This window comes from Amycolatopsis sp. NPDC031561 (genome assembly GCF_055580625.1).
In genome coordinates this window covers 458,328-513,622 of record NZ_JBVILA010000003.1, presented here as the reverse complement: position 1 = coordinate 513,622, position 55,295 = coordinate 458,328, and the positions used below count along the sequence as shown (strand labels likewise).

The 55,295-nt window shown below is 68.6% G+C and carries 54 protein-coding genes and 2 tRNA genes (2 of these 56 cut by a window edge); 35 read left to right on the top strand and 21 right to left on the bottom strand.

The genetic code is table 11. The features are described from left to right. Positions 1-86, top strand: partial view of a DUF72 domain-containing protein gene (locus ACZ5IK_RS11485; RefSeq protein ID WP_465487657.1) — the final stretch only. The gene continues 739 nt to the left of window position 1, outside the view; the window shows 86 of its 825 coding nt (coding positions 740-825); the start codon falls outside the window, past its left edge; its stop codon occupies positions 84-86. Between the two features lie 68 nt (positions 87-154). Continuing rightward, complete coding sequence (locus tag ACZ5IK_RS11480) at positions 155-697, top strand: DoxX family protein (protein ID WP_465487656.1); 543 nt, start codon at positions 155-157, stop codon at positions 695-697. Between the two features lie 82 nt (positions 698-779). Here ACZ5IK_RS11480 and ilvD read toward each other — a convergent pair whose 3' ends face one another. Then, positions 780-2,624 carry a dihydroxy-acid dehydratase gene (ilvD, locus tag ACZ5IK_RS11475; protein ID WP_465487627.1) on the bottom strand — a complete coding sequence of 615 codons (1,845 nt, stop codon included), beginning with the start codon at positions 2,622-2,624 and terminating at the stop codon, positions 780-782. Between the two features lie 72 nt (positions 2,625-2,696). Continuing rightward, positions 2,697-3,167: a PH domain-containing protein gene (locus tag ACZ5IK_RS11470; protein WP_465487626.1), complete on the bottom strand. Its 471-nt coding sequence runs from the start codon at positions 3,165-3,167 to the stop codon at positions 2,697-2,699. Between the two features lie 321 nt (positions 3,168-3,488). On the opposite strand from ACZ5IK_RS11470, the gene ACZ5IK_RS11465 reads away from it, so the two are divergent. From ACZ5IK_RS11465 to ACZ5IK_RS11450, 4 genes are all read left to right on the top strand, one after another. Then, a complete protein-coding gene (locus ACZ5IK_RS11465) occupies positions 3,489-5,363 on the top strand; it encodes an acetolactate synthase large subunit (protein WP_101609947.1) in 1,875 nt (624 codons plus the stop codon). Next, a complete protein-coding gene (ilvN, locus tag ACZ5IK_RS11460; protein ID WP_076162709.1) occupies positions 5,360-5,866 on the top strand; it encodes an acetolactate synthase small subunit in 507 nt (168 codons plus the stop codon). Before ACZ5IK_RS11465 ends, ilvN begins: the two co-directional genes overlap by 4 nt. Positions 5,867-5,899: 33 nt before the next feature. After that, positions 5,900-6,913 carry a ketol-acid reductoisomerase gene (ilvC, locus tag ACZ5IK_RS11455; protein WP_465487625.1) on the top strand — a complete coding sequence of 338 codons (1,014 nt, stop codon included), beginning with the start codon at positions 5,900-5,902 and terminating at the stop codon, positions 6,911-6,913. A 75-nt stretch (positions 6,914-6,988) separates the two neighbouring features. Further along, the gene (locus ACZ5IK_RS11450) at positions 6,989-7,252 is read left to right on the top strand and encodes a DUF397 domain-containing protein (RefSeq protein ID WP_465487624.1); all 264 of its coding nucleotides are present in this window, start codon (positions 6,989-6,991) and stop codon (positions 7,250-7,252) included. Here ACZ5IK_RS11450 and ACZ5IK_RS11445 read toward each other — a convergent pair. The 4 genes from ACZ5IK_RS11445 to ACZ5IK_RS11430 form a co-directional block, all read right to left on the bottom strand. Further along, positions 7,249-8,130 (bottom strand): nuclear transport factor 2 family protein, encoded by an 882-nt coding sequence (locus tag ACZ5IK_RS11445; RefSeq protein WP_465487623.1) that lies wholly within the window; start codon positions 8,128-8,130, stop codon positions 7,249-7,251. The two genes, ACZ5IK_RS11450 and ACZ5IK_RS11445, sit on opposite strands and share 4 nt — an antisense overlap. A gap of 498 nt (positions 8,131-8,628) precedes the next feature. After that, complete coding sequence (locus tag ACZ5IK_RS11440) at positions 8,629-9,585, bottom strand: ankyrin repeat domain-containing protein (RefSeq protein WP_465487622.1); 957 nt, start codon at positions 9,583-9,585, stop codon at positions 8,629-8,631. Continuing rightward, positions 9,569-10,405, bottom strand: coding sequence for a TIGR03620 family F420-dependent LLM class oxidoreductase (locus ACZ5IK_RS11435; RefSeq protein WP_465487621.1), 837 nt, complete (start codon positions 10,403-10,405; stop codon positions 9,569-9,571). Before ACZ5IK_RS11435 ends, ACZ5IK_RS11440 begins: the two co-directional genes overlap by 17 nt. Beyond that, complete coding sequence (locus ACZ5IK_RS11430; RefSeq protein ID WP_465487620.1) at positions 10,402-11,310, bottom strand: TIGR03620 family F420-dependent LLM class oxidoreductase; 909 nt, start codon at positions 11,308-11,310, stop codon at positions 10,402-10,404. The genes ACZ5IK_RS11435 and ACZ5IK_RS11430 overlap by 4 nt, the downstream gene beginning before the upstream one ends. 95 nt (positions 11,311-11,405) lie before the next feature. On the opposite strand from ACZ5IK_RS11430, the gene ACZ5IK_RS11425 reads away from it, so the two are divergent. The 6 genes from ACZ5IK_RS11425 to ACZ5IK_RS11400 all read left to right on the top strand — a co-directional run bounded on the left by ACZ5IK_RS11425 (position 11,406) and on the right by ACZ5IK_RS11400 (position 21,354). Further along, the gene (locus ACZ5IK_RS11425) at positions 11,406-11,972 is read left to right on the top strand and encodes a TetR/AcrR family transcriptional regulator (RefSeq protein ID WP_465487619.1); all 567 of its coding nucleotides are present in this window, start codon (positions 11,406-11,408) and stop codon (positions 11,970-11,972) included. Between the two features lie 102 nt (positions 11,973-12,074). Beyond that, a complete protein-coding gene (gene serA, locus ACZ5IK_RS11420; protein ID WP_465487618.1) occupies positions 12,075-13,673 on the top strand; it encodes a phosphoglycerate dehydrogenase in 1,599 nt (532 codons plus the stop codon). A 295-nt stretch (positions 13,674-13,968) separates the two neighbouring features. Next, a complete protein-coding gene (locus ACZ5IK_RS11415) occupies positions 13,969-17,373 on the top strand; it encodes a S8 family serine peptidase (protein ID WP_101609933.1) in 3,405 nt (1,134 codons plus the stop codon). 236 nt (positions 17,374-17,609) lie between these two features. Beyond that, positions 17,610-18,653 (top strand): 3-isopropylmalate dehydrogenase, encoded by a 1,044-nt coding sequence (locus ACZ5IK_RS11410; RefSeq protein ID WP_465487617.1) that lies wholly within the window; start codon positions 17,610-17,612, stop codon positions 18,651-18,653. 282 nt (positions 18,654-18,935) lie between these two features. After that, a complete protein-coding gene (gene cimA / locus ACZ5IK_RS11405) occupies positions 18,936-20,561 on the top strand; it encodes a citramalate synthase (protein ID WP_465487616.1) in 1,626 nt (541 codons plus the stop codon). A 19-nt stretch (positions 20,562-20,580) separates the two neighbouring features. Then, a complete protein-coding gene (locus ACZ5IK_RS11400; RefSeq protein ID WP_465487615.1) occupies positions 20,581-21,354 on the top strand; it encodes a fumarylacetoacetate hydrolase family protein in 774 nt (257 codons plus the stop codon). A gap of 67 nt (positions 21,355-21,421) precedes the next feature. Here the strand turns inward: ACZ5IK_RS11400 and ACZ5IK_RS11395 are convergent, their stop codons facing one another. After that, on the bottom strand, positions 21,422-22,660 hold the full coding sequence (locus ACZ5IK_RS11395) for an FAD-dependent oxidoreductase (protein ID WP_465487614.1): 1,239 nt from the start codon (positions 22,658-22,660) through the stop codon (positions 21,422-21,424). 530 nt (positions 22,661-23,190) lie between these two features. Between ACZ5IK_RS11395 and ACZ5IK_RS11390 the strand changes: the two genes are divergently transcribed. From ACZ5IK_RS11390 to ACZ5IK_RS11380, 3 genes are all read left to right on the top strand, one after another. Next, positions 23,191-23,928: an HAD family hydrolase gene (locus ACZ5IK_RS11390; RefSeq protein WP_465487655.1), complete on the top strand. Its 738-nt coding sequence runs from the start codon at positions 23,191-23,193 to the stop codon at positions 23,926-23,928. 51 nt (positions 23,929-23,979) lie between these two features. Next, a tRNA-Gln gene (locus tag ACZ5IK_RS11385) sits at positions 23,980-24,051 on the top strand. Between the two features lie 132 nt (positions 24,052-24,183). Then, positions 24,184-24,256: transfer RNA gene (locus tag ACZ5IK_RS11380), tRNA-Glu, on the top strand. Between the two features lie 242 nt (positions 24,257-24,498). Here the strand turns inward: ACZ5IK_RS11380 and ACZ5IK_RS11375 are convergent. Continuing rightward, positions 24,499-25,110 (bottom strand): hypothetical protein, encoded by a 612-nt coding sequence (locus tag ACZ5IK_RS11375; RefSeq protein ID WP_465487613.1) that lies wholly within the window; start codon positions 25,108-25,110, stop codon positions 24,499-24,501. Between the two features lie 347 nt (positions 25,111-25,457). Between ACZ5IK_RS11375 and ACZ5IK_RS11370 the strand changes: the two genes are divergently transcribed. The 3 genes from ACZ5IK_RS11370 to ACZ5IK_RS11360 all read left to right on the top strand — a co-directional run bounded on the left by ACZ5IK_RS11370 (position 25,458) and on the right by ACZ5IK_RS11360 (position 28,315). After that, the gene (locus tag ACZ5IK_RS11370; protein ID WP_465487612.1) at positions 25,458-26,240 is read left to right on the top strand and encodes an MBL fold metallo-hydrolase; all 783 of its coding nucleotides are present in this window, start codon (positions 25,458-25,460) and stop codon (positions 26,238-26,240) included. 26 nt (positions 26,241-26,266) lie between these two features. After that, positions 26,267-27,112 carry an SDR family NAD(P)-dependent oxidoreductase gene (locus ACZ5IK_RS11365; protein WP_465487611.1) on the top strand — a complete coding sequence of 282 codons (846 nt, stop codon included), beginning with the start codon at positions 26,267-26,269 and terminating at the stop codon, positions 27,110-27,112. A gap of 69 nt (positions 27,113-27,181) precedes the next feature. After that, a complete protein-coding gene (locus ACZ5IK_RS11360) occupies positions 27,182-28,315 on the top strand; it encodes an epoxide hydrolase family protein (protein ID WP_465487610.1) in 1,134 nt (377 codons plus the stop codon). Positions 28,316-28,398: 83 nt separating this feature from the next. On the opposite strand, the gene ACZ5IK_RS11355 is transcribed toward ACZ5IK_RS11360, so the two are convergent. Next, on the bottom strand, positions 28,399-29,268 hold the full coding sequence (locus ACZ5IK_RS11355) for an MmyB family transcriptional regulator (RefSeq protein ID WP_465487609.1): 870 nt from the start codon (positions 29,266-29,268) through the stop codon (positions 28,399-28,401). Positions 29,269-29,342: 74 nt separating this feature from the next. Here ACZ5IK_RS11355 and ACZ5IK_RS11350 point away from each other — a divergent pair, with 74 nt between their 5' ends. Both ACZ5IK_RS11350 and ACZ5IK_RS11345 read left to right on the top strand, forming a co-directional pair. Beyond that, complete coding sequence (locus tag ACZ5IK_RS11350) at positions 29,343-30,332, top strand: nuclear transport factor 2 family protein (protein WP_465487608.1); 990 nt, start codon at positions 29,343-29,345, stop codon at positions 30,330-30,332. Between the two features lie 43 nt (positions 30,333-30,375). After that, positions 30,376-30,990: an NAD(P)-dependent oxidoreductase gene (locus ACZ5IK_RS11345; protein WP_410664131.1), complete on the top strand. Its 615-nt coding sequence runs from the start codon at positions 30,376-30,378 to the stop codon at positions 30,988-30,990. A gap of 327 nt (positions 30,991-31,317) precedes the next feature. On the opposite strand, the gene ACZ5IK_RS11340 is transcribed toward ACZ5IK_RS11345, so the two are convergent. The 4 genes from ACZ5IK_RS11340 to ACZ5IK_RS11325 all read right to left on the bottom strand — a co-directional run bounded on the left by ACZ5IK_RS11340 (position 31,318) and on the right by ACZ5IK_RS11325 (position 35,051). Then, on the bottom strand, positions 31,318-31,506 hold the full coding sequence (locus tag ACZ5IK_RS11340; RefSeq protein ID WP_465487607.1) for a DUF2637 domain-containing protein: 189 nt from the start codon (positions 31,504-31,506) through the stop codon (positions 31,318-31,320). Positions 31,507-31,854: 348 nt separating this feature from the next. Further along, positions 31,855-33,213, bottom strand: a complete 1,359-nt coding sequence (locus tag ACZ5IK_RS11335) for a DEAD/DEAH box helicase family protein (RefSeq protein WP_465487606.1) — start codon at positions 33,211-33,213, stop codon at positions 31,855-31,857. 321 nt (positions 33,214-33,534) lie between these two features. Next, complete coding sequence (locus ACZ5IK_RS11330) at positions 33,535-34,149, bottom strand: hypothetical protein (RefSeq protein ID WP_465487605.1); 615 nt, start codon at positions 34,147-34,149, stop codon at positions 33,535-33,537. 161 nt (positions 34,150-34,310) lie between these two features. Continuing rightward, on the bottom strand, positions 34,311-35,051 hold the full coding sequence (locus ACZ5IK_RS11325) for a TetR/AcrR family transcriptional regulator (protein WP_465487604.1): 741 nt from the start codon (positions 35,049-35,051) through the stop codon (positions 34,311-34,313). A 62-nt stretch (positions 35,052-35,113) separates the two neighbouring features. Between ACZ5IK_RS11325 and ACZ5IK_RS11320 the strand changes: the two genes are divergently transcribed. Continuing rightward, positions 35,114-36,220 carry an FAD-dependent monooxygenase gene (locus ACZ5IK_RS11320; protein WP_465487603.1) on the top strand — a complete coding sequence of 369 codons (1,107 nt, stop codon included), beginning with the start codon at positions 35,114-35,116 and terminating at the stop codon, positions 36,218-36,220. Beyond that, complete coding sequence (locus tag ACZ5IK_RS11315; RefSeq protein WP_465487602.1) at positions 36,220-36,666, top strand: DUF6640 family protein; 447 nt, start codon at positions 36,220-36,222, stop codon at positions 36,664-36,666. The genes ACZ5IK_RS11320 and ACZ5IK_RS11315 overlap by 1 nt, the downstream gene beginning before the upstream one ends. Positions 36,667-36,739: 73 nt before the next feature. On the opposite strand, the gene ACZ5IK_RS11310 is transcribed toward ACZ5IK_RS11315, so the two are convergent. Then, positions 36,740-37,174, bottom strand: coding sequence for a cysteine dioxygenase family protein (locus ACZ5IK_RS11310; RefSeq protein ID WP_465487601.1), 435 nt, complete (start codon positions 37,172-37,174; stop codon positions 36,740-36,742). A gap of 211 nt (positions 37,175-37,385) precedes the next feature. On the opposite strand from ACZ5IK_RS11310, the gene ACZ5IK_RS11305 reads away from it, so the two are divergent. Continuing rightward, positions 37,386-38,255, top strand: a complete 870-nt coding sequence (locus tag ACZ5IK_RS11305) for a LysR family transcriptional regulator (RefSeq protein ID WP_465487600.1) — start codon at positions 37,386-37,388, stop codon at positions 38,253-38,255. Here the strand turns inward: ACZ5IK_RS11305 and ACZ5IK_RS11300 are convergent. Then, positions 38,218-39,546, bottom strand: a complete 1,329-nt coding sequence (locus tag ACZ5IK_RS11300; protein ID WP_465487599.1) for an amidase family protein — start codon at positions 39,544-39,546, stop codon at positions 38,218-38,220. The two genes, ACZ5IK_RS11305 and ACZ5IK_RS11300, sit on opposite strands and share 38 nt — an antisense overlap. 102 nt (positions 39,547-39,648) lie before the next feature. Here ACZ5IK_RS11300 and ACZ5IK_RS11295 point away from each other — a divergent pair, with 102 nt between their 5' ends. The 9 genes from ACZ5IK_RS11295 to ACZ5IK_RS11255 are packed head-to-tail and all read left to right on the top strand — an operon-like array spanning position 39,649 to position 49,176. Further along, positions 39,649-41,271 carry an ABC transporter substrate-binding protein gene (locus tag ACZ5IK_RS11295; protein WP_465487598.1) on the top strand — a complete coding sequence of 541 codons (1,623 nt, stop codon included), beginning with the start codon at positions 39,649-39,651 and terminating at the stop codon, positions 41,269-41,271. After that, the gene (locus tag ACZ5IK_RS11290) at positions 41,238-42,254 is read left to right on the top strand and encodes an ABC transporter permease (RefSeq protein WP_465487597.1); all 1,017 of its coding nucleotides are present in this window, start codon (positions 41,238-41,240) and stop codon (positions 42,252-42,254) included. The genes ACZ5IK_RS11295 and ACZ5IK_RS11290 overlap by 34 nt, the downstream gene beginning before the upstream one ends. Beyond that, the gene (locus ACZ5IK_RS11285) at positions 42,247-43,053 is read left to right on the top strand and encodes an ABC transporter permease (RefSeq protein ID WP_465487596.1); all 807 of its coding nucleotides are present in this window, start codon (positions 42,247-42,249) and stop codon (positions 43,051-43,053) included. Before ACZ5IK_RS11290 ends, ACZ5IK_RS11285 begins: the two co-directional genes overlap by 8 nt. After that, positions 43,050-43,793, top strand: a complete 744-nt coding sequence (locus ACZ5IK_RS11280; protein WP_465487595.1) for an ATP-binding cassette domain-containing protein — start codon at positions 43,050-43,052, stop codon at positions 43,791-43,793. Before ACZ5IK_RS11285 ends, ACZ5IK_RS11280 begins: the two co-directional genes overlap by 4 nt. 2 nt (positions 43,794-43,795) lie before the next feature. Beyond that, a complete protein-coding gene (locus ACZ5IK_RS11275) occupies positions 43,796-44,425 on the top strand; it encodes an ABC transporter ATP-binding protein (RefSeq protein WP_465487594.1) in 630 nt (209 codons plus the stop codon). Next, the gene (locus ACZ5IK_RS11270; RefSeq protein ID WP_465487593.1) at positions 44,422-45,405 is read left to right on the top strand and encodes an ornithine cyclodeaminase; all 984 of its coding nucleotides are present in this window, start codon (positions 44,422-44,424) and stop codon (positions 45,403-45,405) included. The genes ACZ5IK_RS11275 and ACZ5IK_RS11270 overlap by 4 nt, the downstream gene beginning before the upstream one ends. Further along, a complete protein-coding gene (locus tag ACZ5IK_RS11265; RefSeq protein ID WP_465487592.1) occupies positions 45,396-46,742 on the top strand; it encodes a type III PLP-dependent enzyme domain-containing protein in 1,347 nt (448 codons plus the stop codon). Before ACZ5IK_RS11270 ends, ACZ5IK_RS11265 begins: the two co-directional genes overlap by 10 nt. Continuing rightward, a complete protein-coding gene (locus ACZ5IK_RS11260; RefSeq protein WP_465487591.1) occupies positions 46,739-47,797 on the top strand; it encodes a PLP-dependent cysteine synthase family protein in 1,059 nt (352 codons plus the stop codon). The genes ACZ5IK_RS11265 and ACZ5IK_RS11260 overlap by 4 nt, the downstream gene beginning before the upstream one ends. Continuing rightward, complete coding sequence (locus ACZ5IK_RS11255) at positions 47,794-49,176, top strand: MATE family efflux transporter (protein WP_465487590.1); 1,383 nt, start codon at positions 47,794-47,796, stop codon at positions 49,174-49,176. Before ACZ5IK_RS11260 ends, ACZ5IK_RS11255 begins: the two co-directional genes overlap by 4 nt. Here the strand turns inward: ACZ5IK_RS11255 and ACZ5IK_RS11250 are convergent. The 3 genes from ACZ5IK_RS11250 to ACZ5IK_RS11240 all read right to left on the bottom strand — a co-directional run bounded on the left by ACZ5IK_RS11250 (position 49,152) and on the right by ACZ5IK_RS11240 (position 51,977). Further along, on the bottom strand, positions 49,152-50,114 hold the full coding sequence (locus tag ACZ5IK_RS11250; protein ID WP_465487589.1) for a hypothetical protein: 963 nt from the start codon (positions 50,112-50,114) through the stop codon (positions 49,152-49,154). The two genes, ACZ5IK_RS11255 and ACZ5IK_RS11250, sit on opposite strands and share 25 nt — an antisense overlap. 626 nt (positions 50,115-50,740) lie before the next feature. Next, positions 50,741-51,523, bottom strand: coding sequence for an ANTAR domain-containing protein (locus tag ACZ5IK_RS11245; protein WP_465487588.1), 783 nt, complete (start codon positions 51,521-51,523; stop codon positions 50,741-50,743). 76 nt (positions 51,524-51,599) lie between these two features. After that, positions 51,600-51,977 (bottom strand): VOC family protein, encoded by a 378-nt coding sequence (locus tag ACZ5IK_RS11240; RefSeq protein ID WP_465487587.1) that lies wholly within the window; start codon positions 51,975-51,977, stop codon positions 51,600-51,602. 65 nt (positions 51,978-52,042) lie between these two features. Between ACZ5IK_RS11240 and ACZ5IK_RS11235 the strand changes: the two genes are divergently transcribed. Next, on the top strand, positions 52,043-52,384 hold the full coding sequence (locus tag ACZ5IK_RS11235; RefSeq protein WP_465487586.1) for an STAS domain-containing protein: 342 nt from the start codon (positions 52,043-52,045) through the stop codon (positions 52,382-52,384). Positions 52,385-52,488: 104 nt separating this feature from the next. Then, positions 52,489-53,340, top strand: coding sequence for a SigB/SigF/SigG family RNA polymerase sigma factor (locus ACZ5IK_RS11230; RefSeq protein WP_465487585.1), 852 nt, complete (start codon positions 52,489-52,491; stop codon positions 53,338-53,340). A gap of 46 nt (positions 53,341-53,386) precedes the next feature. On the opposite strand, the gene ACZ5IK_RS11225 is transcribed toward ACZ5IK_RS11230, so the two are convergent. The 3 genes from ACZ5IK_RS11225 to ACZ5IK_RS11215 all read right to left on the bottom strand — a co-directional run bounded on the left by ACZ5IK_RS11225 (position 53,387) and on the right by ACZ5IK_RS11215 (position 54,840). Continuing rightward, a complete protein-coding gene (locus ACZ5IK_RS11225; protein ID WP_007031507.1) occupies positions 53,387-53,512 on the bottom strand; it encodes a hypothetical protein in 126 nt (41 codons plus the stop codon). 82 nt (positions 53,513-53,594) lie between these two features. Next, complete coding sequence (locus ACZ5IK_RS11220) at positions 53,595-54,026, bottom strand: pyridoxamine 5'-phosphate oxidase family protein (protein WP_465487584.1); 432 nt, start codon at positions 54,024-54,026, stop codon at positions 53,595-53,597. Positions 54,027-54,090: 64 nt separating this feature from the next. Continuing rightward, a complete protein-coding gene (locus tag ACZ5IK_RS11215) occupies positions 54,091-54,840 on the bottom strand; it encodes a nucleotidyltransferase domain-containing protein (RefSeq protein WP_465487583.1) in 750 nt (249 codons plus the stop codon). A 77-nt stretch (positions 54,841-54,917) separates the two neighbouring features. Between ACZ5IK_RS11215 and ACZ5IK_RS11210 the strand changes: the two genes are divergently transcribed. Next, on the top strand, positions 54,918-55,295 hold the 5' portion of the coding sequence (locus tag ACZ5IK_RS11210) for a TspO/MBR family protein (protein WP_465487582.1). 99 nt of this gene lie beyond the right edge of the window; 378 of the gene's 477 nt are visible here — the first part of the coding sequence; the start codon lies at positions 54,918-54,920; its stop codon lies beyond the right edge, outside the window.

The window sequence follows — 55,295 nt, the reverse complement described above, 5'->3', positions numbered from 1 at the left end:
GGTTCCACGACGAGGTGCGCGCCCTGGTGCCCGGCCTCGACCCGCTGCCCGAGCCCGAGCCGGTCGAGCCCGCGACCCTGTTCTGAACCGCTGTGTCGCCTGACGGGCTTCTTTCGCCTACCCTTCGCGCGTGAGCGATGACTACCAGACCAGCATGATCTCGGACGTGGCCGACTCCGACGGCGGCCCCGGCCCGGCGGAGACCAGGGGCGGGATCGATCTCGGTCTGCTCGTCCTGCGAGTGGTGCTCGGCGTGACCATGGGCGCGCACGGGCTCCAGCACCTCTTCGGCGCCTTCGGCGGGCCCGGGGTCGGCGGCTTCGCCAGGGTGCTCGGCAACCTCGGCTACACCAGCCAGACCACGCTGCTCTCGTGGATCACCGGGATCAGCGAGGTACTCGGCGGCGCGCTCGTGCTGGTGGGCCTGTTCACCCCGGTCGGCGCGGCCGCGCTGCTCGGGGTCTGCGCGAACATCGTGTTCGTGAAGTTCAGTGGAGGGTTCTTCCAGAAGGAAGGGCAGGGCTTCGAGTTCGAGCTCCTGCTGGGCGCCGCTTCGCTGACCGTCCTGCTCGCGGGCTCGGGGCGGATCGCGCTGGACGCCAACACGCCGTGGCGCAAGCGGCCGCTCTCGTTCGGGTTGATCGGGCTCCTGCTGGCCGCGGCGGCCTCGGTCGTGGTGATCGTGCTGTGCCGCTGACGGTCCGCTGCGGCCAGCGTGTCATGAAAGGGGCTTTCAAGACATTTTTCGTCCTGAAAGCCCCTTTCATGACACTCAAGGACTACTTGCTCGGGTCCCGCACCGCGCCGGTGTCGGCGGAGGTCGCCATCCGCGCGTAGGCCCGCAGCGCGGCGGTGACCGGCCGCTCCCGCGAGACCGGCTGCCACGGCCGCTCGCTCGCGTCCATCTTCGCGCGCCGCTCGGCCAGCACGTCCGCGTCGACGAGCAGTTCGAGGCGGCGCTCGTGGACGTCGAGCAGGATCCGGTCGCCGTTCTGGACGAGGCCGATCGCCCCGCCCGCGGCGGCTTCGGGGGAGATGTGCCCGACCGAGATGCCCGACGAGCCACCGGAGAACCGGCCGTCGGTGATCAGCGCGCACTTCTTGCCGAGGCCGGAGCCCTTGAGGAACGCCGTCGGGTGCAGCATCTCCTGCATGCCAGGGCCGCCCGCCGGGCCTTCGTAGCGGATCACCAGCACCTCACCGGGCTGGATCTCCTTCTTGAGGATGGCCGAAACCGCCTCTTCCTGGCTTTCCAGCACCCGGGCCGGGCCCTCGAAACGCCAGAGTTCCTCGTCGATGCCCGCGGACTTGATGACCGCGCCGTTCTCCGCGAGGTTGCCGCGCAGGATCGCGAGCCCGCCGTCCTTGGTGTAGGCGTGCTCGACGTCGTGGATGCAGCCGTCCGCGGCGTCGGTGTCCAAAGAGGACCAGCGGTTCTCGGTGGAGAACGCCTCCGTGGTGCGGACTCCGCCGGGCGCCGCGTGGAACAGTTCGATCGCGCGCGCCGAAGGCTCCTCCGCGCGGATGTCCCAAGTGGACAGCCAAGACTCGATGTCCGGCGAGTGCACGGAGTGGACGTCGGTGTTCAGCAGCCCGCCGCGGTACAGCTCGCCCAGGATGGCCGGAATGCCGCCGGCGCGGTGGACGTCCTCCATGTGGTAGTCCGAGTTCGGCGCGACCTTCGACAGGCACGGCACGCGTCGGCCGATGGCGTCGATGTCGTCGATGGTGAAGTCGACCTCGCCCTCCTGCGCGGCGGCGAGGATGTGCAGCACCGTGTTGGTCGAACCGCCCATCGCCATGTCGAGGGCCATCGCGTTCTCGAACGCCTTCTTCGACGCGATCGAGCGCGGGAGCGCGGACTCGTCGTCCTGCTCGTACCACCGCTTGCACAGTTCGACGACCGTGCGCCCGGCGTCCTCGAACAGCGCCTTGCGGGCGGCGTGCGTCGCGAGGGTGGAGCCGTTGCCCGGCAGCGAGAGGCCGAGCGCTTCGGTGAGGCAGTTCATCGAGTTCGCGGTGAACATGCCCGAGCACGAACCACAGGTCGGGCAGGCCGAGCGCTCCACAATGGACAGCCCGTCCTCGTCGACCTCGCTGCTGGCCGAAGCGGCGATCGCGGTGATCAGATCGGTCGGCGCCTGCGCGACACCGCCGACGACCACGGCCTTCCCGGCCTCCATCGGCCCGCCGGAGACGAAGACCACCGGGATGTTCAGCCGCATGGCGGCGTTCAGCATGCCCGGGGTGATCTTGTCGCAGTTGGAGATGCAGACCAGCGCGTCGGCCTGGTGCGCGTTCACCATGTACTCGACGGAGTCCGCGATGATCTCGCGCGAGGGCAGCGAGTAGAGCATTCCGCTGTGCCCCATGGCGATCCCGTCGTCGACGGCGATCGTGTGGAACTCGCGGGCGACACCGCCCGCCTCCTTCACCGCGCCCGCCACGATCTCGCCGAGGTCCTTGAGGTGCACGTGCCCCGGCACGAACTGGGTGTAGGAGTTCGCGATCGCGACGATCGGCTTGCCGAAGTCGCTGTCGGTCATCCCGGTGGCGCGCCAGAGCGAGCGGGCGCCCGCCGCGTTGCGGCCGTGGGTGGTGGTCCGGGAACGGAGTGGGGGCACGGCTTACTCCAAGGTTCGGGGTGGGACCAGGGCACTGCCGGGCGAACCGGCGCCAAACTGGTCCTACCAATCCTACTCCCCGGAGTCCGCGGCCTTTTCCGGCGTCGCCTCTTCGGCCTTGGCGACGTCGTCCGTGAGCCCGGAAGGATCGGCCATGTGCCCCGCGCTGACCAGCGAGATCACCGGAAGGTGGCGAGTGCGCACGGCGGGGAGGGCGACCTTGGTGTCGTCCTTCAGTACCGCCCGCACCTTCGCCTTGTCGGTGATGGCGAGGCCCTTGAGGGAGGACCACGGCAGGTCCCGATGCCCGAACAGCGTGCGGACTTCCAGTCCCTCGGCCGTCGCGGTCGTGCGGGTCCGGATGACGAACACCGCCAGCGCGATCGGGAAGACGTAGAGCCACTGGAGGTACGGCACGTCGCCGAACGCGACAGGCGTCACACAAACGACGAGGAAAGCGATCGCCAGCAGTGCCGTGTTCGGAATCTTGAAGACGGCTTTGGGAGCCTCGTTCGCCTGTTCCTGCTGCTTTTCTTCTGCCACGTCAAAGATGGTGCACCGCGGCCTTTCCGACCCCGAACGCGGGTCGTGTAGTACCCCGACGGTGTCCAGCATGCGGAATCGCCGTCCCGCAGAGTTGACACTCTTGACGGCGACCGGCTAGCTTCACTCTCGTGACAACGCAGACCGGCCTCGTACTTCCCAAGCGCGTCGACGCTTAGGGAAGTCTCCGCTGCGTCGACGCGCGACCCTCGTGCGACCACTCCGGTCGGCGGGGGTTTTTTGTTGCCTGGAACAATTTCAATGCCGAACCAGCCAATGAATACCCGAACGAGTGACTAGACAAGACGAGGCAGACAAGCGATGACTAGTGCCACCTCGCGAGCTGAAGCGAACACCGGAACATCCGGGTCCCGACCCAAGCCGGCTCCGCCGGCCGGGACCCCCGTGCGGGTCACGGGCGCGCAGTCGCTCGTCCGCTCGCTCGAGGCGGTGGGCGCGGAAGTCGTGTTCGGTATTCCCGGCGGCACCATTCTCCCGGCGTACGACCCGTTGCTCGACTCGACGAAGGTCCGCCACGTCCTGGTCCGCCACGAACAGGGCGCGGGCCACGCCGCCACCGGCTACGCGCAGGCGACCGGCAAGGTCGGGGTGTGCATGGCCACGTCGGGTCCCGGCGCGACCAACCTGGTCACCCCGCTCGCCGACGCGAACATGGACTCGGTCCCGGTGGTCGCCATCACCGGCCAGCAGTCCCGCGCGCTGATCGGCACGGACGCCTTCCAGGAAGCCGACATCTGCGGCATCACGATGCCGATCACCAAGCACAACTTCCTGGTCACCGACCCGGCGGACATCCCCCGCACCATCGCGGAGGCCTTCCACCTCGCCTCGACCGGCCGCCCCGGCCCGGTCCTGGTGGACATCCCCAAGGACGTCCTGCAGGAGATGACCTCCTTCTCCTGGCCGACGGAGCTGCGGCTGCCGGGCTACCGGCCCACGCTGCGCCCGCACGGCAAGCAGGTCCGCGAGGCCGCCCGGCTGATCAGCAAGTCGCGGCGCCCGGTCCTCTACGTCGGCGGTGGCGTGATCAAGGCCGACGCCTCGCGCCAGCTGATGGAACTGGCCGAGCTGACCGGGATCCCGGTCGTCACCACGCTGATGGCCCGCGGCGCGTTCCCCGACTCGCACCCGCAGCACCTCGGTATGCCGGGCATGCACGGCACGGTCTCCGCGGTCGCCGCGATGCAGCGGGCGGATCTGCTGATCGCGCTCGGCGCCCGTTTCGACGACCGCGTCACCGGGCAGCTGTCCTCCTTCGCGCCGGGCGCCGCCATCGTCCACGCCGACATCGACCCGGCCGAGATCTCCAAGAACCGCAAGGCGGACGTGCCCATCGTCGGCGACTGCGCGGAGATCATCACCGAGCTGATCGAGGCCGTCCGCGCCGAGACCGACAAGTCCGCGAAGCCGGATCTGCAGGACTGGTGGACGCAGGTCCGCTCCTGGCGCGACGACTACCCGGCCGGCTACGAGTGGCCCGAGGACGGGACGCTTTCCCCGCAGTACGTCATCGAGCGCATCGGCTCGCTCGTCGGCCCGGACGCGGTCTACACCGCGGGCGTCGGCCAGCACCAGATGTGGGCCGCGCAGTTCGTGAAGTACGAGAACCCGCGCACCTGGATCAACTCCGGCGGCCTCGGCACGATGGGCTTCGCCGTCCCGGCCGCGATGGGCGCCAAGTTCGGCGTCCCGGACAAGCAGGTCTGGGCCATCGACGGCGACGGCTGCTTCCAGATGACGAACCAGGAACTGGCCACCTGCGCCATCGAAGGCGCGCCGATCAAGGTCGCCGTCATCAACAACGGCAACCTGGGCATGGTCCGCCAGTGGCAGAACCTCTTCTACTCGGAGCGGTACTCCAACACCGATCTCGGTACCCACAAGCACCGCATCCCCGACTTCACCCTGCTCGCGGAGGCGCTCGGCTGCGCCGGGCTCCGCTGTGAGACCAAGGAAGACGTCGACGCCACCATCCGGCGCGCCATGGAGATCAACGACCGCCCCGTCGTGATCGATTTCGTGGTGGGGAAGGATGCCCAGGTGTGGCCCATGGTGGCCGCGGGCACCGGTAACGACGAAATCATGTCCGTGCGCGGGATCCGCCCGCTCTTCGACGACGACGAAGTCGCCGCAGAGGCGGAGATCAACGCCGCGGCAGAAGGAGACGCGCGATGAGCGTGCACACCCTGAGCGTTCTGGTGGAGAACAAACCCGGTGTCCTCGCGCGGGTTTCCGGACTGTTCTCCCGGCGTGGTTTCAACATCGAATCCCTCGCCGTCGGGCCCACGGAAAACCCCGAGGTGTCCCGGATGACGATCGTGGTCGCCGTCGAAGAGCTACCGCTCGAACAGGTGACCAAACAGCTCAACAAGCTGGTCAACGTCATCAAGATCGTGGAATTGGAAAAATCCACAGCCGTGCAGCGCGAACTGCTGCTCGTCAAGGTCCGGGCCGACGCCACCGTGCGCAGCCAGGTTCTCGAGACGGTGCAGCTCTTCCGCGCGAAAGTGGTGGATGTGTCCCCCGAGGCGCTCACCGTCGAAGCCACCGGTACCTCGGACAAGATCGGTGCCCTGCTGCGGATGCTGGAGCCCTATGGCATCCGTGAACTGGTCCAGTCCGGAATGGTCGCGGTCGGCCGTGGCGCCCGATCCATCACCGCCACCTCAGCTCGATAACTTTGTAAGTCAGGAAAGGAAGTAGTACCCCTCATGGCAGTGGAAATCTTTTACGACGACGACGCGGACCTTTCGATCATCCAGGGTCGCAAGGTCGCCGTGATCGGCTACGGCAGCCAGGGCCACGCGCACTCGCTCAGCCTGCGCGACTCCGGCGTCGACGTCCGCGTCGGTCTGCCCGAGGGCTCGAAGTCGCGGGCCAAGGCCGAGGAGCAGGGTCTCCGCGTGCTCACCCCGGCCGAGGCCAGCGCCGAAGCCGACCTGATCATGATCCTCGCGCCGGACACCAAGCAGCGCGCGATCTACGAGAAGGACATCGAGCCGCACCTCAAGGACGGCGACGCGCTGTTCTTCGGTCACGGCTTCAACATCCGCTACGACCTGATCAAGCCGCCGGCCAACGTGGACGTCGCCATGGTCGCGCCGAAGGGCCCGGGCCACCTGGTCCGCCGCCAGTTCGTCGACGGCAAGGGCGTCCCGGCGCTCATCGCGGTCGAGCAGGACGCCTCGGGCAACGCGCAGGCGCTCGCGCTGTCCTACGCGGCCGCCATCGGTGGCGCCCGCGCCGGCGTCATCAAGACGACCTTCACCGAGGAGACCGAGACCGACCTCTTCGGCGAGCAGGCCGTTCTCTGCGGTGGCGCTTCCGCCCTGGTGCAGACCGGTTTCGAGGTGCTCACCGAGGCCGGCTACGCCCCGGAGATCGCCTACTTCGAGGTGCTGCACGAGCTGAAGCTGATCGTCGACCTCATGTACGAGGGCGGCATCGCGCGTCAGCGCTACTCGATCTCCGACACCGCCGAGTACGGCGACCTGACCCGCGGCCCGCGCGTCATCTCGCCGGCGGTCAAGGAAGAGATGAAGAAGATCCTCGGTGAGATCCAGGACGGCACCTTCGCCCGTGAATGGGTCGCCGAGGACGAGGCCGGACGGCCGAACTTCACCAAGCTCGAGGAGCAGGGCAACCAGCACCCGATCGAGGAGACCGGCAAGAAGCTGCGCGACCTGATGTCGTGGGTGGACCGGCCGATCACCGAAACCGCCTAGGTTTCGCCGCGAAGGGGCCCTTCCTGGTGAAGGGCCCCTTCGTTTTGCGCGCCTGAAAGGGATACCGTGGACACCATGAGTGAGCAGCCGGTGGACGACAAAGCCCACATCCGGCCCGAGCTGGACTTGACCGAAGTGGCGTGGATCCGGGCGGAACCGGAAGGCGCGAACCTCGAAGACTGCGTCGAGTACGCGTTGGTGCCGCACGAAGACGGCGTCACCTACACCGCGATGCGCCAGTCCTCGGATCCGGACGGTCACGTCCTCGTGTTCACCCCGAGGGAATGGGACGCCTTCTTGAAAGGCGTCGCGGACGGCGAATTCGACCTTCCCGCTTAGACGAGCGCGAACAGTTCCTTCAGCCGTCCGGTGGCGGCCGCGACGGCGAGATGGTCGGCGTAGTCACGGGATTCGACGATCAGCCCGTCGCGCACGCGCAGCACGAAGATGTTGGAGACCCGGAATTCCGGGCTGCCTCCCGCCGTGCCCTGATAGTCGAACTCGCCGATCACGACCTCGGGGTCGAGGGTTTCGTGGATCACCAGATCGCGGACCTGGAACCGGACCTCGTGCCGCTCGCCGAACTTGAAGTGCTCGTGCAGGTCTTCCCTGGTCTCCAGGGTCTTCGCCCCCGGCAGGAACGGGTGCGTCACGTGGGTTTTCCCGGCGTAGAGCGCTGACAACTCGCTCCACTTGCCGTCCGCGACGCCGTGGACGAGCCGCTCGAACACCCCGCGCGGACTTTTCGGATCCGCCGTCGACACCGGACGCGGCGGAACCGGCGTGATTTCCCGCTCCGCGGTTTCGTAGCTCTTTTCGAGGTCCTCCAGACCGTCGCGTGCCGCGGTCAGGCGCAGGTAGTCGTGGTAATCGCGGGAGTGGGCGATGAGCCCGTCGCGGACCCGGAGGAGCTGGACATTGGCGATGTCGAAGGACTTCCCGGTGTCGAGTGCCTCGCCGACGTTGCGGTACTCGGCGATGATCACCTCCGGGTCGGTTGTCCCATGAATCAGGACATCGGCCCGGCTCATGCGCACGTTGATTCCTCCGCCGAAGTTCTTGCGAAGGGTTTCGCGGCCCTCGAAGCGGGTCGGCACGGGCGGGCGCTGCGGGTTCTCGACGACGGCGTCTTCCGCGTAGAGCGCGAAAAGGTCTTCCCAGCGTCCGGCGGTGATGCCTTCGGACAGCTTGTCGAAGACTTCGCGGGGTGTGGTCATTGAGGTCTCCCAGTCAGACAGAAACGGAGTCTTTAGTCCGTCTTTGACGATACGGACTACAGACTCCACTTGTCCACCTCGTGCTGCGGCGCGGGCGGCAGGGAGTCCCTAATGCGGCATTGGAGACGCTCAGCGTCTCCAATGCCGCATTAGGGACATCCGCAGCGCCGCGGGGCGACGGGCGACCGGGAGGGTGCGGGCCGTCGCTCCGAGTTCGCGTGTCTTCCAAAGAGACACGGTTCCGGCTCATGCTGTCCTGAAGGCCACCTTCGAGACGATCAACGTCTCGAAGGTGGCCTTCAGGACATTGACGTTCATAGCACTGGACCTACGCCCGAAGCGGCCCGTTTGTCGCTCGCGGATGTCATGAAAGGGGCTTTCAGGACGAAAAACGTCCTGAAAGCCCCTTTCATGACACTTGAGGGCGCACAAGCGCACGGGCGGAGCGGTCCAGGTGGTCGTGAGTGGCGATTCGGGTTAGAACCCGAATCGCCACCCTCAAGCCCCCCGCAGAACCGCCAGGATCTCCCGCTGCTCGAAGTGCTCCGCCCACCCCAAAGCCGACGACGAGTACAAAGAGTCCTCAAGGGACACGTCCGCCCCCACCGCCAGCAAGGCCCGGACCGCGTCCACGTGTCCGCCCTGCACGGCAAGGTGCAGCGCCGTGACACCTTCCCCATGGGAGAGCCCGCCGAAGGTGCCCTGCCGGTTCACCGAAGCGCCGAGTTCGGCCAAAGTCCCGATCACCGAAGCCTTCCCCTGGGCGGCGGCCCACGTCAGCGCGGTCCCGCGGTAGACGTCGGCGTCCACCCGGGCTCCCCGTTCCACCAGCGTGCGGACAGCCGAAGAGCGGTCGTTCCGCGCGGCCCACGAAAGCGCCTCATCGAGGATCTCGGCAGGATCCTCGCTAGGCCGCCATTCCGGGAAACCGCTGTGCGGCCGGTGGAACTCGCGGTGCGCGCCCGCCTCGGGGGAGAGCGTGCCGTCCGGCGCGACCAACGCGTCGAGCAAGTCCGCGTGTCCGAGACCGGCAGCGACGCGCAGGTTGCCGGGGGACAGGCTGTGCGCGGCCAGTGCCTCGGCGGCCTCGCGGTGGCCCCAGAACAGCGCGACCACCAGGGGTGTCCCGCCGTCGCCGCGGGCGGGCACGTCGATCGGGGCCCCCGCGTCGAGCAGCATCGTGACCAGCAGCGGCAGCCCGACATACCCGGCCTGGTGCAGCGCGGTCCAGCCGTGCACGTTGGCCGACGCCGGATCCGCCCCGTGGTCCAGCAGGATCCGGCACAGCCGCTCGTCACGGGTCGCGGTGGCCATGCCGAGCAGGTCGTTCCCGTTCTTCCCGTGCGCGTGGACGAGCGTGGGCAGGTCGCCGATCAGGCGCGCGAGCCCGGCGAGGTCCTGCGCGTCGATCAGTTCACGCGCGTTTTCGAAGGCGAGTTCAGCCGGTGACGTCACGCTTCCGCACGCTACCCGCGACCCCCGACAAAAGCCGCCATTCCGGCAGCGGGATCCGCTCGTCCTCGGTCAGGACCTGAAGGCAGACATGATCCGCGCCCGCGTCCAGATGTGCCTGGATCCGGGCGGACATCTCGTTTTCCCCGACGGCGACCAGCGCGTCCACGAGGCGATCCGAGCCGTAGTCCTTCTCGGTGAAGCCGAACCGCCGCAGATTCGCCTGATGGTGGGCCGCCAGCTCCAGGTACATCGACACGTGCCGCCGGGCGATCTCCCGGTCCGAGCCCAGAACCACGGCCTGTTCGACGGCCAGGTAAGCAGTAGGGCCCATGATTTCCCGGGCGCGAGCGGTGTGTTCGACGGGGACGAAGTACGGATGCGCCCCGTCGGCCCGTTCCGCGGCCAGCGAGAGCATCTTCGGTCCCAGCGCGGCCAGCAGCCGCCGGTGCGGGGAGTCCGGTGTGGACAGTTCGGCCCCGTCCATCCCGTCGAGGTACCCGCGCATCGCTTCCAGCGGTTTCGCACCCGGCCGGTGCCCGCCCAGCCCGAGAACGAACCGGCCGGGATAGGCCTCGGCGAGGGTCCTTCCGGCGGCCGCGGCGGTGGCCGGTTCCCGCTGGTCGAAGCGCGCGATCCCGGTGGCGACCGTCAGCCGGGACGTCGCCGCCAGCAGCAGCCCCGCCTGCGTGAAGGCCTCCCGTCCCAGGTACTCCCCGAACCACACCGTGTCGAAGCCGAGTTCTTCGATTTCCGAGGCCGCGTCGCGGACCGCGCCGATTTCCTTGCCGTCGAAGGAGAACGTCCAGATCCCGACGCTCATCGGGTCACCTCCGCCAGCGCCGGTGCCAGTCGTTCCAGCTGGGCCACGATGACGTCCAGGCTGTCGCCGACCGGGTTGACGAGCACGGTGTCCGCGCCGGCGTCGACGAGTTCCTTGATCCGCCGCGCGATCTTTTCCTCGTCGCCCCAGGCGGTCAGCCCGTCGACGAGCCGGTCGCTGATGCCGTCGATGTCGGCATCGGTGTAGCCCAGGCGTTTCCAGCCCTTGATGTAGTGCGGGATGTCGTACTGCTTCAGCAGTTCGATGGTCTTCGCGATGTTCGCCCGCGCCTCCTCCCGGCCGCCGAGCAGGACCGGATGCTCCGGGATGAGCAGCTTGTCCGGTCCGACGATCTCGCGGGCGTACGGCGTGTGTTCGAAGGGCTGCGCGAACGGGTGCGCGCCGTCCGTCAGCTCCCTCGCGAGTTCGAGCATCTTCGGGCCGACGGCGGCGAGAACGCGCGGAAACGGGACCGGTGAAGGGAACTCGGCCTCCGCGGCGGCCATGGCTTCGAGGTATTCACGGGTCTGTCCGAGCGGCCGGTAGTCCGCACCGGTCTTCGTCGCCTGGAAGGCGTGGCCGATGCCGACACCGAGCACGAACCGGCCGGGGAAGGCGTGCGCGAGTGCTCGCCCGCCGGCCTGGGCGGTGTACCCGGGGCGTGACCAGATGTTGGCGATCCCGGTGCCGATCACCACCCGTTCGGTGGAGGCGAGCGCGACGCCGCTGTGTGCGAACAGCTCCCGGGCCGCCGGTCCCTCACCCGCCCACACGGTGCGATAGCCCAGCTCTTCCAGCCGTCGTAGCGCCTTCAGTTCTTCTTCGGGTGACGGCCTGAGCATGCCGAGCGGCAGCCAGACGCCCACCGGTCCCAGCAGGTCGCGGGTCTCTTCGATCAGGTTCACTTCAGTCTCTCCAGCTAACATGAGGCAGCCTCCGGTTACCTGGCCGACTATACGGAGGCTGCCTCCGATTTGTCGAGACTAAGCTCGGGAGCGCGATGGACACCGAGAAGAAACCACTGCGCGCGGATGCCCGGCGCAACTACGAGCGCCTCGTCGAGGAGGCGAAGCGTGCCTTCGCCGCGCGCGGGGTCGAGGCCTCGCTGGAGGACATCGCCCGCAACGCCGGTGTCGGCATCGGGACGCTCTACCGGCACTTCCCGGCCCGCGAGGCGCTGGTCGAGACGGTGCTTCGTGAGCGGTTCGACGGCCAGGCCGTGGCGGCCCGCGAACTCCTGGGCTCGCCGGAGCCGTTGAGCGCGCTCAAGACCTGGCTCGCCGGGATGGGCAGGCAGTCGGCGAGCTACCGCGGGCTACCCGAACTGATGGTCGACGTCCTCGACGACGAGACCTCGCCGCTGTACGCCTCGTGTCACGCCATGCGGGACGCGGTATCCCAGCTGGTGGAACGGGCGAAGGCGTCGGGGGAGCTGAGGGCGGACGTCACAGCGCACGAATTGCTGGTGCTGCTGCACGCACTTTCCTGGGCCAGTGAACATCTTTCGGGTGACAAGGGCCTCGAACGGCTCCTCGAACTCGTTTTCGCCGGATTACGGGCGAGTTAACAATCCCCTGTCACCAGGTCTAAACTGCGGCGCAACCGGGCACAACGGCGTGACCGTCAAACCTAGAGTCGCAGGCACAGACCAGATAGTGGGAGCCGTATCGTGACCAAGCCGAACAAGCCCGTCGTCCTCATCGCCGAGAAGCTCGCGCCTTCCGTGTTGAGCGTGTTCTCCGACGAGGTCGAGGTCCAGCATGTGGACGGCACGGACCGTCCCGCGCTGCTCGAAGCCGTGAAGACGGCGGACGCGCTGCTCGTGCGGTCCGCGACCAAGGTCGACGCCGAGGTCCTCGCCGCCACCACCTCGCTCAAGGTGGTCGCCCGCGCCGGCGTCGGGCTGGACAACGTCGAGGTCCCCGCCGCCACCGAACGCGGTGTGCTGGTGGTCAACGCGCCGACGTCGAACATCGTCTCCGCCGCCGAGCACGCCGTCGCGCTGCTGCTCGCGGTCGCCCGCCGGGTCCCGGCCGCGGACCAGAGCCTCCAGGGCGGCGCGTGGAAGCGCAGCAGCTACTCGGGCATCGAGATCCAGGGCAAGACCGTCGGCGTGGTCGGCCTCGGCAAGATCGGCCAGCTGTTCGCGCAGCGCCTCGCCGCGTTCGACACCAAGCTCATCGCCTACGACCCCTACGTCTCGGCCGCCCGCGCCGCGCAGCTCGGCATCGAGCTGGTCACGCTGGACGAGCTGCTCGAGCGCGCCGACGCGATCTCCATCCACCTGCCGAAGACCCCGGAGACCAAGGGCCTGATCGGTGCCGAGGCGCTCAAGAAGGTCAAGCAGGGCGTCATCATCGTCAACGCCGCTCGCGGCGGCCTGATCGACGAGCAGGCGCTGGCGGACGCGGTGAGCTCCGGCCACGTCGGCGGCGCCGGGATCGACGTGTTCGTCACCGAGCCCACCACCGAGAGCCCGCTGTTCGGCCTGCCGAACGTCGTCGTCACGCCGCACCTCGGCGCGTCGACCGCCGAGGCGCAGGACCGCGCGGGCACCGATGTCGCGAAGTCCGTGCTGCTCGCGCTGCGCGGCGACTTCGTGCCGGACGCGGTGAACGTCGCGGGTGGCGGCACGGTCGGCGAGCACGTGCGGCCGTACCTCTCGCTCACCCAGAAGCTCGGCACCGTGCTGACCGCGCTCAACCCGAAGGCGCCGACCTCGGTCACCGTCGTGGTCAAGGGCGAACTGTCCACCGAGGACGTCAGCGTGCTGCCGCTCGCGGCCGAGCGCGGCGTGTTCGCCGGCGTCGTCGAGGACCAGGTCACCTTCGTGAACGCGCCGCGCGTGGCGGAGGAGCTGGGGGTCCAGGTCGACCTGGTCACCGAGACCGAGAGCCCCAAGTTCCGCAGCCTGGTCACCGTCCGCGCGGTCTACGACGACGGCGCGACCCTTTCGGTGTCCGGTTCGGTCACCGGCAAGGACGACGTCGAGAAGCTGGTCGAGGTCAACGGCCGCCACTTCGACCTGCGTGCCGAGGGCAACGTGCTGCTGCTCGAGTACCCCGACCGGCCGGGCATCATGGGCCGCGTCGGCACGCTGCTCGGCGAGGCGGGCATCAACATCGAGGCCGCGCAGATCAGCCAGACCACCGACGGCGCGGACGCGGTGATGCTGCTGCGGGTGGACCGTTCGGTGGACGCGCACCTGCTGGAGCCGATCGGCGCCACCGTCGGTGCGCACACGATCCGTGCGGTCAACTTCGGCTGACCTGGAAAGCCTGACAACGAAAGCCGCGTCTCCGGACGCGGCTTTCGTTATATGGCAACATGTTACCGGCGTTACAGGAATACTTTTCGCTAGTAGTCACAGCGTTGCGAAGAGCAAGATTCAATAACGGTGAAAAATGCCTACTGAAGTCGTGCTGGTCCCCGGATAGGTTTCTCCGGCGAGGCCGAACCATCGCGCCGTCAAGGGCACGGCGCGGCGCCGGGGCTCACCGTCGGGGGTGTGTTCGAGCGGCAGGCAGGTTCCGAGTCTAGGCCTCGAGTGAGGGCACTTACTCATGAACAGATCCCGCGTACCCCGGTGGGCCATCCGCTCGTCGGCCGCGGTCTTCGCCGCGTTGCTCGCGACGTCCGTGACCGGGGCGACCGCAGCCGCACAGGATGTCCCCCTCGCGGACGGCGTCACGCCGGCGAAGATCGACCGTAATGGATTCCAGGGGAAGGTCGAGCCGAAGCTCAAAGCCGCCCAAGGGCAGATCACCGCCTTCGTCGAGCTGGCCAAGCAGCCCGCCGTCGACGCCTTCAACGCCGAGCAGAACAAGGGTGCCGGCAAGGAGAAGGCCAAGAAGGCGGCGAAGGACGCCAAGGCCAACACCGCCGCGACGGTGAACTCCGTCGTCGGCCAGCTCAAGGCCGCCGACGCCGGGACCCAGCTGGTCACCCAGACCTCCAACGCGGTCGCCGGCGCGGTCGTCACGGCCGACGCGGCGAAGATCCGCGAGCTGGCGAAGCGGCCGGACGTCGTCTCGGTCAAGAAGGTCGTGCCGAAGACCCGCACCAACTCCAGTGCGGTCCAGCTCACCAACACGCTCGCCTCGTGGCAGCAGACCGGCCGCTACGGCGACGGCATCCGCGTCGGCGTGATCGACGACGGCATCGACTACACCCACGCCGACTTCGGCGGACCGGGTACGGCCGCGGCCTACAACGCGATCAACCGCGACCAGGCCACCCCGGCCTTCCCGACCGACAAGGTCGTCGGCGGTATCGACCTGGTCGGCGACGCCTACGACTCGGGCAGCAGCGACCCGGCCCTCAAGACCCCGAAGCCGGACCCCAACCCGCTCTCCTGCGGCCACCACGGCACGCACGTCGCGGGCACGGTCGCCGGTTTCGGTGTGGACGAAGCGGGCAAGACCTTCACCGGCGACTACAAGAAGCTGAACAAGAAGAAGATCGAAGCGATGCAGATCGGCCCGGGCACCGCGCCCAAGGCCCTGCTGTACGCGATCAAGGTCTTCGGCTGCGACGGCTCGACCAACGTCACCTCGCAGGCGCTCGACTGGTCGCTCGACCCGGACGGTGACGGCGACTTCACCGACCACCTCGACGTGGTCAACCTGTCGCTGGGCGGCGACTTCGCCACCCCGGACGACCCGGACTCGCTGTTCGTGCGCAAGATCGCCGCGAACAACGTCGTCCCGGTGTTCTCCGCGGGCAACGGCGGCGACCTCAACGACGTCGGTGGCGCGCCGGGCAACACGCCCGAAGCGCTGACCGTCGCCAGCAGCCGTGACGCCTCCGTCCTCCGTGACGCCGTCGAGGCCGTGGCCCCCGCCGGGGTCAAGGGCGCGAAGACCGGGCAGTTCAGCCAGAACTACGCGACCTACGACACGCTCGACGTCACCGCGCCGGTGGTCAAGCTGTCCGCCGCCAACGCGGCCGGGTGCAACCCGTACTCCGCCGCCGACAAGGCGGCCGCCGCGGGCAAGATCGTCTGGCTCGAATGGGACGACAACGACGCGACCCGCGCCTGCGGTTCGGGCGCCCGCTCGAACAACGCGCAGGCCGCCGGTGCCAAGGGCGCGCTGTTCTCCTCCACCCTGGAGCACTTCTCGGCCGGGATCGCGGGCAACGCCGCCACCCCGACGTTCCAGCTCACCGGCAGCGCGACCGCGTCGCTCCGCCCGGCGCTGAACGCGGGCACGCTGCAGGTCCGCATGACCGGCAAGGGCCGCGTGTCCGTGCCGACCAGTGACCAGTCCATTGTGGACACCCCGAGCTCGTTCACCTCGCGTGGCGGTCGCGGCCCGGCCAGCAAACCGGACGTCTCCGCGCCCGGTGACTCGATCTCGTCCGCGCTCAGCGGAAGCGGGGCGGGCCGCCTGGTCATCTCCGGGACGTCGATGGCCGCTCCGCACACTTCGGGTATCACCGCCCTGATCCGTCAGGCGCACCCCGACTGGTCGGTCGAGGAGGTCAAGGCCTCGGTCATCAACACCGCCGGTCACGACATCCACGACGCTTCGGGCCGCACCTACGGTCCGCAGCGCGTCGGCAGCGGCCGGATCGACGCGAAGGCCGCGCTGGACAACCAGGTCCTGGCCTACGTCGTCGACAACCCCGGCTTCGTCTCGGTCAACTTCGGCGTCGTCGAAGCGGGCGGCCCGGTCACCCTGACCAAGACGGTCAAGGTGGTCAACAAGGGCATCAAGCCGGTCGAGTACTCGGTGGGCTACGAAGCCGTGAACGCGCTCCCCGGTGTCGAGTACACAGTGGACAAGCCGACCGTGAAGCTGAGCCCGCGCGGCGTCGCGCTGGTCAAGGTCACCCTGAAGATCGCCGACCCCAAGGCGCTCCGCAAGGTCATCGACCCGACCATGGCGACCACGCAGGTCGGCCTCGCCCGGCAGTTCGTGGCGGACGCCTCCGGCCGGATCGCGTTCACCCCGAAGAGCGGCACGACCGTTCCGCTGCGGCTCTCGGTGTACTCCGCGCCGAAGCCCGTCTCGTCCATCAACACCCCGGGCGCGGTGACCTTCGGCAACGGCCAGAACCAGGCCGTGCTGAACCTGACCGGCAAGGGAGTGGACCAGGGCAACGGTTCGCAGCGGTACCGCTCGCTGATCAGCGTGCTCGAACTGCAGGCGGAATCCCCGCAGCTGCCCGAGTGCGACGGCGACGTCACCACCGACTGCACGCTGAACCAGACCGCCAAGGGTGGTGACCTGCGCTACGTCGGCGCGGCGTCCACGGCCCCGCTGGCCAAGGCGCAGGGTGAGCCGGAGAACGCGTTGCTGGCCTTCGGTCTCACCACCTGGAGCGACCTGGCCAACCTGGGAAGCAACACCTCGCCGTTCGTGGACATCGACACCACGGGCGACGGACAGCCGGACTTCGAGACCTATGTCACCAAGGTGACCGCGACCGACGTCCTGGTCGCCGTCACGGTGGCGCTGAAGCCGGGCTTCCCGCAGGTGGACATCCAGCCGGTCAACGGCCAGCTCGGCGACGTCGACACGAACGTGTACGACACCAACGTCGTCGTGCTGCCGGTGAGCATCGCCGCGCTGGGCATCGACCCGAACGCCGCGTCGCACAAGATCAGCTACACGGTCGGGACCTCCGGGTTCTACGCGGCGCCGGGTGCGGACTCTTCGACGATCGACTACGTCGGCACGCCGCTTTCGTTCGACGCCTTGGCTCCCGCGTACACGGTCCAGGGCGGCGGCGACTCCGCGCTGGGCTACGTCGCGAAGCCGGGCACGGCGCTGGTGGTCAACCGCAACACGGCCGCGCAGGACACCGTCCTCGGCCTGCTGGCGATCGATCACCACAACGCCTCGGGCAACCGGGCGAGCGTGGTGAAGATCCAGGCGAACGCCGGAAACGGCAACGCGGGCGCCGACCGGCCGGGCAACGGCGGACGGCACACCGGACGTCAGCCGATCGGTGTCGGCTGACGCGGTAGTGCGGTAACCCGCGTTCGATGAGGTGAGGGACGCCCTGGCGGCATGCTTTCCGCCAGGGCGTCCCTTCTTGTATTCACTCTTTTGGCTGTCTCGCTCTGTGGGAGATTCCGGCATAAGGGTGGTGCGGCTACGGCTACCGGGCTACGGCCGGTAACCTTCCGCTGCTGGCGTTTTCTTGCGGATGGGCCATCCGGACTGCCGGTGGCCTGGTCTACGGAGGTGTGTGGATGCGGCTCGCGGTGATCCCAGGAGACGGGATCGGGCCCGAAGTGGTCGCCGAGGCGCTCAAGGTGCTCGGTGAGGTCGTACCTACGGCGGAGATCACGAACTACGACCTCGGCGCCGCCCGGTGGCACTCCACCGGTGAGCTGCTCCCGGAGTCCGTACTCGGCGAACTCCGTCAGCACGATGCGATCCTGCTGGGCGCGGTGGGCGACCCGACGGTGCCGAGCGGCATTCTGGAGCGTGGTCTGCTGCTGCGGCTCCGTTTCGAGCTCGACCACCACGTGAACTTGAGGCCCGCCCGGTTGTACCCGGGAGTGCGCGGCCCGCTCGCGGAGTCGGGCGAGATCGACATGGTCGTCGTGCGTGAGGGCACGGAAGGCCCCTACGCCGGCAACGGTGGCTTGCTGCGCAAGGACACGGAGCACGAGATCGCGACGGAGGTCAGCGTCAACACGGCGTTCGGCGTCCGGCGCGTGGTGACCGACGCGTTCAACCGCGCCGAGGCGCGGCCCCGCAAGCACCTGACGCTCCTGCACAAGACGAACGTGCTGGAGTACGCGGGCTCGCTGTGGTCGCGGATCGTCGAAGAGGTCTCGCTGGAGCACCCGGAGGTGACCGTCGCCTACTCCCATGTGGACGCGGCGATGATCCACCTGGTGACCGACCCGTCCCGATTCGACGTCATCGTGACCGACAACCTGTTCGGCGACATCGTCACCGATCTTTCGGCGGCGGTGACCGGCGGCATCGGGCTGGCGGCGAGCGGGAACCTCGACATCACGCGCCGGAACCCGAGCATGTTCGAGCCGGTGCACGGCAGCGCGCCGGACATCGCGGGTCAGGGTCTCGCCGACCCGACCGCCGCGGTGCTGTCGGTCTCGCTGCTGCTGGACCACTTGGGACAGAAGGAATCGGCGCGGCGGATCGAGGCCTCGGTGGCCTTCGACCTCGCGACCCGTGATCAGGCGTCGCCCGGTGCGACGCACGCGATCGGTGACCGGCTGGCGGCGCTCGTTTCGTCGAACGTGCGCCCGGTCACTCAGTAGTCGGCCCTGAGATGAAGGGGACTTTCATTGCAGAATTTGCAATGAAAGTCCCCTTCATTGCCTCCGGGGGCTCCCAGAAAGTGGGAAGTGTCGCCCGGCCTGTGGACGCCCGGCGGAGCGTGTGCCATGATGCGTCCGTGACCTCCTGCACCATCATTATCGCCGAGCGCGCCGGATAACAGCTCCACAAGAGCCCCCGGCGCGCAACCTCTCGCACCCATGCGGGAGGTTTTTTTGTTGCCCGAACCAGCTTTGCCACCACCTCGAAACGAGGAGTTTCCCGTGAACCGCACGGAGCCCGCCGATACACCGCTCGGCGACGCATTCCACCTCTACGACACGACGTTGCGCGACGGCGCGCAGCGCGAGGGGATCTCCTACTCCGTCACGGACAAGCTGGCGGTGGCGAGGCTGCTCGACGATCTCGGGGTCGGCTTCATCGAAGGCGGATGGCCGGGCGCGCTGCCCAAGGACACGGAATTCTTCGCCCGCGCCGCTTCCGGCGAACTGAAACTGCGGCACGCCGCGCTCGTCGCGTTCGGCGCGACGCGGAAGGCGGGAACCAAGGCGGACCAGGACAAGCAGGTGCGGGCCCTGCTCGATTCCCAGGCGCCGGTGATCACGCTGGTGGCCAAATCGGACCTTCGTCACATCGAACGCGCACTGCGGGTCGACGTCGACGAGGCCTGCGCGATGGTGCGGGACACCGTCGCCTTCCTCGTCGGCGAAGGACGCCGCGTCTTCCTTGACGCGGAACACTTTTTCGACGGCTACGCGTTCTCCCCGGACACCGCGCTGAAGGTGCTCGACGCGGGAGTGAACGCGGGTGCAGACGTCGCCGTGCTGTGCGACACCAACGGCGGCCAGCTGCCGCTCGGTCTCGCGGAAACCGTCCGCGAGGTCAAGGAAAGGACCGGATTCCGGCTCGGAATCCATTGTCAGGACGACACTTCCTGCGCGGTGGCGAATTCCGTCGCCGCCGTGCAGGCCGGCGTGACGCACGTCCAGTGCACCGCCAATGGGTACGGCGAACGGGCGGGTAACGCCGATCTGTTCGCCGTCACGGGAAATCTGGTGACCAAGCTCGGTATGGAGGTGCTCCCGACCGGAGGCGCCGCCGAGCTCACCCGGGTCTCCCATGCTCTTGCCGAAATCGCCAACCTCGCCCCCTACACCCACCAGGCTTACGTAGGGGCGTCGGCTTTCGCTCACAAGGCGGGACTGCACGCGAGCGCGATCAAGGTGGATCCGTTGCTGTACAACCACATCGATCCAGCTTCTGTCGGCAATGACATGCGGGTACTGGTCACCGAGATGGCCGGCAGGGCCAGCCTGGAGCTCAAGGGACGTGAGCTCGGGGTCGACCTTGCCGGCCAGCCCGAGGCGCTGACGAGCGCCGTACGCAAGGTGAAGCAACTCGAATCCGAAGGCTGGTCCTTCGAGGCCGCGGACGCTTCACTGGAACTGTTGCTGCGGCGGGAGGTCGACGGCCCGCAAAGCGACGTCCTCGACGAACCGCCGTTCGCCCTCGAGTCGTACCGGGTCGTCCTGGACCACCGTTCCGACGGCGAGGTCGTCTCCGAGGCGACGGTGAAGGTGCACGTCGCCGGGCAGCGCGTGATCGCCACCGCCGAAGGCAACGGCCCCGTGCACGCGCTCGACGCCGCCCTGCGCGAGGCACTCAGCCCGCACCTGTCCTGGTTGGACAGTGTGGAGCTGGCCGACTACAAGGTGCGCATCCTGCCCGGTCACCCGGGCACCGACGCCGTCACGCGCGTGCTCGTCGAGACCAGCGACGGCGAGCGGGAATGGACGACCGTCGGCGTGCACGGCAACATCGTCGAAGCGAGCTGGCTCGCGCTGTGCGACGCGCTCGTGCACAAGTCCCTCAGCGAAGCCTCGGCTTGAGGAGTCGTACAGTGGGGGAGTGCGTCTAGCCCGAATTGCTCATCCCGGTGGTGTCGCGTTCGCTTCGATCGAAGGGGACGGCGACGACGCCCAGGTACTGGAAATCGCCGAGCACCCCTTCGGCAACAACCCCAACTTCACCGGCAAACGCTGGCCGCTCGCCGACGTCCGGCTGCTCGCGCCGATCCTGCCGTCGAAGGTGATCGCGGTCGGCCGGAACTACGCCAAGCACGCGGCCGAGTTCGGCAACGAGGTCCCGGCGGACCCGATGCTGTTCATCAAGCCGTCGACCTCGGTGATCGGCCCCCACGCGCCCATCCGCCGCCCGCGCGGCGTCGGCCGGGTGGATTTCGAGGGTGAGCTGGCGATCGTCATCGGCCAGCCGGTCAAGAACGTGCCCGCCGCTCGTGCGGCGAGCGCGATCCTCGGCTACACCGTGGCGAACGACGTCAGCGCCCGCGACCTGCAGAAGTCCGACGGCCAGTGGGGCCGGGCGAAGGGTTTCGACACCTTCTGCCCGCTGGGCCCCTGGATCGAGACCTCGCTCGACGCGGCCGACCTCGCGCTCAAGTCCGAGGTGGACGGTGAGCTCAAGCAGGACGGCCGGACGTCGGACCTGGTGCACAAGATCCCCGAGCTGATCGAGTTCGTGTCCGGCGTGATGACCCTGCTGCCCGGCGACGTCATCCTGACCGGCACGCCCGAGGGCGTCGGCCCGATCGAGGACGGCCAGTCCGTTTCGATCACCATCGAAGGCATCGGCACCCTGACGAACCCGGTGCAGGACGTCTAAAGCGCGCTATGAAAGGCCCGTTACTTGCAAAATTTGCAAGTAACGGGCCTTTCATAGCATCCGGAGGCTAGCTCTCCGCAGGCTCCATCGCCCGCCGCGCGAAGGCCGGGGCGTGCTCCGGCCGGAGGCCGAGGCCCAGCAGTCGCGCGGGGAAGTAGGAAAGCACCGGGAAGCGGCTGAACAGCTTCACCATCACCGCCGGCGGGCCGTTGCGCTTGCCCTCCATCACCGGCCGCATGACGTTCTTGTGCAACAGTCGTTGCAGCCCTTGCACCAGCATCGTCGGCGCGAGACGGCGCTTGCGGACCTTCGCCAGGTCCGCTTCCGTCGGCTTGCCGCGGCGCAGCGGCTCGGCGAGCAGGGTGGCGGCCGCGACCGCGTCCTGCACGGCGAGGTTGACGCCGACCCCGCCGACCGGTGACATCGCGTGTGCCGCGTCACCGATGCACAGCAGCCCGTCGAGATGCCATTTCCGCAGCAGGTTGAGCTTGACGTCGAGGAACTTGACGTCGTCGGTCGTCTTCAGCTCGCCGACGCGGTCGGCGAATTCGGGGCAGACCTCGGCCACGTTCGCCCGGAACCATTCGATGCCCTTGGTCCGCAGGTCCTCGCCCTTCGGACCGAGGTAGGCGACCTGGAAGTAACCCTTCCGCGGCAGCGGCACGGCGAACCGGCGATTCCGCATCTTCGGGGTCAGCCTGCCCTCGAGTTCGCCCTCCCGCCGCGAAATCCGGAACCACCACGCGTCGAACGGGGTGTCGTACTCCTTCGGGATCAGCCCGGCCTCCCGCCGGGCCAGCGACCAGCGGCCGTCGGCGGCGATCACCAGGTCGGCGCGCAGTTCGCCGGTCCGCCCCTCGGCGTCGCGGTAGCGAATCCCGCTCACGCGGCCCTGCTCCAGGAGCAGGCCGGTCATCTCGGTGCTCCGCCGCAGCGTGAACGTGGGTTCCTTCGCGCCGGCGTCGGCGAGCAGGTCCAGGAAGTCCCATTGCGGGACCATCGCGATGAAGGGGTGCGCCACCTTCAGCCTGCTCAAGTCGGCCAGCCGCATCATCGTGCCGTCCTCGGCGGGGAATCCGGCGTAGGCGATCTCGCTGTGCGGCAGGCTGAGGAACTTCTCGCTGAGACCCAGTTCGTCGAGCAGTGTCAAAGTCGACGGGTGCACCGTGTCGCCGCGGAAGTCCCGCAGGAAGTCCTTGTGCTTCTCCAGCACCGTGACCTCGACCCCGGCCCTGGCCAGCAGCAATCCGGCGACCATGCCCGCGGGGCCACCGCCGACGATCACGCAGTTCGTGCGTTCGTTCATCCGTCCCACCCCTTCGAAACTCTTATTCATCACCTGTTGAATAAACTCAGCATGCACCTGCCCGACCGGCGCGTCAAGCGCCATCCGGGCGGATGCGCCGTTCGGGCTATGGCGGGGATCTCACCGGTCCTCGGCCGTCTGTCTACATAGGACTCAGCGTGCTCGGACCGTCCTGGAAGGACAGCGGTCGCGGACGCGCCCTTGTGGACTGTCCGCGATTCGGACCGCGTAAGGATTTCGTTGTCATCACAGGGAGTGCGTGCGTCTAATCGGACGTGGCGCCGGGTATCGACATTTCACTCACTCGCCCGCGCCAGTCGTTGCCGGGTAACTAAAACACGACATCTCACCAACTGGGAGTAGAGCGCCCGCGCCGGAACAGAGCAGCCTTAATCACCTCATCGGCAGAGTCGCGATCGCGCTGGGTGCCCTAGCCTCACTTGGTGGATTTCGCTCTCGTGCCCCGGACCCCGTCACGAACCACTCCGGCCGTTACGGACGGAGCCCCTTGGGAGCCTCCGGAGTTGCGGTTGGTCTGCCTCGACATCGATGACACGTTGATCGACTGCACGGCGGCGATCCGGCTCGGCCTGCGCGCGCTCACCGGCCAGAACGACCTTTGGCCGCTGTGGGATCTCATCACCGAGGAGCACGTCGCGCTGGTGGTGGCGGGCGAAATCGATTACGCGACGATGCATCACAGGCGCACTGAATGCTTCCTCGCGGAGATCGGCATTCTGGCCGACGAAGACCAGGTCATCGGCTTCGAAAGACGTCGTCGTGAAATCCTCACCCGTTCGTGGCAATTGTTTGAAGATGTCCTTCCGTGCCTGGAATGGCTGCGGGCCGCGGGCGTGCTCGTCGCGGCGGTCACGAACGCCTCGGGCGCGCATCAGCGCAAGAAGATCGCCGATCTCGGACTCGCCCGGTTCTTCGACCACGTGGCCATCGCCGGTGAACTCGGAGTAGCCAAACCGGACCCGGCGATGTTCCACTCGGTCTGCCTCGGCCTCGGCTGCGACCCGGCGCAGGCCGTCCACGTCGGCGACAAGCTCGACACCGACGCCATCGGCGCACGCGACGCCGGCCTGGGCGCCGTCTGGCTCGACCGGGACGGCATCGCCGAGCGCGCCCCGGCGGGCGTGCACACCATCGCCGGCCTCGACGAGCTCCCTGAGCTGCTCGTTTCCGAGTTCGCGAAGCTCGGCGTCCCGGCTCAGCGCGCTACGGAGACCCCCGCTTTCACGGTGCGGAACAGCGTGCTCTAGTATTTCTTCTCGTGCGGCACCGAGCCGGTCAAGACCGGAACGGTACCTCACTGGGGTATGGTGTAATTGGCAGCACGACTGGTTCTGGTCCAGTTAGTCTAGGTTCGAGTCCTGGTACCCCAGCTGGAGAACTCTCCGGAGTGAAACACAGAGTGACCCCCCTGCGAAGGCGGGAAACCCGGTCTGGTAAGTTTCTTCACAGCAACACAGCAGGTGAACAACTGAAAACCTCCTTCTGAAGGAGGAAAGATCCTAGCCCCCGTCGTCTAGCGGCCTAGGACGCCGGCCTCTCACGCCGGTAGCGTGGGTTCGAATCCCATCGGGGGTACAAAAGCTTCATCCAAGAGCGTCGATCGAAATGATCGGCGCTTTTTGCTATTCCGGGAATCAGTATGGCGTCGTTGACCTTTTTTCCTGCTTCTGATGGCGGTTCAACCCCGATCGTCAAGACGTCGCCGAGGTTCTGCTTCAGACACTCTTCGAGGTGACACAGCTTACCGCGCAGTGGGTGGTGCTGGAGCCTCGATGTCTTGCGCGTCGAGCTGAGCCACTTTGGCTTGAACAGTGTTCTCAGGGCTTTCGCGAACGGGCCGTCGGGGCACCGCCTTGGGCGTTGGAGGCGCTGTCGTCCACAGTGGCCAGGTCGGCGTGTGGATCGGTGCCGCCGCGGTTGTTCTTCCGGGGCCGGCACAAGTAGTAGGCCGGCCGCCCCTTCTGTGCGTTCGGTTTGCGGGTGGTGAGTTCGTCGAACATCCACTTGGGCACGAGCGGTTCGTTGACCTTGCCGCGTTGTGATTTCCTGGCTCGGCGATGGGCTGGTTGATGCGGCGTTGGAGAACGCATTGCTGCCTGACAAGGTGATCGGTTCGTTCGACGTGAAGAGCGGCACGTCCGCGCGGCCGAGTTCACGCTCGATGGACAGGCCCTCGAACGTCCGGGTATGCCCCGGGACTTCCTTGAGGAGGTCGGTGACACCGCCCGACCGCGGGATCGGTTGTCCAGGTCGAGCCTGTCGGATTCGATGTCGTAGAAGTGGGCCACGATCACCCACGAGTCAGGTATCGCCGACTTGCAGTCGGCCAGCTGGCGCAGCATCGACTGGCGAGGATCCTGCAGGTCCTCGGTGGAAGTCCGGCCGAGGAAGGCCACCCGGCCTTCGTCGCGGAGCAAGGCTGCGGGCATGCCCAGGGGCGATACGGCGAAAGTTCGTCCTTGGGGCTTGCCGGGCCGGATTCGTACGCGGCTCATCGGAGTAGCTCGCTGATCGCGGCGTTGAGCCGCCTGCGCAGACGATCGCCCTCGGGGGTGGAGGACGAGCCAGATGGCGAATGTGTACCTGTCCACGAAGGCCGCTAGCCGGTGCGTAGGTCACCGCGATCATGGCTGCTTGAGTGACCTGAGCTTCACGTCGTTCCTGCTCGGCCTGCTTCCAGCTACATGTGACGAAGTTAGCGTACGGGCGTTCGCTATTGATTTAGCGAACGCCCGTACGCTAACTTTCGGCGACCGCCGCCGAGAAGGAGTACGGGATGCGAACACGACGACTGGGCTGGGCCGGACTGGAGATCGAGGCGGACGGTGAGCGGCTGGTGATCGACTACGTACGGGACCTCTCGCCACTGTTCACCGGATGGCGGTCCGGCGACAGGCTGCCGGCACCGAGCGGGACGGCCGGCGCCGCACTGGTCACGCACCTGCACCGGGACCACACCGACGCGGCCGCACTCGCGGGCGTGCTGGCGCCGGGAGCGCCGGTGCTCCGACTGGCGCCGGGCCACGGCGACGACGTGGACAACGTGACGACCCTGCAGGCCGAGCGCGAGCTGGCCTTGCACCGACTGGCCGCCGAAGTCGTGGATCCCTGGTCCACTCGCGAAATCGGGCCGTTCCTCGTCACCGCGATCCCCGCCGTCGACGGACTGGGCGACCCGCAGCTGAACTGGGTGGTGCAGGCCGGCGGGCAGCGGATCTTCCACGGCGGCGACACGATGTTCCACGGCTACTGGTGGCTCATCGCGCGCCGGTTCAGCCCGTTCGACGCGGTGTTCCTGCCCGCCAACGGCGCGGTGGTCGACGCGCCGCACCTGCGGCCGCCGAGTCCGCTGCCCGCCGCGCTGGACCCTCGGCAGGCCGCCGCGGCCGCGGAGATCCTCGACGCCCGGTACGCGGTACCCATGCACTACGAGCCCGGACAGCCGGACAAGATCGCGGGCTACGTCGAGGTCGCCGACCCGGAGAAGGAGTTCCGCGCGCACGCCGGACAGCGCGCGCACGTGCTGGCCGTCGGGGAGTGGCTGGACCTGGCCGCATGACCGCAACTCCGCGACGTGGCTCCGGCATGGACGCAGTCGGTTCGGGACAAGGGAAAGGACTCCGGGTGAGTACAGAGAACAGGGTCGTCGCGGTCACCGGCGGCGGTACGGGCATCGGTGCGGCGGTGGCCCGCCGCTACGCGGCCGAGGGCGCGAACGTGGTGGTCCTCGGACGGCGGCGCGAACCGCTGGAGAAGGTGGCGGAGGAAACCGGCGCGCACGTCATCGCGTGTGATGCCAGCGTGACCTCGGATGCGGAGAACGCGGTCGCGGAGATCGTCGGCCGGTTCGGGCGGCTGGACGTCGTGGTCGCGAACGCCGGCGGGAACGGGCTGTCGTCGGTGACCGACACCGACGACGAGGAGTGGGAGTCGGCGTTGCGCTCGAACCTCTCGAGCGCGTTCGTGTTCTGCCGGGCCGCGCTACCCACGCTGGTGGAAGCCGGGGGACAGGTGGTGATCGTGTCCTCGTTGGCCGGTCTGTTCGCGGGTCCCAACGTCGCGGGGTACACCGTCGCGAAACACGCGCTGATCGGCCTCACCCGGTCGATCGCCCGGGACTACGGGCCCCACGGTGTCCGCGCGAACGCGGTTTGCCCCGGTTGGGTCCGCACCCCGATGGCCGACGGCGCAATGGAACGGTTCGCCGAGTCGGCAGGGTTCGCCGGAGGGCGGGACGAGGGCTACCGTCGGGCGACCGCCGAGGTCCCGCTCCGACGCCCGGCAGAACCGGACGAGATCGCCTCCATCGTTCGGTTCCTCGGCTCGCCGGAATCGTCGTACATCACCGGCGCGGTACTGGTCGCGGACGGCGGCGCGCACGCGGTCGACCTGCCCACTCTGGCCTTCGAACGCGTCGGCACGGACACCTGACGCCGGCCTCCCCTACGTAAACTCGCGACGTCGAGTTTCTCCGTTTTCCGCGAGTGCAAGGAGAAAACCATGGTGCCCACCAGGCCCGTACTCGAGGTCACCGAAGCCGAACTCGGTGAGCTGCGAGCTCGGCTGGCCGCCACGCGATGGCCGGCTCCGTGGCCGGTGACCGGCTGGTCGGCGGGAACCGATCCCGGTGAGTTGCGGCGACTGGTCGCCTACTGGGCGGCCGGCTATGACTGGCGTGCTCACGAAGCCGCCATCAACGCGCTGCCCCACCACGTCGCGGACATCGCCGGGACACCGGTGCACTACCTGCGTTTCGACGGGGAGGATCCGGAGGCCCTGCCGATCGTGCTGACCAACGGGTGGCCCAGCTCGTTCCTGGAGTTGACCGACCTCGCCCGGCGACTGGCCACCCCGTCCAAGCACGGTGGCAGCGCGGCGGACTCGTTCACCGTCATCATCCCGTCGCTGCCAGGATTCGCCTTCTCCCCGCAACGACCGTCGCTCACGGATCCCTTGCAGACCCACGAACTGTGGCACTTGCTCATGCACGAGGAACTGGGACTCGCCCGGTACGGGGCACACGGCACAGACCTGGGCGCGGGCATCACCTCCCGGCTGGCCGAAGCCCATCCCGACGCTCTGGTGGGTATCCACTTGGCGGCCGTCGCCAGTCCGGTCGCCTACGACGACGAGAGCATCACCGCGCAGGAGCGCGCCTACCTCGACTCGGTGACGACCTGGTCGGCGAAGGAAGGCGCGTATCAGCACCAGCAGAGCACCCGACCCGTCACCTTGAGCTACGGGCTGGCTGACTCACCGGCCGGGCTGCTCGCATGGATGATCGAGAAGTACCGCGCGTGGAGCGACTGCGAAGGTGACCTGTCCTCGCGGTTCAGCGACGACTTCCTGCTGACACAGGCGTCGCTCTACTGGTTCACCAACACCATCTCGACCTCGTTCCGGCCCTACTACGAGTACAGCGAGAACATGACGCGCAGAGTCGAGCGGATCGAGGTCCCCACCGCCCTCGCGCTGTTCCCGGCCGACCTCACCCGGCCGCCGCGCAGCTGGGCCGAGCGCACCTACAACATCACGAGATACACGGAGATGCCCCGCGGCGGTCACTTCCCCGCACACGAACAACCCGAGCTGCTCGCGCACGACCTCACCGACTTCTTCCGGCCGCTGCGGTGAGAACCGGACTGTCGGACCGAGTGGTCCTCGTCCCTCATCGCCCGCCTCGATAGCCTCGCGGATCGGCTCGACTCCGAAATCGCTCACGTGCCGAGCCGATGGCCATCGGCTTGCTGCTGGCCGGGGCGCGCGCTGCGGGCGTCCAGCAGAAATTCGGTCAGTGAAGTGGCGTCGGCCGAGCCCGGGGCCGCCGTGAACATCACCGCCCTCAGGTCGCCGTCGGGAATGTGGACGGTGTCGCAGTCCAGTGCGATCTGCCCCAGATCCTCATGCTTCAGCTGCATCCGGCTGTCGTGCTGCCCGGCGGTAGGCGTGGTCGCCCAGAGCTCGGCGAACACGGCGCTGGCGCGCTGGAGGTCGGCGGTCAAAGACGCCAGGTCCTCGTCCTCGGGGTAGCGGGTCGAGGCCGCATGCAGTTCGGCCACCAGCAGGCGCTGGAAGCGCGTGTCGTCATCCGGCGACCGAAGCACCTGGCCGCCCTGGCCGACGAACACCCGCCAGGGGATGTTGCCCTCGCGCGGGTGGAGCGAGGGCACCCCGCAGGCCAGCGCTTCCCAAGCCCGGTTCCAGCCGACGACCGTCCACGTGGCGTCGAGCACGCACACCGGCGTGCTCTCTATCCGGTCCACGAGCCGGCGCGCGCCATCACTGAGTCGCCGTGGCACCCGCCCTTCCACCGGCGCGTAGCCGGCCAGCGTGCACAGGTGCTCGTACTCCGTCCTGCTCACCCGGAGTGCTCGGGCCAAGGCGTTCAACACACCGGGCGAGGGATGCCGACGACCCTGCTCCATGCGTTTCAGGTGATCCGTCGACACGCCTGCCAATTCGGCGAGCTCTTCGCGTCGCAGGCCGCCCGTGCGCCTGCGGCCGTGACCGACGACACCCACCTGTTCGGGTCGGGTGCGTTCACGTTGCTCCCGCAACGCCATTCCCAAAGTGCTCGCGTCGGACATGACCGAAGAATATCAGCGGCATCCGCCAGGAGGGGACATTCTGGCCCCTGCTACGGCGGCCGAGACCCGGAAGAATGACCACCAGAAAGGCGGAGGCAGCGCACGCGAATCTGTGTCGACACGCGCTCCCCTCTCGATTTTTCACCGATCGTGTTCTCGATGAAGGAATACTCATGACCGATGTCAACCACCTCGCCGACCGGGTCGCTGTCGCCGAGACCGTGGCCCGTTTCGCTTGGTCACAGGATCTCAAGGACTGGGCCGGTCTGCGTGCGATCCTCGCCGACACCGTCACGATGGACGTCTCCGAGCACTTGGGCGCGCCGTCGCGAGAATTGAGTGCCGATGATTTCGTGGCCGCCAGCCGGGCGGTGCTGGAAGGATTCCAGAGTACTCACCATTCGACCTCCAACGTCATCGTCGAGGTTGAGGGCGACCACGCCACCTACCGGAGTTTCGTGGTGGCCTACCACCACGTTCCCGCCGACGAGGTCGACTGGCTCGTCGTGCGTGCTTTCTGGTACGTCGACCTGCAGCGGGCCGACAATGAATGGCGGCTGAGGCGCATCCGCGTCGTGCGGAAAGCCCCTTTCGCGGGCAACCCCGAGCTTTACGCGATCGCCGAGGGGGCGCGCGGACAAGGCGGGCGAGAAGTGAGCGCGTCGACCGACGACATACGCGCCATTCCGTTTCGCATGGCCGCGGCGATGTCCGATCGTGACGTCGAAAAACTGGTGGCCAATTACACCGACGACTTCGACTGCGTGATGCCGGTGCACCCTGATCGTTCTTTCCGCGGTGCCGACCAGGTTCGCGCGAACTACACGACGATCTTCGCCCGGTATTCGAACGGCCTGGACGCCCGGGTCATCGATTCCGTGGTGGACGGTGACCGGGTGTGGACCGAGTGGGAGATGATCGGCACGCGGGTCGACGGGGTCGTCGAGACCATCCGCGGCACGGTCATCATCCGGGTCGAGGACGGCCGCGCCGGAGCGGTCCGCTTCTACCTCGATCCGGTCGACACCCCGGATGCAACGGCACAGCTGAACATCCTCGGCTGAAATCCGGCTCGGCAGACGCATTGACCCTCAGGAGTGGATTTTCATGCATCTCACCGTTCTCGCCGCGTCCGGCCCGACCGGACTTTCCCTTACCCGGCAGGCACTCGAACGTGGCCACATCGTCAGGGCCATCGCCCGCAATCCGGACCGGATCACCGTTCCGGACGCCCCGGGGCTGACCAAGATCGTCGCGGACGTGTTCCGCACCAGCGAGATCGACTCGGCGCTCGAAGGCAGTGAGCTGGTGCTGTCCGGACTGGGTGTGCCCAAGGGGACGAAGCCGGGTGTGCTGACCGCGGGCGCCCGGTCGGCGGTGGCCTCGGGCGCCCGCGTCATTTGGCTGGGTGCTTACGGCACGGGGCCCTCGGCCGCGGTGGCAAGCGCGCTCAACCGGCTGGTCCTCAAGGGACTCGGAGCGGAGGTCGCCGACAAGGTCGAGTCGGACGCCGTGGTCACCGAAGCCGGTGGGACGGTTTTCCACGCCGGACCCCTGTCGAACAAACCGATCAGCCCGGACCGGCGCACCGTCGGGCTCGATGCCTCCCCCAAGAGCATCTTCCGCATCATGGTGAGCCGGGACACCGTTGCCGCCGCGATGCTCGACGAAGCGGAGAACCCGCGGTTCCCCGGCCGGATCGCCGTCCCGCTCACGCGCTGACCTGAAGGCCCGTGGGCGGCTCGCCTGCGGGTGCCCACGCCGCGCGCGGATTCGGACCCAAGGTGGCGGCCGGTCACCCGGGAAAGCTATGCGGTGCGCAGTCGGCCGGTTTTCGCCGGCCGTCCGGTCATCGCCCGTGCTCGGACCAACCCCGCTGCGCGAGGACGACTCGAAGCCGTAGTCAGTGCACCCGCTGCAGGCGGCGACGGTGACGTCGAAGGCGCTCATTACTGGAGCCGAGGCGATGTTCGCGCAGAGTGACAGTGAGATGCCGAGGAGGAACGCGGCCCAGGCCGGTCATCGGCTGGAGCCGTCGCGGTTCGGTTTTCAGAGTTCGACGGTTGCGGTGGTGAGGAGGCCGTCGACGATGAGCGGCCAGATCGAGGCGGTCATCGTGTCCGCGCCGATGCGGAGGGCGAACTGACGTCCGTGGATGTAGGAGGCGTAGGCCGCGCCGAGGGCGACCAAGGCGGTGCAGCCGCATTGAATCCAGAGGGAAAGGCGGACGCTGTTCATGACGCGGCCCCACCGCGGTCTCGGCGGAGCCGAATGATCCTCAGTGTGGCGGAAAGCCGCAGCTCAGAGGACTGGGAGGGTGCGTGGTTGCTGTCTGTACCTCGTCGGGGGTACTCGCGAATAGCGCATAAAAGCGCCGATCATCTGATCGGCGCTTTTCGCTATTTCGGGAGCTGGCATGGCTTCGGCAATCCTTTCTCCTGCTTCCGCGATAGCGGCACGGTGAGCTGCCTCAGCGCCTTCGCGAACGATCCTCTGCGCGTGCTTGCGCCGCGCTGTCGTCCACAGTGGCCAGGTCGGCTCCAGAATGGGGTGTCTGAGAGGCGACGAGCACGAGCGCGTTCCTGGCTAAGTCGCGAGTCTGCGGTAGGGGCGCACGACGGCTTCGACGAGCGCCGTGACCTGCTCGTCGATGTGCGCCTTCCCCTCGGAGTCGTTCTCGACGAGGAACAGTCGACCGGCGACGCTCTTCTGGGCCTTCAGCAGTGCGAAGTCGTCCCTGCTGTAAAGGGTGTCCGCGGCGTTGCTGGGCAGCCGGTGGTCGTCGGACACCTCGAGACTGATCAGCTGACCCGCCACCGAGATCTTCGGCGGCTCGCCACGCCTGGCCAGCCGGGCGGCGCGCTGGGTGTCGGAGGCGCGGACGTGGACGATCTGCGACGCCGCCAGGACCTCGTCGCCGAACACCTTGAGCGCTCCGATCGTGTCGGCCCTGGCGAACTCGACGAGCGTGATCGGGCTGCTCCGGCGGTTTTCCCAGACGCGGTGGCCGAGCGTGTGAAGGGCGGGCCGGAGATCATCCTCGCGCTCCACCTGGAACGCGCCGCCCTGCTGGGCGCTGAAGCCCGCACCGCGACCGTCGCCGAGAAGCATCAAGGCGTGGAGGAATTCTTCGAACGCGTAGACGTAGTCGTTCAGCTCGTCGACCTGCATCCGCCATCGCCGAAGTTCTTCGGCGAGTGCCCGGCGGACCAGTGATTTTCCGGCGCCCGGCAGGCCGGTGACGAAGATGACCGGTGCGCGGTGGCGGAACGCCAGGTGTCGCAGGACCGCGTCCTCCGCCTTGGCCGACAGCTGGTACGCCGCGCGCTGCTCCCGGATCCGGTCCGCGAGGCGGGACAATCCGTCGCCCGGTTTGCTCTCGGTCAGGAGTTCTCCTGCCAGGAACGATTCGATGGGTTCGGACTCACTCCACATCTCGTCGAAGTGGCTGCGGAACACCTTGGCGGCAGAGATCTCGTCCAGCCGTTCGGGCCGGTCCTTCCCGCCGTTGCGCCGGTTGAGCACCGTGTGGTGCTCCAGGCCGGAGAACACGTGGTACGACAGGTGGTCCGCGGTCAGTGCGCGGGACACGCGAACCTCGATCCCCGCCCCGAGCAGCTCGGCTCCGGCGGTCAGGGAAGACGGCTCGGTACGGGTGATCACCCGTACTCCCCGGCGGCCGTTGATCTGCGACCACGATTCCTGGATCTCGGCGAGCATCGGAGAGCCTGCCGCCGGCAGCAGATTCGGGACCAGTGCGTCGAGTCGCTCGACGTTGTCGTTCTTGGAGATGACGAGCATCTCCGCCAAGTAGTTCCGCCGGGTCATCCGCTGGGAGAGCCCGGTCGGCAGGCGGGTGCGCCGCCACAAGAACCTGACGGTCGCCACGATGAGAGCGACGGCCACGCCGCTGGTCACGGGCACGAGGAGCTGGCTCCAGTTCATCGAGGTCCCCGGTCCGCCGTCGCCATACAACCTGCCTCTCGCAGGGTGTTGGAACACCTAAGCCAAAGTTTAGGCAAGACGAACTTTGATTTCAAGGGTGGCGCACTCTTTTTGGCGCCGAGGTGAAGAGCGAGGTCGGAGTGAAACTCAGGACGCCGCCTGCCTCGACGATGATCGTCACCGTGACGATGGCGGTTCGAGCGGAGCGAGATCCGGTGGCACCAGGGGCGCGGACCGCAGGCGACCGACAGCCGGGTCATCTACACGAGCCCGCCCAGGTCGATCCGGGGAGCCGTTTGCCGGCGCTGACGCGGGTCGCGGTCAATGGCCCGAATGCGCCCTGACCCGCCTGGCGATCTCCGCCGGTCCGAACAAGTCCCTGAACGGGGTTCCACTGCACTTCCGGCACAGCGTGGCGCAGGCCAGGCGCAACCCGAGCGGAGGGCCGCTCGCGCAGTCCTCGACGATGGGAAGCAGCCGTCCGGTCCGGGTGCCGCACTTCTCGCAAGCGTCACTGGTCAAGCAGGGGCTGGTGATCGGAGCCGCCTTGGCCTGCCGTTCGAGCAGAGCGCGCTCAGGGGAATGACGGCGCTCCAATTCCTTGTTCAGCGCGTCGAGCGCCGGATACAGCGCCTGCAGATGCTGGACGCGTGACGGCTGGAACATCCTTCGCCACCAAGGCTTGAGCAGCCCGAGCACCACGCGGCGCCCTTCCTCGAAAACCCGCATCAGCTGGGGATCGTGCCCGTTCCTGAGCAGATCCACCGCGCGCAGCAACCCTTTGTACAGCTCTTCGACCGCGGCGGCGTCGCGGAGATCTCGCGGATCGGGGAGCACTTTCGCGAAGTTCACCGTGTCCGGAGGGCCGGGGGACGGCCGAGGTTCGGCCGGGAATCGCGGCGGGGTCGTCCTTTGCGCGACTTCGTCCGCCGGCATCAGCCCGCCCTCGGCTATCGGCGTTCGCGCGGTCCGTCGCGAATCTCGCGGGGACGGACGGTGTCGTGTCTTCTTGGGTGTCCGTTTCTTCGACCGCGGCATGTGTCGTTGTTAGCACTCCGGTGGCGGGACTGGTCCCGAGCCGCTTCGCCCCAGGCGGGTCAGTCCCTGTCCACCCCGAGGGCGTCGGCGAGGCCGCGCAGGCAGTCTTCGAAGACGGGTTCCAGGTCGGTGTAGGCGAAGTCGAGCTGGTGCAGGACTTCCATGCACAGCAGGCCGTACAGCCGCGTCCAGCAGGTCAGGAAGACGTGCGAGGCCTCGGGCGGGAGGCGTCCGTCGATGGTGGCGGAGTAGGCGACCAGCTGCTTGCGCAGCGCCGGGGGCAGGTCGGCCAGGTCGGGTACCGGGAAAGGGTCGGTCCGCCAGAGTTCGGCGGTCAGTTCGAGGAGGACGTTCTCGAACCGTTGGCCCGCCTCGTGCCGGGGCGAGTCCTGTTGCCGGTTGGGTGGGGCGATCGGGCTGGCGAAGATCCAGCCGAACTCGGCGGGATGGGTGATCGCCCAGGTTCGCAGGGCACGGCATACCTCGAGGATGCGATGGCCTGCCGGGGCGGCGGCGTGGGTGTCGCGGGCCCGTTCCAGAACGGTGGTCAGTTCGCGGAAGAAACCGGCGGTCACGGCGCCGATCAGTTCGTCATGACCCGTGTAGTAGTGGTACAGCGCGGGGCCGCTCATGCCCACCTTCCGCGCGACCGCGTTGATGGTCACCGCCGCCGATCCCTGCTCGACCAGCAGCGTGCGCACGGCCGCGTGGATCTCCCGCAGCGAGTCCTGACGCCGTTTTTCCCGCCTGCCGCCCGGGCCGTCGGCCATGGTCACCTCGTCTCGTCGAGCCGTTGACATCCTAGAGCACCTATGTTTCCTTAATGACTCTAAGCTAGCCTAGAGTCATTAAGGAGAACTCGATGAAGGTGACCATCGTGGGAGGCGGGATCGGCGGGCTCGCCGCCGCCGTCGCGTTCCACCAGCGCGGCTGGGAGGTCGAGGTGCTCGAGCGCGCGCCCGAGTTCACCGAGATCGGTGCGGGGGTGTCGATCCAGCCCAACGCCTTGCGCGCGCTGGACGCGATCGGCCTGGGCGACCGTCTTCGCGACGGTGGACTGGCGGACCCTGTCGCGGGGGTGCGTCTCGCGAACGGGCGGTGGCTGGTCCGCAACGACGTCGACGATCTGCGGCGGCGGTTCGGGCAGTGGGTGACCGTGCATCGCGCCGATCTGATCGACCTGCTCGTCGAGACGCTGCCCGCGCGGGCGCTTCGGCCCGGCACCGACGTGCGTGAGGTGCGGCCCGACGGCACTGTCGTGCACAGCGGCGGCGAGACCGTCGCGGACCTCGTCGTGGGCGCGGACGGCGTGCACAGTGTGACCCGGCGGTCTCTCTGGCCCGAGATTCCCGGGCCGCGCTACGTCGGGTACACCACTTGGCGCTTCATCGTCCCGCCGCACCCTGTCGGCGAAAGCGTCGAAACCTGGGGCCGCGGCGAACGGTTCGGGCATCTGCCGTTGCCTGACGGCCGCGTCTATTGCTACGTGATGGCCAACGCTCCCGCTCGTTCGCGTACCGGTCTGGACCGGCTGCGCGAACGGTTCGCGCGCTGGCACGACCCGATTCCCGCGTTGCTGTCGGCGGCGCGGGAGGAAACGGTGTCGCAGCACGACGTCCACCAGTTGCCGGAGCTGTCCACCTACGTGTCCGGCGGCACGGTCGCCCTGCTCGGCGACGCCGCGCACGCCATGACTCCGAACCTGGGGCAGGGTGCGTGCCAGGCACTCGAGGACGCCGTCACGCTCGCCGCCGTCGTCGACGAGCTGGGAGTGCCTGCGGGACTTGAAGAATACGACCGTTCCCGCAGGCCTCGAACCCAGCTGATCGCCCGGCGCTCCCGTCAGGTCGGGGCCCCCGCGCATTGGACTTCCCCGCCGCTGATCGCCTTGCGCGACGCGATGCTTCCCCGGTTGCCCAAGTCCTTCTTCGAGCGATCGATCACCCCCGCCTACACCTGGACCCTTTGATGCCTCTGCCACGAACACCGATCGTCGTCGTCGGCGTGATCACGACGGTCAGCGCCGTCCTCGCCGATCTGGTGGTTCCCCACTTGGCGGCGCAGCACGCCTTCAACCCGGGCTGGCCGCCCCACGCCAAATTCCACGACGCCCAGTACATGGTCGTGACGGTGCTGCTGGGCCTGCTCGGACTCACACTCGCCCTACGGCGGGCCGGGGACCTTCGCGGCCGGCTGTTGTGCGCGACCGGCGTTCTCGCCGTTCCCTGGCTCGGGATGATCGGCGCGCTCCTGTTCCCGGGGACCGCGACCTACGATCCGGAGTTCGCCGACGACACGCTCTTCGTCTTCGGCCTGCACGGGCAGGTCCTCATGGCGATCGTCGTGATCCTCGTCCTGCTCGGCGCGGCGGTGGCGACATTACGCCTGCCTTCGGATTCCGGGACCCGCGCGTGAGGCGGTGAAAAAGTGGTCGAGACGAATTTTTCCCGGCGTCGGAAATGCCGGTTAGCCGAAATGGCTCTGCCGCTTACTCCATGTACTTCGGAGTGGTGCGTTGCTCGTATTTGCGGCGGACGCTGGTTCCCTTGCTGAGGTCGGCGCCGTAGACGTGCAAGGTGATCGCGACGGTGTCGCCGGTGTTGTGCACCTGGTGGATGTCGTCGGGCGGCGCGACGCCGCTGACCGAGCCCGCCGGGCGTTGCCGCTGGGCTGTCCGGACCAGCCTGTCGCCGTCGATGTCGAAGACGGTCTCCGTCTCGGTTCCTTGGAGGACAAGGAATGTACACCACACCAGGTGGTCGTGGATCTCGGTCAGCTGGCCGGGCCGCCAGACCAGTGCGGTGATCGAGAAGGTGGACTCGGCGTGCAGGGTGTTGCGGGTGTAGCCGTCGGCGGCCCCTTCCCGTTCCGCCGGGGTAAGGAGGTGTGGCGTCGGGCGGAGCTCGGTCAGGACGGCCGCCACGGCTCGTGCGGTGGCGTGGGGTTCGGATGTTCGCCCGGTGCACTCGCGAAGGCGTTTTATGAGCTCCGCGAGACCGGGTCTGACATAGGTGGACGGGGTAGTGGACGCGGCGGTCATTCTCACTCTCCTTCTGGTCGCTTATCATCGTGGTCCGCTCTCCGCCCGGCGTCCAATGACGACGTTCTTTCCTATATATAGGTACTCTTCATGTATGCTGAATCTGGTCCAACTGATGGTGCTGGACGCTGTCGCGCGGCATGGTTCGATGACCGCCGCGGCGAAGGAACTGCATTACACCCAGCCGGCGGTGAGCCACCATCTCGCGCGGTTGGAAGCCGAGACCGGCGCGAAGCTGATCCAGCGGATCGGCCGCGGAATTCGGCTCACCCCCGAAGGAAACCTGCTGGCCGCCCGCGCGGCCGAGATCGTCGGCCGGGTCGAAGGCGCCGAGGCGGAACTGGCCGCGCAGGTGGGACTGAGGGCCGGGCGGGTCCGCATGGCGGGGTTCCAGTCGGTCTTGAGCACCATCGTTCCCGAGGCGGCCGCTTCGCTGGCCCGCGCTCATCCCGGGATCGAGCTGGGACTGGTCGACGAGCATCCGGTCGAGGCGCTTCGCATGCTTCGGGAAGGGCAGATCGACGTCGCCTTGATCTTCCGGTACGCCGACACCCCGCGGGAGGATCAGGGTCTCCGGCTGGTCCATCTTCTCGAGGACCCGATCTATTTGATCACCAGCGAACCGGGGCAGACCATCGCCGATCACCGTGACTCGATCTGGATCGGCGGCTGCACCCGATGTCAGGACGAGCTCGTCACGATCTGCGGCCGGGCCGGGTTCACGCCGCGCATTTCCCTGGTCAGCGACGACATCGTCGTCATGCAGTCACTGGTCGCCGCGCGCATGGGCGTCACCACGCTGCCCCGCCTGGCGCTTCGCGCTCATCGGCTGCCCGGCATCCACACCACCGAACTGGCGGAAGATCCTCGCCAGATCTACGCCGTCACCTACGGCGATCCGCCGGACCCGCCCGCCGCGACCGCGCTCATCCGCGCGCTTCAGGCCAGCGTCCAGGTCGGTTGAGAATTCGTTCGACGGAAGCGCCGACTGCCAGCAGTTTCCGGTCTTCGCCGATGGCGCCGTCGAGCGCCAGCCCGGCGGGGAGGCCGCTGGGGCCGCGGCCCATCGGGACGGTCAGGCCGGGGACGCCCGCGATGCTGCCGGGCTGGCAGTTGCGGATGAAGGTCGGGAAGGTGGGGACCACGCGCCCGCGGTGCACGAAGTTCGCGACGGACGAGAATTCCTGGGCGATCGCCGGTGTGGTGGGAAATACCAGTGCGTCGACGCCATTCTCGCCGAAGATCGTCGCGTAGGTGCGCCGCAAGGCCGCGCGGGCGACGAGGGCCGCTTCGTAGACGGCCGGATCGACACCTGGTAGGACCGACTCGGCGAAGATCGCCTGGACGTCGGCCGCGGCGACCGCTTTGACGAGCTGCTCGAACGAGACTCCGGGCACGTACTCGCTCAGGTAGGACCGAAGCCCGACGCCTGCTTCGTGGATCACCAGCGGCATTCCCTGATCGGCGCTGAGTTCGGCGAGCGTGGTGTCGTCGATCGGCACCAGGGTGAACCCGGCCGCGCTCAGCCGTGTCACCGCGGACGCCCACAGTTCCTCGACTTCGTCGTCCAAGTCGCCGGTCAGGAAGCCGTGTGGCACGCCCAGCCGAAGCGCCGACGGCGGGATTTCGGTCAGGGTCTTCGGTTCCTCCGCCGCGAGCACCGCGTCGAGGAGAGCGAGATCGTCGACCGTGCGGGCGATCGGCCCGGCCGTGTCGCGGGTGCTGCTCAGCGGTGTCATGCCGTCGGACGGGTAGCGGCCCGTGGTGGGCCGGAAACCGCAAACCCCGTTGAGCGCGGCGGGAACGCGCACCGAGCCTCCGGTGTCGGTGCCCAGACCGGCCGGGACGACGCCCGCCGCGACGGCGACCGCGGTCCCGCCGCTGCTGCCCCCGGCGAACCGGAACGGGTCACAGGCGTTGCGGACCGGTCCCAGCGGAGTCGTGTCGCAGGTGATGCCGAACGCGAGTTCGTGCATGGTCGCCTTGCCGATGACGACGGCGCCCGCGTCGACGAGCCGCCGGACCACGGTCGCGTGCTCGCGCGGGACGTGGTCCGCGAGCGCCGGAGTCCCCGCGGTGTTCGGCATGCCCGCGACGTGGATGTTGTCCTTGATCGCCAACGGAAGGCCCGCCAGCGGGCCGGCCGGCGCCAAGCCGTCTCCGTCGTCTGAGCGCGCGAGATGGCCGATCGCGTGGAGATCCCGGACTTCTTCCGCCCGCGCGCGGCTTTCCGCGGCATTCCAAGATCCACTCATGACGGCTCCAGTCGTTCAGCGAGGACGTCAGCTTAATGCGGGGTGAGCGTGACAAGGCTCACAGTTAATGATAAAGACTATCATTTTCATTAAGCTGCGGCCGTGCTTTTCCATCGTCGGCCTTCGCGCCTGCTCGTCACATCACTCGTCACCTTCTCCGCCGCCGCACTCGTCGGCTGCGGTGCGCCGGGAGCGTCCGGGGGCGCGCCCGACCGGTTCGTCGTGATCGACGCCGAGGAACTCGGCAGGTTCAATCCCCTGACCGGACACGGCGGTAACGGCGAATCGAAGATCTACGAGAGCCTGTACCGCGTCGCGGAAGGTCAGAACGACCGCATCCCGGACGCGGTCCCGGTGCTCGCGGAGGGAGCTCCCGAGCCCGTCGACGGCGATCTCGGCCATTGGCGGGTGAAGACCCGGAAGGGCGTCACTTTCTCGGACGGGACGCCGTTCGGGCCCGAGGACGTCGTCGCGACGTACAACGCCGTCGTCGATCCGAAGTTCGCGTCGCCGATCGCGGCGAACTTCGATTTCCTTCGCACCGCACAGGTCTCGGGGCCGGACTCCGTCGATTTCCTGCTGAACGGCGCCTACGGTGACGTGCCGCACCGGTTGTTCCTCGCGATCGCGCCGTCGGAGTCGCTGGCGGCGCCCGGGCCCGCGGACAAGCTGCCGCTCGGCGACCACCCGGTCGGAACGGGGCCGTACGCGCTGACGGAGCTGCGGCCGGATCAGGTCGTCCTCACCGCGCGCGACGAGTACTGGGGCACCAAACCGCAGGTGAAAACCTTCGTGGTGCGGCGAACCGACGACGAGAAGGCCCGCGCGGCGCAACTCGCGGGCAGTGCGGACGGCACCCGGCTGTCCCCGGCGCTCGCCCGCGCCGTGGCGAAGGACGGCTACCGCACGGTGGTCAGCAAGGCCAACGATTGGCTCGGCGTCACGCTTCCCAGCGGCAACCCGGTGGCCGGTGACGCGGCCGTCCGGCTCGCGCTGAACCTCGGGGTCGACCGCGGCGCGATGGTCCGCGACATCCTGCAGGGTGAGGGAACCCCCGTCTCGACTCTGGTCACCCCGCTGTTCGGTGACGCCTACGATCCCGCGCAGGACTTCACTTTCGACGCGGACCGCGCGCGGAAGGTACTCGACGACGCGGGGTGGCGTGTCGGCGCCGACGGCGTCCGCGAACGTGACGGCCGCCGGGCGCAGTTCGACGTGGCCTACTACCCGACGGAGACGCTTCGCCGCGATCTCACGATGGCCACCGTCTCCGACGCCAAGAAGATCGGCATCGAGATGAAGCCGGTCGCGGTGGAGAAGTCGACCATGACCCCGCAGTACCTGGCGAGCACCGCGTTCCTGCTCGGCGGCGGCGGTCAACCGTACACAGTGGACACTCAGCTGTACCCGAAGTTCCACTCCCGGTACGCGGCCAAGGGCGTGGGATCGAAGTGGGACAACGCCTCGGACTACGTGAACCCGGAAGTCGACAAAGCGCTGGAGGCGGCGCGCGTCGAACGTGATCCGGCCAAACGCGCCAAGCTGTACCGGGACTTCCAGGCCGCCTACCACGCCGCGCCGGGCATGCTCGCGCTCGTCGCGGAGAACCACGTGTACGTGCTGCGTGACAACGGCTGGCAGCCCGGGGCCACCGCGCTGGAACCGCACAGCCACGGCGTGGCCTGGGGACCGTGGTACTCCCTGGCGCGCTGGACGCGGAAGTGACGCGGTCGCGCCGCGCCCGGATCGGTCGTCTCGCCGTACGCCGCCTGCTGTTCGGCGTCCCGTTGGTCCTCGTCGTCTCGCTGGCGGCCTTCGCGCTGGCCGCGGCCAGCCCGTTCGACCCGCTCGAGGCCTACCTCGGCGGATCGGGTGACGGTTACACGGAGGCCGAACGCGAGGTGCTCCGCCACACCCTCGGGCTCGACCAGAGCTGGATCTCGGCTTGGTGGCACTGGATCTCCGGCGCGGTGACCGGCGATTTCGGGTACTCGCGGGCGTATCACGAACCTGTCGCGCAGGTACTCGCCAAACGGCTGGGGTGGACGGCGTTGCTGGGCTTCGCCGGCTCGGTGGTCGCCGTGGTGCTGGCGTGCGCGCTCGGGATCACCGCGGGCCTGCGGGCAGGCGGGATCGCCGACAAGGTGATCAGCGCGATCGCCGTGGTCCTGCAGGCCGTACCGCCGTTCATCGTCGCCTTGGGCGCCGTCCTGTTGTTCGCCGTCACGCTCCGCCTGTTCCCGACGTCGGGGCTCACGGATCCGGGGGAGCCGATCACGGCGGCTTCGGCCGCGCGCCATCTCGTCCTGCCCGCGTTGGTACTCGGGGTTTCGCAGGTGCCGTGGCTGGCGCTGGGCCTGCGCGAAGCCATCACCGGAGCCATGGGCAGCGACGCCGTCCGGGGCGCCTACGCCCGGGGTCTCCCGCCGCGTGTCGTCCACAGTGGACACGTGCTGCCGATGGCCTCGGCGCCCTTCTTCGCCCTCATCGGCGGCAGGCTGCCGGAGCTGCTCGTCGGCGCGACCGTGGTGGAAACCGTGTTCGCGTGGCCGGGTCTCGGCGACGCGACGGTGGATTCCGCGCGGGCGCTGGACTTCCCGCTGCTGGCGATCGTCACCGTGCTCACTGTGGGGCTGGTCGTGGCGGGCAACCTCGCCGCGGACGCCGCCGCGATCGCCGTCGACCCGAGGATCGAGGCCGATGGCTGACAAACGCGCCGCCTGGATCGCGGGCGCGGCCGTGGCGGTCTTGGCCGCCTACGCGATCGTCACCCCGCTCGCGCACCCGATCGACGAAGCCGTCACGGACTTCGCGGCCGGAGACCGGGGTCCCGGAGCCGGGAACTGGTTCGGTACCGACGCCTCGGGACGCGATCTGTTCACCCTGGTCGCGATGGGGATGCGGGTGTCGCTGGGGATCTCGCTGGCCACCGCCGTCCTGTCCACGATCGTCGGGCTCTTCGTCGGTGTCACGGCCGGGGCGTTCGGTGGCTGGTGGGACCGCATCGGGATGCGGGTCGCCGACGCGATGACGGCCATCCCCAGTCTCTCGCTGTCGCTGCTCATCGTCACGTTGTTCCGGGGTTCGCTGGTCGCCATCGTCGTTTCGCTCGTGCTCACGCACTGGACGGCGACCGCCCGTGTCGTGCGCGCCGAACTGCTCTCCTTGCGTGACGCCGAGTACGTCCAGGTGGCGCGCCTCAGGGGACTGCCGGGGGCGCGGATCGTGCGGATCCACTTCCTGCCCGTCGCGGCGGGTCAGGCGGGGGTGGCCGCGGTACTCCTGGTCGCCCACGCCGTGTGGCACGAGTCGACGCTGTCGTTCCTCGGCGTCGGATTGCCGCCGCACCAAGCCTCGCTGGGCACGCTGCTCGCCGAGTCCGGGGAAGCGCTGCTGCTCGGGCACTGGTGGCGGCTGGTGTTCCCGGCGGGCGCGATCGTCGCGGTCACCCTGGCGCTTTCGGCGCTGGGCCGGTCGTTGACCCGTCGTCCGGAGGTGATGGCGTGACGCTGTCGCTCGAAGGCGTCAACGTGCGGTACCCCGCAGGTCACGCGCTCACGGACGTCGATCTCGTCGCCCTGCCCGGCAGGCCGCATTTCGTGATCGGCGGCTCGGGTTCGGGGAAGTCCACCCTGTGCGCGGCCGTGACCGGTCTCCTCCCCGGTTCCGCGAAGCTGACCGGGAAGGTGTCGGTCGACGGCCATCCGGAACCGCGCCGGGGGAGCGTCATCGGTGTGGTGCCGCAGTCCGCGATGACCTGCTTCACGCCCGTTCGGCGGCTCGGCGGGCAGCTCGCGGAAACGGTTCGCCACCTTCGCGGCGAACGCGGGCCGGAGGAACTGCTCGCACTCGTGGGCCTCGAAGCCGGCGCGCTGAGGAAGTACCCGCACGAGCTTTCGGGCGGGATGGTGCAGCGGGCGGCGATCGCGTCCGCGCTGGCGGGCGATCCGCCGGTGGTGGTCGCGGACGAACCGACGTCCGCGCTCGACCGGGAGCGGTCACGGGACATCGTCACGCTGCTCACCGGGCTTGGCCGGGACCGCGTCGTCCTGGTGACCACCCACGACCTCGGTGTGTTGCCGGACGACGCGGACCTGACGGTGATGCTCGCTTCGCGCGTCGTCGAGACCGGGCGCGCGGCCGACGTCCTCACAGCGCCGCGGCACGACTACACCCGCGATCTGCTGGCCGCGCTTCCCGAGAACGGGCTCAATCCGTTGCCCGTCGACCGCCACTACGGGAGTTGATCATGCTTTCGGCTCGCTCCGTCGCGGTCGGCCACGGCCGCACCCCGCTGCTCTCCGGCGTCGACCTGGACGTCGGCCCGGGGGAGATCGTCGGTCTCGTCGGGCCGTCGGGCTGCGGCAAGACGTCGCTGGCCCGCGTCCTCGCCGGACTCGACAAGCCGCTGGACGGCGAGGTGCGCATCGACGGCCGGGTGGCGATGCTCTTCCAGTCCCCGCGCCGGTCCGTGGACCCCCGCCTGACCCTGCGCCGGTCGATCGAGATCTGCGCGACGGAGCCAGGCGTCGACTGGGAACGCTTGTGCGCCAAGGCGGATCTCCCGACCGAGCTGCTGGACCGGTACCCGCGCCAGGTGTCGGACGGGCAGTTGCAGCGGGCCGCGATCGCCCGTGCCTTCGTCGGCGAACCCCACTACCTCCTGTGCGACGAGATGACCGCCGCCCTCGATCCGGCGACGACCGCCGCCGTCGTCACGACCGTGCGCCGCGCCGCGGACGAAGACGGTCTCGGCGTGCTCTTCATCAGTCATGACCTGCCCTTGGTCGGTGCGTGCTCCGATCGCGCTCTCGAGATCCGGGACGCGCGTGTCGCACCGTCCACCATCCTGTCCACCAGAAAGGTCGACCGTTCATGAACTCCGGCCCCTCGCTGCACATCCTCACCCGGACGGATCTGCACAACCTCGAACTCGCGCCGCACGAGGCGATCACGATGGTCGAAGACGGCTACCTCGCCTACGCGTCCGGAGCGTCGCGCAACCCGGCGAAGCTGATGGTGCCGATGCCGGACGCCGCCCGGGACGCCGTCGCGTACTCGATGCTCGGCTACGACGGTTCCCTCGAACAGGCCGCGTTCAAGACGAGCTACCGGCAGGGAAGCACGTCGGCCGAGAAGTACTACACGACGATCACCCTTTACGACGACAGCACCGGCCTCCCGTTCGCGCTGATGGACTGCCATCGCGTCGGCGCCACCCGCACACCCGCCAGCACCGCGCTGATCGCGCGGACCTGTGCCCGGCCGGGGGCGCGCACCGCGCTCATGGTCGGCACCGGCGCGCAGGGGATCCGGACCCTGCCGTACCTGCTCACCGCGTTGCCGGGGCTCGAACGGCTGCGGCTGTTCGGCACGCATCCCGACGGTCTGCGTGACAGCGTCGCCGCGGTGAAGGACCGGTTCCCGGACCGTGAGGTCGAACTCGTCGACGACGTGGAGGCCGCGGCGCGCGAGTCCGACATCGTGGTCGCCGCTTCGGGCCGGGCCGCGCACCCCAAGATCCGTCTCGGCTGGCTGCCGCCGGGCGGGCTGCTGATCTCCGTCGCCAGCAAGGGAGTCCAGGAGGGCACGCTCGCCGAGGCCGACTACACCGTGGCCACCAACGGCGCGCAGGTCGAGGTGACCGGGCGGCGGATGGCGGGCCCGGACGGCGTGTTCCGCATCGACGCCGAACTGCCGGACATCCTCGCGGGCCGGGCGCCGGGCCGCCGCGGTGACGACGACCGGGTGTTCGCCTTCAGCAGCGGCATGATCATCACCGACATCCCGGTGGCGCACGCGCTGGCCGCCCGCGCCATCGCCGCGGGCCGCGGCCGCGAGGTGGCGCTGTGGACCTGATCGACACCCTGTCCCCGCCCCTGCCCGCGCTCGAACGCCCGTGGGCACACCGATTACGCGATTCCGAGACCCTGTGGGAGATCGCCCGCGCGATCGGCGGCGGCCCGTTCCACGTGGTCCATCCGGCTTCCTTCGCCGAAAACCTCGACGGGATGATCGCGGCGCTCGCCGCCGAGCGGGTGCAGGGCACCGTCTACTACGGGAAGAAGGCGAACAAGGCGGCGGCGTGGCTGCGGGAATGCGCCCGGCCCGGCGCCGGGGTCGACGTCGCGAGCGTGCCCGAACTGGTGCACGCGCTCGGAAACGGCCTGCGCGGGGAAGCGATCGGGGTGACCGGCGCGGCCAAACCGGACGGTCTCCTCTGGCTCGCGTTGCGGCATCACTGTCTCATCGCGGTGGACGCGGCCGACGAACTGGAACGCGTCGCGCGCCTGGCCGCCGAGCTCGGCGAGACGGCGGAGGTGCTGCTGCGGGTGCGGCCGCCGTCCGCGCCGGAGAGCCGGTTCGGGTTCGCACCCGAAGCGCTGACGATGGCCGTGCGCCAGTGTGCGGACTCCGTCGTCCTGCGAGGTTTCTCGTTCCATCTGGACGGCTACGATCCCGTGCCGCGGGCGGAACTCGCCGCGTCCCTGATCGATCTTTGCCGCGACGCCCGCGCGCTCGGGCATCCCGCGTCGAAGATCAGCATCGGCGGCGGGATCGCCGTGTCCTATGTGGACTCCGGTGATTGGGAACGGTTCGAGTCCGGCAGGAACGACGGCTGGTTCCACGGTGGCCGCAATCCGGCAAGAACCTACCCGTATCACCAGACGCCGACGGGCGCGGCGATGGTCACCGCCATCCTCCGGCACGAGCTCGCCGGGAAACCGCTCGCGGATCACCTGCGCGCGTCCGGGATCGAGCTGCTGCTCGAACCGGGCCGGGCGCTGGTCGACGGCGCCGGGTTCTCGGTGTTCCCGGTGCTGGGCGTCAAACCGGCCGAAGACCACTTGATCACCACGGTCGCGGGGCTGTCCATGAGCCTGTCCGAACAGTGGAAGGGCAGCGAGTTCCTGCCGGATCCGCTCCTGGTGCGCCAGGACGGGCCGGGCGGCGAGCCGGTGCGCACGATCGTGGCCGGGTCGAGCTGCATGGAGTACGACGTGCTGACCTGGCGCGCGGTGGAGCTGCCCGCGCGGCCGAAGAGCGGCGACCTGCTCGTGTACCCCAACACGGCCGGCTACCAGATGGACAAGAACGAGAGCGGTTTCCACCAGCTCCCCCTGCCGCCGAAGGTGGTGCTCGACGGCGACCGCTGGCACGTCGACACCGACTACCCGATCCAGGAGATCCGATGACGATCGTCCAGCGCGCGTCCGACCTGATCGGTGGCACGCCGCTGCTGGAGCTCGCGCGCACCGGTACCGGCACGCGGCTCCTGCTCAAACTCGACCACCTCAACCCGACAGGCTCGTGCAAGGTGCGCATGGCGAGGCAGATGATCGACGAGGCGGAGATCGACGGCCGTCTGCTGCCGGGCGGGCACATCGTCGAGCCCACGTCCGGCAACACCGGGAACGGGCTCGCGCTGGTCGCGCTGGAGCGCGGCTACCGGTTCACCGCCATCGTCGATCACCATGCCGCGCGCGAAAAGCTGCGGATGCTGCGCGCGCTCGGCGCGGAACTGGTGTTCGTCGACTGCCCGCCGGACGGCGGGGTCAGCTCGGTCCAGCGCAGGCAGGTCGCGGCCCGGATCGCGGCCGAAACCGGCGCCTATCACCCCGACCAGCACAACCATCCCGGCAACGGCAACGGTTATGCCGGGCTGGCGCGGGAACTGGTGCAGCAGCTCGGCGACGTCGACGTGCTCGTCGCGGCGATCGGCACCGGCGGCTCCCTGTGCGGGACCGCCCGCGCCCTGCGCGCGGCGGGAGCGGGTACTCACGCGGTGGCTGTCGAACCCGTCGGCTCGATCATCTTCGGTGGCGCGCCGGGGATCTACCACCAGACCGGGGCGGGCAGCCCGGCCGGATTCCCGGTGGGGGACAACGTGGACCGGTCCGTGATCGGCGAAGCCCACCGCGTGTCCGACAGCGACGCCTTCGCCGGTGCCCGCGTCATCGCCCGGCGCACCGGTGTCCTGGTCGGCGGGACGACCGGCGGCGCGATCCACGTCGCGCTGCGGCGGCTCTACTCGTATCCGGCCGGAAGCGTCGTCGTGGTGCTGTGCAACGACGCGGGGGAGAAGTACCTCGACTCGGTCTACGACGACGAGTGGCTGCGCGCCAGGGGAGTGCTCGACGAACTGGCCCATCGCCGGATGGACCGCTGGTTCACCACCTACGCCGAGTCCGTGCGGGTGGCCACGCGCGACCGGCGGGCTCGTTCGGCGCCGATGGCGGTGGGCGCGTGACCACGGCGGTGGCGGCGCGCGGCTACCGGGCGCTCGTCGCGCTGGCCGCGCCGATCGCGGGGATCCAGCTGGCACAGGTCGCGCTCACCAGCGTCGACCTGGCCATGCTCGGACTGCTCGGCGTGACCGCGGTGGCGGCGGGCGGCCTGGCGATCCTGCTCTACAACCAGATCCGCACCATGTGCGTCGGCATGGTCACCGGCGTCGGGAACCTGGTGGCCACGGCGGCCGGTGCCGGTGAACTCCGCACCGGCACGGACGAACCCGACGAGCGCGCGCGGGACGAGATCCGGTCACTCCTGCGGTCGGCGCTGCTCGTCGCGACCCTGACCGCGGCGGTCGGCGCGGCCGTCCTTTGTGGACTGGCGGCCGCCTTGCCCCTGCTGGGACAGAGGCCGGAGATCGTCTCGCTCGCCAGGGCGATGATGTTCGCGCTGGCGAGCGGGCTGTTCCCGATGGTGTGGCTGAACGTGTTGCGCCAGTTCGCCGTCGGGCTGCGCCGTCCCGGTTCGCTCCTCGCGGTGACGTGCGTGTCGATCGCGGTCAACGCCGCCCTGAACGCCGCCTTCATCTACGGCTGGGCGGGGCTGCCCGAACTGGGCGTCACCGGGATCGGGCTGGCGACGACGCTGGTCCAGTTCTTCACGCTCGCCGTGTTCGCCTCGGCCGTGCGCAAGGACCCGCGCCTGCGTCCCATGGTGTCGCTCGCGCTCTGGCGCGCGGATCCGGCGGTGGTCCGGCGGATCGTGCGGCACGGGACCCCGATCTGTTTCACCTACGGATCGGAAGCCGCGATCACCTCGATCGCGACGGTGCTGATGGGGGCTTTCGGCCCGGCGATGCTCGCCGCGTCGAACGTCGCGAACCAGCTCGCCTACATCGTCTACCAGGCCAACATCGGGCTTTCGCAGGGATCGTCCATTTTGGTCAGCCGCGCGGTCGCGCACGGCGATACGCGGCAGGCTCCGGTGATCGCGCGTCAGGCGCTCACCCTTTCGTGGAGCTTCATGGCGGTGGTGAGCCTGGGATACCTGGTGGTGCCCGAGTTCCTGCTGTGGCCGTTCCTGCACGGCGAGGCGGACGCGGTGGTGCTCGGCACCGCGTCGACCCTGCTGGTGTTCGCCATCGCGCAGCAGTACAGCAAGGGGACCCAGAACATCCTCGTCGGCCTGCTGCGCGGGCTCGGAGATACCGTTTCCGGGCTTCGTTGCACTCTTGTGGGGTACTGGCTGGTCGGCGTGCCTGCGATGTTCCTGTGCGCCTACGGGTTCGCTTGGGGCGGCTGGGGCGTGTGGGCCGGTCTTTGCCTCGGTTTCGCGGCGACCGCGATCCTGCTCGGACGGCGGTTCGCCGGCTACGGGGCCGGTTCCGCGCGATAACGGTCGATCCGGTCGAGCAGGTCGCGGGAGCCGGAATCGGTCGCGTGGTTCCGCAGCAGTTCCGCCAGCGGGGCGAGGCGATCCTTGGTCCGGGCGGAACCGAGACCGCGCGCGAGGTCCACCGCCTCGGTCCCGGTGCGGACCGCCTCGTCGAAATCGCCCTGGAGCGCGTGGTTCTGCGCGAGCATGATCAAGGTGAGCGCCAGGCTGCGGGACATGTCCGCGCCGTAGCCCGCGGTGGCGTCGCGAAGCCTGTCGATCGCCTCGTCGCTGTGCCGCGGGGTGACGACGTGGGCCAGTTCGGTCAGGACGGTACCGCGCATCGCGGCCATGTCCGTCGTGCCGAAGAAGGCTTCCCAGGGGCGTGCGGTGGCCCAGTCGTCCGCTCCCTCGAACTGGCTCTCCGCGCGCCCCAAACTCGTGAGAGCGGCACGCTCGTCACCCGCTTTGGCCAGCGCCCAGGCCTCGTTGACGGTGAGGATCGCCTGCGCCCGCCGGGATCCGGACCGGCGGGCGGCGGCCTGCCCCCGCCGGAGGTGACCGAGCCCGCCGTCGACGTCGTCATGGTGGAGGGCCAGCCTGCCGAGGCGGTAGCAGATGTTCGCCACGAGATTGTCGTTCCGCGCCTCGGCGGCGAGGTCGAGCGCGCGGCCGAAGCGGATCCGCGCAGGTATCCGGTGGCCGATGTCGAATTCCGTCCAGCCCAGCAGATTGTGCAGATCGGCGAGCACGGTCAGCAGCCGCGAACGGAGCGCGGCCGGGACGGCGCCCCAATGCAGCAGGAGGCTGACCGTTTTCACCACGTGCACGGCGTCCCGGCAAAAGGCGCCGCCCTGCCGGTAGTCCAGCGCACGCAGGACGTCGACCGCGGTTTCCAGGCGCTCCACGTCGGTGATCCCGATGCGGTCCGGCCGCTTGCCTTTTCCGGTCCCTGTCATGAACTCACCTCACGCAAGTCATGGCTCGTGCTACCGGCTACCCGGAGTAGATCCTTTTGAAACCGCGGTCGTGAGTGGCTTTCACGACACCCGAAGCCGACTGCGTGAAGGCCCCCTTCCCTCGGCTGAGCCGAGGGAACGCGACCATCACACCTTTCCCAGTACATGAAGGGGTCCTTCACTGCGCTAGACGATGTGAAGGGGTCCTTCATGTACTTCAGGCGACTCGGGCGCCAGGACCGCACGGGGCTGGGTCTCGTGAGTGGTAAGGACGGTTGGAGCGGACCGGTATTTGCCTACCCACACGTGACCAGGGCGAAGGTGAAGTGGCAGCGGTGGCGCGGTCGAGCGTGAAGGAATCGGGACGTCGAGTGTCCCAAATCCTTCATCGTCGAGGGGTCTTCCGGCCTCGAAGCTTGATCAACGGAAGATCGGGGACACTCAACGTCCCAAATCTTCCCCGCTCGCCCACATCGGCATCCAGAACAAGCGCTACAACCTCACCGAGCTGACATCAGGATCCAGTGGGTAGGCGAATACGGGTCCATCAGAACCCGAAACGCCACTCACGACCAACCGGACCGATGGTCTCCGCCGGGCACGCGGTGAACGGGCCCTCCGCGTCCTCAGGGGGTGTCGAGTTCCGTGTGCCGGTTGGCCAGGGTGGCGGCGACCTCGGCGAGTTTGACGTTGAGGTCCTGGGAGGTGCGGCGGAGCAGGTCGAAGGCCTCGTCGGCGGTCAGGCCGCGTCTTTGCATGAGGATCCCCTTCGCCTGTCCGATGACGTCGCGGGATTCGACGGCGCGCCGGAGGTGGCTCGCCTCCAGTTCCGCCCGGCTCACGGCGGTGGTGGCGGCCAGGGCGAGTGAGCCGTGAGTGGCCAGCAGCAGGGCGATGTCCTGGGCGGCGGTGTCGAAGGCGGCGGGGCGGCGGCCGTAGATGTTCAGCGCCCCGGGCAGCCTCGGCGGCTTCGCGTCGGGCACCAGCACGGTCGACAGGATCGAGGTGAAGCCGTGCTGGACGGTGGCCCGGGAGAAGTCCGGCCACCTGGTCTCGTTCGCCAAGTCGTCGCTGCGAATGTGGCCGGGGCTCCCATCGGCGGCGGCATCGACGCAGGGGCCGGTTCCGGCGCGGTACTGCACCTCGTCGAGCTCCAAGGCCACTTCCCGGGTCGAAACAGGGGTGTGGAAAGTCCCGTCCGGGGCACGGAGGGTGATCGACACCAGATCCGCGCCCGGTACCACCCGGTACGCGGCGTCGATGACCTGCTGGAGGACCTGCGCGGGTGTCGAAGCGATCAGCAGCAGACGGGTCAGTTCGACGAACTGCTCCGACAGAGGACCCTCCGGCGCGTTTGTGCCGGAGCCGAAGTCCGCCTTGTCACGCTGCCACAGTCGTTCGTCCGCCATCGAAGCCCGTTCACTAGGTTTCTTTAGTCCTTCACCGAATACCCCGTGGTGGCCGCCTCCAATCGAGGCGCGTGTCTCAGGGGTCGAGGCGCTTGTGGAGCAGGCAGAACACGTTGCCTTCGGGGTCGGCGAGCACGTGCCACGACTCCTCACCGGTCTGGCCGACGTCGGCGGGCCGCGCGCCGGCGGCGAGCAACCGCTCCAGTTCCGCGTCCTGGTCGCGGTCGGTGGGGTTCACGTCGAGATGCAGGGGGAGCTTGCCGGGCTTCGGGTCGTCGCTGCGGCTCAGGATCAAGGTGGGCTGCGGGCCGCCGAATCCGGTTCCGGGCGGGCCGATCTCGATGTCTTCACCCTCGACGCCGAGCTCCACGTATCCGAGGACTTCGCACCAGAACGCCGCCATCCGGACGGGATCGGCGCAGTCGAGGACGAGTTCGGTGATGCGGCAGGCCATGGCGCCGAGGGTAGCGAGCGGCCTTGGCGGTTGCAGGCCGATCCGTGTCCTTCTACCGTCGTTGGATGGCGTTCAACACCGAAACCGGGCAGTCCGCTCCTCTCACCGTGGTCGAGGCGGCGCGCTCGGACGGCGCCATCACGATCGCGGTGACGGGCGATATCGACATCTCGACCAGTCCCCGGCTCCTGTCGGAGATCCGCGCGTTGCTGGTGGGCGCTCCCCGCGTGGCGGTGATCGACCTGACCGGTGTCGGCTTCTGCGATTCCTCGGGCCTGTCCGTGCTGGTGCAGCTGAATCGCCAATGCGCCGAATCGGGGACCGACCTGGGGCTGGCGCCCTCCAAGGTGGTGCGCCGGGCCATCGAACTCACCGGTCTGCTGCCGACGTTGAAGATCGTCGAGTAGGGCTGGGGTTTCTCCGCGCGTCGATGTTTGCCGCCCCAGCCCGACGGGTATCCGTGGCTTGACGAAGACGCCGCACCGGTCAGGAAGGGACAGATGAGCCTTCGATGAACGCGCCGTCCCTCGTGGAAAACCTTGACCGGTCCGCCTCTCGCGACGAGGTGTCACCGGATTCGCGTGATCGCCGCGGCGGCAAGGCGCGGCGGAGTGACGATTACTCGCATTGCCGCCCTCTGTTCGACGAAATGGCCGCGTTGCCCGCGGATCACCCTGAGCGCCGTCGGCTGCGTGAACGCCTGATCCTCGAACTCCTGCCGGTCGCCGAGCACATCGCCGTCCGGTTCAGCGGACGCGGTCAGCCGAGGGAAGACCTGGTCCAGGTGGCCCGGATCGGGCTGATGAAGGCCGTGGACCGGTTCGACCCCGGTCTTGGCGGGGATTTCCTGGCTTACGCGGTGCCGACGGTCATGGGCGAGGTGCGCCGCTTCTTCCGCGACACGGGCTGGGCGGTACACGTCCCGCGAGGGATGCAGGAACTGCGCACCCGGCTCGCCCGGGGGACCACGGAGCTGACCCAGCTCCTCGGCCGCGCGCCGACGCCCACGGAACTCGCCGGTCACCTGGAGGTGGACGTCGAAAACGTCCGGGAAGGCCTGCTCGCCGCGAACAGCTATCAGACGTCGTCGCTGGACCGGCCCGTCAACGACGGCGAGGGCTCGGCGCCGCTCGCCGACGTGATGGGCGAGCTGGATTCCCGCTTCGAGCTCATCGAAGACCGCCACACCGTCGTCCCGTTGCTGAAGCGGCTGCCGGACCGGGATCGCGCGATCGTCACGATGCGGTTCTTCGATGGCCTGACCCAGTCGCAGATCGCCGAACGTCTCGGCATCTCCCAGATGCACGTTTCCCGGCTGCTCACGAAGATCCTTCAGGACCTGCGCGGCAGGATCGAAACCTGAGGGGAACAGGGACGCCGTACGTCCCCGTCCCCCTCACACGAACGGCTTACTGGCAGGCTTCGCAGTCCGGGTCGTCGATGCGGCAGGCGGCGCCGTCGGTGAGCGGGAAGTCGAAGTCGTCGAGCGCGGGGACGGCCAGAGCGGTTTCTTCCGGCGTGGCGGTAGCGGACATGTCACTCCCTTGGATAAGAACGGGTCTTCTCTCTCTGTAGCGCTCGAGATCGCCGCTCATTCCGTGACGCGTGCCACAGCGCTCAGACGGCCGCGAGGTCCTTGCCCGGCAGCATTCCGTTGGGGATGTCGGTGACGCGCCAGGAGTCCACGGTCAGCTGGACGGTCTCGATGGGCGTGTCCAGGAACGGCGCGACGTACGGGACCTTCGCCACGAGCAGGTCGCGGGCGGTCTGGGCCCGGTCGCCGTCCAGGACCTCGGCGCGGACCATCGCCTGGAGGAACGGGTCGGCGGGAGAGCCGGTGGAGACGATGACCGAGGCCACCGGGTTGCTCCGGATCGCGGCCAGGGTGCGACCCCGTCGTTCGAGGACGAGGACGAGGGTGAACAGGTCGGACTCGGCGAAGAACACGCCGTTCACCCAGGGGCCGGACTCGCCGGCGGTGGCGAGGTACAGCGACTGGTGCGCCGCCAGTGTGGTCCGCGCGAGGGCGGAGACATCGGTCGTGGACATGGCGACTACTAGAACCCGGCGACGGCGGACCGCCAAATTCGACCATCCTATCGGGCGATTTTGGCTACTTAGTGGCGAGAAACAGTGCGTCCGCCTCGTCCAGCGCCCTGGCGAGAACGCCGGGATCCGGCCGCAGACCGGCGACGATCGCGTCGATCTCGCGCAACCCCGCCCGCCGCAGCAGCCGTTTCTCGTTGGTGACCCACTCGCCGCGGGCCGCCAGCACCGCGTGCGCCGTCTCCATGGCGGCGGTGGCCAGCGCACCCGCGACCTCCGTGGCCGCGCCGCGCGCGACGTAAGCGCCCCGGGCGTAGCGCAGTGTCAGTTCCGCGCGGCCCCGCCACATCGGCGGAGCCGTTTCCCGCAACGCTTCCGGGTACTCCGGCCGCGGCAGGTCGCCGCGCAGCACCCGGTTGACGGAGAGTTCGGCGACGACCAGGTAGCTCGGGATGCCCGCGAGGTGGAACATCAACGGCTCCCAGTGGAACCGGCCCTCCCGTGCTTCGGCGAGGTGGTGTTCGACGGCGTCGAGGTCGCGGTAGTGGACGTCGACCTGCCTGCCGTCGATCGTGAGCCAGGCGCCGCCGTTGAACACGCCGCCGCCCCAGTCGCCGATCTCGGACACTTCGCCGTCCCAGCCGACGGCGCGCAGGTACGCCGGATCGAAGCCGCCGCGGTAGTAGACGGCGAAATCCCAGTCGCTGCCGGGGTCGTGTGTGTTCTGGGCGCGTGACCCGCCGAGGGTGACGGCGTGCACGGACGGCAGCGCGGCCAGGCCGTCGGCCACGGTGGCAAGGAAGGTTTCGTCGTTCATGGCGTAAGCGATCTTACGGGCGAGCGCGACAGGTTTTTGAGCGCGCGAGAGCCTGCTCGCGGCCTTACGCTCGACAGATGACCACGACCCCGGGACGACTCCGCGCGCCGCTGGCGTTCCTTCCGTTCCTGGCCGCCGTCGCGGTGGTGGCGCTCGTGGGCGGGCTGGCCGCGAGCAACGCCCGGTCCGTCTACAGTGGACTCGAACTGCCGCCGTTCGCACCGCCCGCCTGGCTGTTCGGTCCGGTGTGGACGGTCCTGTACATCGGGATCGCGGTGGCGGGCTGGCTGTACTGGAAATCCGGCGGCGAGCGCCGCGCGCTGGTCTGGTACGCGGTGCAACTGGTCCTGAACGCCGCTTGGACCCCGCTGTTCTTCGCGGCCGGTGCGTACGGTCTCGCCCTGGCCGACATCGTGCTGCTCGACGTCGCCATCGTCGTCACCGCGCTGTACTTC

Bases quoted from the DNA above. Each gene is read 5' to 3' on its own strand.
- ACZ5IK_RS11260 (WP_465487591.1), top strand. From the start codon at position 46,739: ATGACGATCGTCCAGCGCGCGTCCGACCTGATCGGTGGCACGCCGCTG.
- ACZ5IK_RS11270 (WP_465487593.1), top strand. From the start codon at position 44,422: ATGAACTCCGGCCCCTCGCTGCACATCCTCACCCGGACGGATCTGCAC.
- ACZ5IK_RS11330 (WP_465487605.1), bottom strand. From the start codon at position 34,149: ATGCCGGCGGACGAAGTCGCGCAAAGGACGACCCCGCCGCGATTCCCG.
- ACZ5IK_RS11425 (WP_465487619.1), top strand. From the start codon at position 11,406: ATGGACACCGAGAAGAAACCACTGCGCGCGGATGCCCGGCGCAACTAC.
- ilvC (WP_465487625.1), top strand. From the start codon at position 5,900: ATGGCAGTGGAAATCTTTTACGACGACGACGCGGACCTTTCGATCATC.
- ACZ5IK_RS11435 (WP_465487621.1), bottom strand. From the start codon at position 10,405: ATGAGCGTCGGGATCTGGACGTTCTCCTTCGACGGCAAGGAAATCGGC.
- ACZ5IK_RS11335 (WP_465487606.1), bottom strand. From the start codon at position 33,213: ATGAACTGGAGCCAGCTCCTCGTGCCCGTGACCAGCGGCGTGGCCGTC.
- ACZ5IK_RS11230 (WP_465487585.1), top strand. From the start codon at position 52,489: ATGAACGCGCCGTCCCTCGTGGAAAACCTTGACCGGTCCGCCTCTCGC.
- ACZ5IK_RS11480 (WP_465487656.1), top strand. From the start codon at position 155: ATGATCTCGGACGTGGCCGACTCCGACGGCGGCCCCGGCCCGGCGGAG.
- ACZ5IK_RS11225 (WP_007031507.1), bottom strand. From the start codon at position 53,512: ATGTCCGCTACCGCCACGCCGGAAGAAACCGCTCTGGCCGTCCCCGCG.
- ACZ5IK_RS11350 (WP_465487608.1), top strand. From the start codon at position 29,343: ATGACCACCAGAAAGGCGGAGGCAGCGCACGCGAATCTGTGTCGACAC.
- ACZ5IK_RS11245 (WP_465487588.1), bottom strand. From the start codon at position 51,523: ATGGCGGACGAACGACTGTGGCAGCGTGACAAGGCGGACTTCGGCTCC.
- ACZ5IK_RS11315 (WP_465487602.1), top strand. From the start codon at position 36,220: ATGCCTCTGCCACGAACACCGATCGTCGTCGTCGGCGTGATCACGACG.
- ACZ5IK_RS11445 (WP_465487623.1), bottom strand. From the start codon at position 8,130: ATGACCACACCCCGCGAAGTCTTCGACAAGCTGTCCGAAGGCATCACC.
- ACZ5IK_RS11450 (WP_465487624.1), top strand. From the start codon at position 6,989: ATGAGTGAGCAGCCGGTGGACGACAAAGCCCACATCCGGCCCGAGCTG.
- ACZ5IK_RS11340 (WP_465487607.1), bottom strand. From the start codon at position 31,506: ATGAACAGCGTCCGCCTTTCCCTCTGGATTCAATGCGGCTGCACCGCC.
- ACZ5IK_RS11250 (WP_465487589.1), bottom strand. From the start codon at position 50,114: ATGACAGGGACCGGAAAAGGCAAGCGGCCGGACCGCATCGGGATCACC.
- ACZ5IK_RS11300 (WP_465487599.1), bottom strand. From the start codon at position 39,546: ATGAGTGGATCTTGGAATGCCGCGGAAAGCCGCGCGCGGGCGGAAGAA.
- ilvN (WP_076162709.1), top strand. From the start codon at position 5,360: ATGAGCGTGCACACCCTGAGCGTTCTGGTGGAGAACAAACCCGGTGTC.
- ACZ5IK_RS11355 (WP_465487609.1), bottom strand. From the start codon at position 29,268: ATGTCCGACGCGAGCACTTTGGGAATGGCGTTGCGGGAGCAACGTGAA.
- ACZ5IK_RS11360 (WP_465487610.1), top strand. From the start codon at position 27,182: ATGGTGCCCACCAGGCCCGTACTCGAGGTCACCGAAGCCGAACTCGGT.
- ACZ5IK_RS11220 (WP_465487584.1), bottom strand. From the start codon at position 54,026: ATGTCCACGACCGATGTCTCCGCCCTCGCGCGGACCACACTGGCGGCG.
- ACZ5IK_RS11325 (WP_465487604.1), bottom strand. From the start codon at position 35,051: ATGTCAACGGCTCGACGAGACGAGGTGACCATGGCCGACGGCCCGGGC.
- ACZ5IK_RS11395 (WP_465487614.1), bottom strand. From the start codon at position 22,660: ATGAACGAACGCACGAACTGCGTGATCGTCGGCGGTGGCCCCGCGGGC.
- ACZ5IK_RS11275 (WP_465487594.1), top strand. From the start codon at position 43,796: ATGCTTTCGGCTCGCTCCGTCGCGGTCGGCCACGGCCGCACCCCGCTG.
- ACZ5IK_RS11345 (WP_410664131.1), top strand. From the start codon at position 30,376: ATGCATCTCACCGTTCTCGCCGCGTCCGGCCCGACCGGACTTTCCCTT.
- ACZ5IK_RS11415 (WP_101609933.1), top strand. From the start codon at position 13,969: ATGAACAGATCCCGCGTACCCCGGTGGGCCATCCGCTCGTCGGCCGCG.
- ACZ5IK_RS11215 (WP_465487583.1), bottom strand. From the start codon at position 54,840: ATGAACGACGAAACCTTCCTTGCCACCGTGGCCGACGGCCTGGCCGCG.
- ACZ5IK_RS11375 (WP_465487613.1), bottom strand. From the start codon at position 25,110: ATGCCCGCAGCCTTGCTCCGCGACGAAGGCCGGGTGGCCTTCCTCGGC.
- ACZ5IK_RS11235 (WP_465487586.1), top strand. From the start codon at position 52,043: ATGGCGTTCAACACCGAAACCGGGCAGTCCGCTCCTCTCACCGTGGTC.
- ACZ5IK_RS11320 (WP_465487603.1), top strand. From the start codon at position 35,114: ATGAAGGTGACCATCGTGGGAGGCGGGATCGGCGGGCTCGCCGCCGCC.
- ACZ5IK_RS11365 (WP_465487611.1), top strand. From the start codon at position 26,267: ATGGACGCAGTCGGTTCGGGACAAGGGAAAGGACTCCGGGTGAGTACA.
- ACZ5IK_RS11285 (WP_465487596.1), top strand. From the start codon at position 42,247: ATGGCTGACAAACGCGCCGCCTGGATCGCGGGCGCGGCCGTGGCGGTC.
- ACZ5IK_RS11410 (WP_465487617.1), top strand. From the start codon at position 17,610: ATGCGGCTCGCGGTGATCCCAGGAGACGGGATCGGGCCCGAAGTGGTC.
- ACZ5IK_RS11465 (WP_101609947.1), top strand. From the start codon at position 3,489: ATGACTAGTGCCACCTCGCGAGCTGAAGCGAACACCGGAACATCCGGG.
- ACZ5IK_RS11305 (WP_465487600.1), top strand. From the start codon at position 37,386: ATGCTGAATCTGGTCCAACTGATGGTGCTGGACGCTGTCGCGCGGCAT.
- ACZ5IK_RS11240 (WP_465487587.1), bottom strand. From the start codon at position 51,977: ATGGCCTGCCGCATCACCGAACTCGTCCTCGACTGCGCCGATCCCGTC.
- ACZ5IK_RS11370 (WP_465487612.1), top strand. From the start codon at position 25,458: ATGCGAACACGACGACTGGGCTGGGCCGGACTGGAGATCGAGGCGGAC.